Below are 49,853 nucleotides of genomic sequence, written 5' to 3'. Positions count from 1 at the left end.
ATACCGTACTTATTAGCGACCTGTGATCTGACCCCGATAAAGTAGACACGGGGTTTAATATTTCCAGTTAAAAACAAAAAAGCGTTGCACCATGGCAACGCTTTTATACTATGTTCTTGTAACTCGTAACTATCAATTCTGCGCTAAATAGTCCAACACCACCTGATGATGGTCTTTGGTTTTGAACTTATCAAACACATGTTTGATTTTACCGTCTTGGCCTACAAGGAAGCTAATACGATGAATTCCTTCGTATTCTTTACCCATAAACTTCTTGTAACCCCAAATACCAAAGGCATCAGCAATCGCGTGATCTTCGTCGGCTAATAAATCAAAGTTAAGCTCTTTTTTGGTTTCAAAATTCTTTAAACGCTTGATTGGATCTGGGCTGATACCTACAACACGTGTATTTAATTTAGCTAGCTCAGCTTTTTCATTACGTAAGTTTTCTGCTTGCACAGTGCAACCTGGTGTTGATGCTTTAGGGTAGAAATAAACCAGCACTTGCTGCTCTTTTAAAAGATCAGCGAGTACGATAGTTTCGTCATTTTGATTTTGTAAACTAAAAGCTGGGGCTGTGTCGCCTGCTTGTAATGGATTAATTGTTTTCATGCTTTGCTCCTTAGCGAATGCGTCTGAAAATATAATCTACGTTCAAACTACGAGAAAGATCTTCAAAGCTCACTTTAAAGTTATCAATATCGACTTCAACAGGAATATTAAACTCAAGTTCACAGCGCATTTTAAGCTCGTTATCTTCATCATAAGTGTCTGATTTAAGAGAACAAATGCTGATGTTGTTATCAGCAAAAAAGCGCGTAACTTTACTTAATGTTCCTGGTGTATCAATACCTGTGTATTCGAGGGTGTAACCGGCACAAAATTCACATGCAACATGACTTGCAGTGCGTTTCATCATGGTTAAAAGGCCTAGCTCCATTCCTTTAGTTGGCAAAGTATGTTCAATGCGGCTAATTGCCGACATATCACCTGCTAGTAGCATGATAAAGGTGAACTCGTTGCCCAAAATAGCAATGCGACTGTCAATTATATTGCAATGGCAATCACTCACTAACTGAGTTAATTCGCTGACGATACCGGGTCTATCTTCGCCAATCGCAGTGAGTACTATCTGATGATTTGTAAAAGCAGTCATGGAATTTTAAATACCTAGTAATTAACAATACCAATGGATATAAGCTTGATTAAGCTTTAATTTCACGTGAGTTTAATACCGCACGGCGGCGAAGTTTAACATAATTTGCTTAGTTAACGATAGCGACGATTAATTAAGCCGTGAATAAAGTGCGCTCTTTCTTGTTTTTAGGGGCATCAGAAAGTACCATAGTTAAAATTTTGCAAGGCGATAAGCATTCAAACACGTTACGCTAGCCCAATCTATTCGGGTTTTTTGCATAAAAACAAGAAATGTAAAGTTAAAAGTGATTTTACAGTGAACCAAATCGGTATTACCCACTCATATATTTGTTAAAAGAATTAAGGGTTTGCTAAGGAGAAATATCTGTGCAGTATTGGATCTCAAAGGCGCTTGCTGTAAGCGTAGTGGTAAGTTTAACTGGGTGCGGTGTATTTACCGACGAAGCGCACCACAAACGCAATTATCGTGCTAATCAACCAGTCAAAGCACCTGAAGGTTTAGCGCAACCGGCTCAAGATCCGACATATAAAATGGACGTTGCGCAATACGACAATAACCCTGAAGCGAAAAATTACCGTCCGCCAGCACAGGTTATTACCATTGCTCAAGGTAGTTGGGTAGAAGAGGGTGACAAAGATGCGCGTGTTTATTTTGATAAAAACGACGGTATTGTTGATTTAGACGAGTTTATTTGGGACTCGATCCACGCCGTGTTGAACGAAAAAAATACTTCTGCAATAAAAGAAGATAAGCTTTTAGGAAGTGTTGAAACAGATTGGTACACAATTATAAAGCCAGAAGATGGTTGGTTTTGGGAAAGCGAAACCGAAGTATCACAACAACGTTTCTTATTTACTATTGAAGAAAAATCGCACCAACGTACTGCGTCATTAAATGCTAAGTTAGTAGATTATAAAAGCGATAGTCAACCACTTACACCGCTTTTACAGCAACAGCTAGAAGTGCGTGCGTTAAACCAAGTTGTCGCTGAATTTGATTATCGCTATCGTCAACTTGAAGTTGAAATGCGCAAAAAGCAAGGTGTTATCTCGTTAGAGATGGGGTTTGATGACAAAGGGAATGCAGCTTTAGTGACTGAGCAGGACTACTTTGCTGTGTTTGAGCGTTTTTCAGGTTTCTTAGAGCGCTTATCTTTCACTATTGTAGAAATTGACCAAGATCGTGGCTTGATCACGGCTGATTATAAAAAGCCAGAATCAAGCGTATGGGACTCAATTTGGGGTGAAGAGTTAGCTGAGCTACCAATTGAAGATGGCCAATATCAAATTCTTGTTAGTCGCACTAAAGAAGGTGGCACAAGCTTAACGTGGATGGATTCTGCAGGCACAATTCTTGAGCCAGGAACAATGAATGATCTCCAGCAAGCATTAGAGAATGCACTGCGTCAGCGCGGTATTAATATTTAATAATTATAATAGTTAAAACCACCACAAAAAGAGCTTAGCCGCTCTTTTTGTGGTTTTTACAGGTTGAAAATATGTCTAACTTAAACACAGCCCATCGCAGTGACTTGCGAACCTTGTTTACCTTTTTCGTTCCCTCACTTATAGGTGTCTTCTTGTTTATGACGCCGGTACCCATAGGTGAGGCAATGACCATTCCGATTGCTGTTATGGCAAAAGCTGTGCAGGCGTGGATAGCTCCTTTCGCGCTTGGTTTAATTACGAGCATTGTTTGCATTACCGGTATTTTATCTTTAGTGATAAAGTTGTTTAAACCCCAGCCATTACTTAAGTTCTTTTTAATTAAACATTTATTTGATGTTAGTTGGCTTTGGCTGAGTGTTCGATTACTGGGTATGGTTTTTATCGTTTTGACCTACACAAAACAAGGGCCTGAAATGATTATTTCCGGTAATACCGGTGCACTGGTTTTAAACGACTTGTTGCCTGTGTTGTTTTCTGTGTTTGTTTTAGCGGGCTTACTATTACCGTTATTATTAAACTTCGGCTTGTTAGAGCTAGTCGGTACCTTATTAACTAAAGTGATGCGTCCACTTTTTGGTGTGCCAGGTCGCAGTGCGGTTAACTGTGTAGCATCTTGGTTAGGTGATGGTAGTGTGGGTATTTTGATGACCGCTCGTCAGTATGAAGATAAACATTATACACAACGCGAAGCTGCCATTATTGGTACTACTTTCTCTGCAGTATCAATCACCTTTTGTTTAGTTGTTATTGGCCAAGTAAAGCTTGAACACTTGTTTGCACCGTTTTATTTAACAGTGTGTTTGGCGGGTTTTGTTGCGGCATTAATTGTGCCTCGCTTACCACCATTACGCTTCAAAAAAGACCTATATTTTGATGGCTCAGAGCCAGATAAAGACGCAGAATCAGTGCCTGAAGGTAAAACATTAGTCTCTCATTCACTTGATGTGGCGCTTGCCAAAGCACGCACTGCACCGGGTTTTGCTGGTACAGTGAAAGAAGGTCTACATAACGCCTTTGATATGGTATTCGCTGTGTTACCTGTCGTTATGGCTGTGGGCACATTTGCCTTGATTATTGCTGAATATACGCCAATTTTTGAATATATGGGCAAGCCGTTTGTGCCATTTTTAGAGCTATTACAAGTACCTGAAGCTGAGGCCGCAGCACAAACAATTATGGTCGGATTTGCTGATATGTTTATTCCGTCAATTCTTGCAGCGGGTAGTATTGAAAGTGATGTAACACGGTTTATTATCGCAGCAATGAGTGTGACGCAATTGATTTATATGTCGGAAGTGGGAGCACTGCTTTTAGGTAGTAAAATTCCGGTTAATATTATCGAATTGTTCTTCATCTTTATTTTAAGAACTTTAGTGACATTACCGGTGATTGTCTTAATGGCACATTGGTTAGTTTAATCTTAGCTAAAGCATTAAATAGAAAAGCCCTGATTATTCATCAGGGCTTTTCTTATCTTCATTATCATCGCTTTTAGGCACTTTGAAGTCCATTTTTGCTGCATGTTTTAGCAACATAAGGTTACCAATTACTACACCAAACACAGCAACAACAATGGCTATAATTTGCCAAGTTTCCATCTTGAAATCCTGCCGATATACACAGCGATATAGTAGCACTTAAAATCGTCTTGCATAAGACAGTGAAATAAAATCAAGGCCAGGGTTAGGGCTCTTGAAACCCGCATTTGAGTAATGTAAATATCTAAGTGCTAAGGTTGAGTCGTCACCTAAATCTGCAACTAGACCCAATCTATCTTCAAACTGATAGTGAGTACTAACGTTTTTGCCTGCAAAACGGGTGTCGTCCAACAGTGAAACGCCAATCCCAAACTCCACATAAACAGGCATGTTTTTCACATTAAACAAAGGGTATTGGATCACCGGAGACATAGCTAACACGATATTAGTTTGATGTTTGTTGTCTTTGCCATACTGCCAAATATTAAAACTAGATTCGAAGTACAAGCGGGCGTGTTGCAAGGGCAACTTTTCATTGGGTACATGGTACTGATAGGCCAGCTTTAGACCTTTTACATCACCTTCACCTTGAATGTAATCAATGGCATAACCATGATTTGAAGCTGAATAACTTGGTGCTGCTAAAAGAGCAGCTGCACTCAAAATAAGTGCTTTTAATGGCTTTTTAAATTTCATTTCGGTACTTCTCATTATGTCGATGAGCAAGTAAATAAGGCGGTGTTAGGGGCTTTTCAATGTGCAAAAAAACACAGAAGCTGTGCACATTCTCATATTTTTTAGCAATTAGCTGAAAACTATGGAAAAAATCGATTGGTGCTTAATTGGCATTAAAACAATGTCAGATTGTTTCTTTTTTTGTGGATTTAATATCGGTATATTAGCGAAAATTTTCGTTTAGAGGTGAACACGATGACCAAACTAGTTAACTCATTTTTGCTAATTGCAGCATTTTTTGCTGCATCTGCTTTTGCCAGTGAAGACCGCTCGCCTAAGCAATTATTAGAATCAGTCACTGCTGATTTATTTGTTGATATCGCAAATGTAAATGCGAAAGGTGATGCAAGCTCAGAAGCAATGGCGAATATTGTTGAAAAACGCTTATTACCACATATGGATATTAAGTTTGTATCGTATAAGCTTTTAGGTAAGCACATTAAAGGTCTGCGCCGTGAACAAGCCGTTGATTTTATTGCTGCGGTTGAGCATTACTTAACAGTGACTTATGCTGGCGCGCTAATGAAATACACAGGCCAAAAAGTAATTTTTGATCAATCACAACTCATCGACGACGGTTATGCAACTGTTAAGACACAAATTGTTGATGACAATGCGCCAGCTATAGATTTGCACTTTAAATTACGCCAAGGCAAAGACAAGCAGTGGAAAGTATACGATATTGTTGCTGAAGGTATCTCACTGTTAAGTGCAAAGCAAAAAGAAGTGCTGCAGCGCATTAGCCAAGTTGGCATTGATGAAGTGACACATGAATTAGCAAGTAAGTAAGTCAGCTAAAAAGCGCGATTACCTTCACCTCATCGGGCTTTTTAGTTACTTTCAGTCTCCAACCAAGCAGTGAGTACCGTCCATGTGCCGCTGCTTTTCTATTTTCTTTAAAAATCACCTACTTTGCGCTAGCACCTGTAACCCTCTGTGGTAGAATCATACTACTTTTCTTGTTTACCAGAGTATCTATCAGATACTGTGTTATTGGTCGCAATATTAAGCAAACTGTCAGTTAAATTTTGCTATAACTAATTGCTTAATAAGACATCGAATAATGTGCAGCGGAGTTGTGTTTTTTTAATGGAAAATGTACTGATTTGGCCAAAGGAATACCCGTTACTGATCAAAGGATTAGCTGAGCAAAACGGGGCTTATATTTTAGACGCTTTAGAAGCTTGGCCGGCATGTCGTTCTACTAATGAAGATGACGGTGTGTGTACGACGGTTCTTCCGCCTATTTACTATCTTACATGGTTGACTCCTCTTGAACCGTTTGAAGAGTGTTATTTCCAACACATCTCTGAATTTGATGAAGCTGCGCTGCATTACATTAATGCTATGAAAGCGCACTTTTTAGAAAACGACTACACCCCTGAGAGTCTTGTTTTAATGTTATGCCAGCGCTTAGAGAAATACGCTAGCGCATTTGCTCAATCGGCTGTTAAAACACCTATAACTTTGATTCACCAGTTATTTAATCGGCGCTATTTCACTGTGATAGAACATGTGCTTAATCACGGTGCAAAAATGTCTGCGGACGATGTATTAGAACTGTGGACCGAAGTTGACTTTAGAGAGCGCTTTAGTGGTTTTATCCCTGATTCAGTGGCTGATCTTGAATCATTAACGGCGCTTGCAGCTGAAAAAGTTGCTCACGGTGAAGATTACTTCACCTTACTAAAACTTGTATCACCTGATGTTGATTCCGCATCGTTACTTGAACAAGCTTTACTTGCTCATTTAAGCCACGAAAATGCAAAACAAACCATGGCAAAGCGTTTTATTGAGCAAGGCGCAACAGGTGCATTAGCTGACGAAAACGGTAAAACAGCCTTTATGTGGGCAACCGAAAAAGGCTATGTGAATGTGGTTGAGACAATACTTGAACATCAAGATAAGAAGGCCCAAGACAACAAAGGGAATACAGCATTACATTACGCCGTATTAGCCGAGAATGGACCTTTACTGGTGTTGCTTTTAAAAGCGGGCTATGACTTTAGAGTTCGTAACAACGATGGTCTAAGTTGCTACCGGTTAGCTGTAAGCATTAAAGCAGATAACTTAGTTAAATGCCTTGAGCATGACTTTGGTATTAAAGAGCTTTCGCCAGAAGGGCAGTTTGATCGCGTTAAAAAAGTGCACTTACTCCACGCGATTGTAACTGTGTTACTACCTGTGCAGTTGTTCTTCTTTTTTGACGATAGCATTGCTATTAAAAGTGAGTTAACGCTGGGCTTTACATTAGTTTCTATCTTATGCTTTTTCTTTGCTACAAGTTTAAAACGCTGTGCGCTGTACCCGCATATTCGTCATCCATGGGGGCTGTTTATTTTAAGACTGTTTTCACTATTTAGCTTAATTGGCCAAGTGGGTCTGGCAAGTATTGTCGCGCTAGCCACCTTAGCAGAGTTGGTGTGAACGCATAAAAACTAAATAAAGTGACATAAAAAAACGGCAACCTTGGTTGCCGTTTTTTGTTTTACTTAAGCTAAACGAAAGTGCTTATTTATCGTGCTCATGTGCCGCTTTTTCTTCGGCCAGCTCTTCTTTTAATTTACGTATCTTAAGGCCAAGCTCTTGCCCGCGATGGCGAGCATAATAAGTGCAACCAATAAACATCAGACTGGCAAAGATTAACTCAAGTAATACCCAAATCAGCTGTTCTTGTGCGACCCATAGTAATGTAAAACCATGGATAAAATAGAACATCACGATAAAGTTTGCCCACGCGTAGGTATAAGGCTTATCTTGAATAATCCCTTTTAGTGGTAATAGAAGAGGGAGTATATAAACAACAAAGATAAAGCCGTTACTGTGGCCTTCTCTTGGGGCAATTAAAAACAACCAAACTGGCATTAAAATTAATAAGCCGATATAACCAATCAGTGCAAAACGTTGGAATCGTTTAGTAATTGGCTTTTTGGCAACAGGCTGATTTAGCTTTGGTTCCAAGCTCATTGTAATTTACTCGTAATCAGTGCCAAGCGTTTTCCAACACTTTGGCAAATTTTAATTTCGTCTTTACTTAACACATTGCTGTTATTGCTACCGGCCACATGAGTCGCACCGTATGGCGTACCGCCAGTTTCAGTTGCTAATAACTCAGGTACCTCATAAGGCACGCCAAGCAACATCATGCCGTGATGTAACAACGGCAGTGATAGATTCAACAAGGTAGCTTCGTTACCACCGTGCATACTGCTCGATGACGAAAATACACAAGCAGGTTTATCTATTAGCTGACCTTTAAGCCATAGATCACTAGTGGTTTCCCAAAAGCTCTTTGCTTGTGAGGCCATCATGCCAAATCGAGTAGGGGTGCCAAAGGCCAAGCCATCACAATTAATTAGATCATCTTTGCTGATCACAATATCGTGTGGCTGACGCTTTACAAACGTGCGCAATAAAGCAGTTGCTCCTTGTTGCTCAATCGACTCGGCTATCTCATGTGCCATTGCTTCTACAGAGCCATGGCTTGAGTGGTATAGCACAACAATGTTTGTAGTCATTAAAGTACGCTTAATACGTTTTCTGGTGGACGACCTAGAGCAGCTTTGCCGTTATTTTCAACAATTGGGCGCTCGATTAGCTTTGGATTGGCAGCCATTGCAGCAATTAATTTGTCTTCGTTTTGCTCGTTTTTAAGCTCAAGCTCTTTGTAGATGTCTTCTTTAGTACGCATTAATTCACGCGCTGAAGTAAAGCCCAATTGGCTAATTAAGGTCGCAATTTGCTGCTCATTAAGTGGTGTTTTTAGGTATTCAACAACACTTGGTTGTACGTTATTGTTTTCTAATAGGGCAAGTGTTTCACGCGATTTTGAACAACGTGGATTATGATAAATAGTCACAGACATGGTGTGTTCTCACATTTAATAATTTGGCTTATTTTAGGGCAAGCGCTGCGAGACTTAAAGTCTCGCAAGCTCTTTTTGTAATTGACGGTATTGCGTGAGTAGGGCTTTTAAACGTTGTTGTTTAACTAATTCTTCAGGCTCAACAAAGTTTAGTGCTTTTTGAATTTCATCAGCTGCCTTTAAATAAGCACCATACTGGGCCAGTACATTGGCATGCGCTTCATGATAAGAAGCCATATTCTCTTGCTTTTTGTAGACATCAGCAATCAGCTCTTTGGCAAGGTTGTTCTCAGGTTTTGCTAACAAGTAAGATTTTAAAATACGTTCAGCAAGGTCAAATTGTTTTGCTTCCATCGCAGCATTTGCATAGTTTAAGGCAATTACCTGATTGTTAGGTCTATCGATATCTAACTTAGCTAAAAATTCCACCGCTTCATTCGCTTTACCTTGCGCAATGAGTAAGTCAGTGTGTGTGTCTATATAAAATAAGTTCTTTGGATCTTGCTCTAGTAATGGGTTCAAAATGCTGGCTGCTTCATCAAGCTTTTTTTGATCCAACAAGCTAATACCCAAACCATATTTAAGTGCAGTGTCGTTATGAACGGTATTTTCACGCATTAATTTACGAAACAAATCTTCAGCTGCTTTGGCTTTTTGATGATAACGAGCAATAACACGGCTCTTAGCTAAGTTAAACTCTAGGCTATCGGAGTAGTGCCTTTTTGGATACTGCTCGGCACGTAAGCGCACATCAGAGACACGGCTTTCTGGCAATGGGTGAGTCAGCAAAAATGCGGGCGGCTTATATTTGTAGCGAATTTGTGCAGCAAGTTTAGTTAAAAATTCACTCGATTGGCGAGGATCAAACCCAGCATTATTTAAGGTCTGCATGCCAATTCGGTCTGCTTCTTGTTCAGCAGCACGACTATGAGTTAATTGACTAAACGCCGCTTGTGTCTGGTTTGCTGAGATAATTGCAATACCAGCATCAGGTGCAACAACGGTAGCTAAAATACCAGCAATCATACCAGCGATGGTTAACGCGCTGTTATCTTGCTGTTGTTGAATACGACGCGCTAAATGGCGCTGTGTTACGTGGGCAATTTCGTGCCCAAGTACTGAGGCAAATTGACTTTCGTTATCGGCTTGTGCCATGAGCCCTGTATGCACACCTACATGACCACCATAGAACGCAAAAGCGTTGATTTCAGGGTTATTAACCCAGAAAAAAGAAAATGGAAAACGAACATCGTTGGCGTTTGCGACTAAACGGCGGCCCAAAGTGGTCAGATACTCATCAAGAACCGGGTCATTGACAACGGGTGATGAGCCACGAATTTGCATCATCATCACTTCACCGATTGCTTGTTCTTTTTCAATCGGTAAGGCTTGTAATGCCGAGGTCCCTAAATCGGGCAGCTTAAAGTTAGTTTGTGCCTTCAACGGCTCACTGTGCAATATCGAAAATGTCAGTAATGCACTACACAGTGTAATAAAGGCTAATTTTAGTCGCATCTTATTCCTTGTTGATTTGCTCACCTAACATGACTTTTGCTAAATCTATTTCGTCGCTGCATGCTCGGCTGTCTTTTTCGCACAATTGATAGAAATCTTTTATTGTGACTCCATCTAGCTTAACAACGTTCAACTCCCGTTGTAAAAAAGTTATGATTTTATGCGCTACTTTATGAGCATGCAGAATTAAGGCTTTGTCAGCTTTGTCACCTCTTTCAAAGTAAAAAGCGATGAATTTATGAAGCTGGTTAAAACGAATAAGGTTTTTCATGGTGTGCGGATCCCACACCTTAAATTCCATAAAGCGGTTGTCTTTGATGTATTGGTCTACCGTCACATCTTTTGCATAAGGGTAGGCCCATAATTCGAAACCTCGGTCCGTAAAGCTTTGATGCAAAGCAATGCGCGGTTTTTGCTCACAGACAATTTCGCCCATGTCGGTTTCATGGCCACCTAATAAATCAAGGTTCCAGTTGCGTGGGTCAATTAATTGTTTAACGGCATTATCAAAACCGTGGTCTAAAATCCCTTCAGATTCGCTAACCGATGATGCGACCATATGATAAAAAGGCGGCAGCTCGCCCCAGTTTATTTGTTTTTTATACCAGTTTATCTCTTTAAGAGTTGGATTCGCAGGTAATTGCGCTTTATTATGCGAGCCAGGCATCAGGTTTCCTTTACTACCAGTTATTGAATAAGGATAAACTATTGTTTTGCGTGTTTTAAGAAAAAAATGAGTTGTTTCTCATTATAAAGACTTATTTTAGCAAGGTGCCTACATCTTATACTTATTATTCATATTAATAACGCAGTTGATTCGCTATGTTAACGGTTGATTTAAGGGACTATAAGTGCCCTCAACAATTTATTCAGTTTAAATTAGGGTTGAATAAGGCAGTATCGGCTCAACAAGCCGTGACTTTTACATTTAATGCTGCTGAGGCAACGGACGATATGCAGCGATTTTTAGAAAAACATCATTACCATTTTAAAATTGACCTAGAATTAGGTGTGCTAACAGTGGAGCCCATTCGTGTTTGAGTATGTAAAAGCCTGGTACGAAAATAAATTTTCTGATCCCCATTCAGTAACCTTGTTGTTATTGCTTATTGCAACCTTTGCATTTTTCTACTTTTTTGGTTCGTTAATCGTGCCTGTCTTAGTTGCCTTGGTAATTGCCTATTTACTAGATTGGCCTGTTGCTCACTTAGAAAAGCTGGGTTTGAAACGGTTTACCGCAACGATTCTAGTTATGCTGGTATTCAGTGGCTTGATGATTATGATTATTGTCGGCATGGGGCCTGTGCTTTGGCAGCAAACCAGCAATCTAGTTCAAGAAACGCCTTATATGATCGAAAAAGGTAAAGCACTGCTGTTACATCTTCCTGAAGATTACCCAAGTTTGATTACTGAAGATCAGGTTAAATCAATTGTTACCAGTGTTGAGACCAAAGCTATTGAGTTTGGTCAGTTGGTGCTATCGGTGTCATTAACTTCGATAAAAGACGTTGCAGCTTGGCTGATTTATCTTATTTTAGTGCCGCTCTTAGTGTTCTTTATGCTTAAAGATAAATTAGAGCTCACGCAAAGTGCTGAGCGTTTATTGCCTAAGCAACGTCGCTTGATCATTCAAGTTTGGCAAGAAATGAATCAGCAAATCATGAATTATATTCGCGGTAAGGTATTTGAAATTTTAATTGTTGGTACTGCATCTTTTATCGCTTTTGCAGTGCTTGACCTTCGCTATGCGGCTTTACTCGGCGTATTAGTTGGCTTGTCTGTGCTTATTCCATTTGTAGGGGCGGCATTGGTGACCATTCCTGTCGCTGCAGTGGCGTTATTCCAGTTTGGTTTAGAAACACAATTTTGGACTATTTTAATCATCTATGGCGTGATCCAAGCACTTGATGGCAATGTGTTAGTGCCGTTATTGTTCTCTGAAGCGGTAGATTTAAACCCTGTGTTTATCATCGTTGCGGTATTGTTTTTTGGTGGTTTATGGGGCTTTTGGGGCGTGTTTTTCGCAATACCGCTGGCTTCTTTAGTAAAAGCGCTTATCAATGCCTGGTCTTCTAAGCAGGTTGAGCTAATAGAAAATTAGCTTAGTCTTAAAAAGTATAGAAAACGCACTTTACTGACTAATTGATTATTATAATTTAGCCGTGAAAAATGTAAAATAGGTTATAAGATATATCTTTTAGTAATATGGTGCGTTTTTCATGGCAAATTTTTACCTTCCTGACGATGCTAATCAGCAAATTTATTTAGATGCGAATGCAACGACTCCTGTACTTCCTGAAATTGCCGATGTGGTTTCGCACACGATGCAAGTCTGTTTTGGTAATCCATCAAGCTCTCATATTACGGGTATTCAAGCAAAACACTTATTAGAACAAACACGTAACAAAGCACGTGAAGTCATTGGCGCTACCGACGGCGATATTTTATTTACCTCGGGTGCAACAGAAGGTATTCAAACGGCGGTTGTTTCAACGCTTATTGCTGCAAAAAATCATCAAATCGAGAATCCGGTATTACTTTATGGGGCAACAGAGCATAAAGCGGTGCCAAATACGCTAAAACATTGGAACAGTGTACTTGATATCAACGCGCAGGTATTAGCTATTCCAGTAGATAAAAACGGTATTTTAGATCATGAGTTTATTCGTAAACATGCTGCGAATGCACTGATGATTTGTACTATGGCAGTAAACAACGAAACCGGTGTTTTCCAAGACTTAACCACTATTGAGCAAGTTATTCGTAGTGAAAACAATAATGTGGCTTGGATGGTTGACTGTGTACAAGCATTAGGCAAAACCAACTTGGCGCTAAGCCAAACAACCATTGATTACGCCCCATTCTCTGGTCATAAATTGTATGCGCCTAAAGGCATTGGTGTACTTTATATTCGTAAAGGCAGTGCATACACGCCATTTATTGCTGGCGGCGGCCAAGAAAGTGGTATGCGATCTGGTACCGAAAATTTACCGGGCATTGCCGGTTTGAATAAGTTGTTCTCGTTATTGCTTGATAAACAAAACCAGACTTTTAAGCCAATTGAGCAGCTACATGCTTTTCGCGAGCAATTATTAGCTGCATTAACAGACACCTTTGGTAGCATTACGTTCAATCACAGTTTTGAGCATTCGGTGCCAACAACGTTGAACTTTGCGGTGAACGAATTAACCAGTAAAGAAGTGATGGACTTATTTGATGCTGCGGGTATCCGTGTAAGTGGCGGCTCGGCATGCAGCTCAGGTGCAAATCGTAGTTTTGTTTTAGACGCGATGGGAGCCAGTGATTGGCAAAGTGAAAACGCGATACGTATGTCGTTTGGCCCAGCTGTTAATCAACAAGAGATTGATTTTGCTTGCGACAAAATACGTTCTTTAAAGCCGATTCTAGAAGCAAACTGCTTAGTGGTATCTGATAGTACATCGCCGCAACACGAAGTTTGTGCGATTGGCTTAACACAACTTCGCCATCAAGCAGCGTGCTGCTGGCTTTATGTAGACGGCGATAAAAACGCAGTGGTGATTGATCCTATTATCGAGCTTATTCCACGTATGGCGAAACTTGTCGCGACACAAGGTTTAACAGTAAAAGCGATTATCGATACCCATAACCATCAAGAACGTTTATCGGCTCGTTGTTTATTATCAAAAGAGCTCGCAGAACGTTATGTTGCTAATGAGATAGACGAACTTGGCTGGCCAAAAGATTCAGCAACCATCGAATTAAGCGATGCACGCTTAACTAAAGTAGCAACACCAGGTCACAGTGACGATAGTGTTAGCTATTTATTATCAGATACGCAAAGCGGTGACATCAGCTATTGCTTCTGTGGTGATTTAATCTTACCAGGCGGCTTAGGTAACACTGCAATTAGCGGTGGTGATGCTGTGAAAATGGCTCAGTCTTTAAAGCAGCTTGCTATGGTAATACAAGATTCAACGGTGATTTGTTCTGGTCATGATTATCAGCAGTGTTTTGCTATGGATTGGCATGCGCAAAAAGCAACGACTCCGTTACTTGCGCAACTATTAAGTGAGCTAGTATCAGATGATGAGTTTGTTGAATTAAAGCAACAAGCTGATGAGCAAAAGCATACTGTAAGTCATTCTCTATGTGGCTATGTTGAAACACTTGAAAGTGCGCCGATGAAACAGCTAGTCGCAACCGATGCGAAATCAATGTTAGATGATAAGGCAACTTACCTAATTGATACACGTGAACCGTATGAGCATGGAGCGAATAATTTAGCAGAGTTATTCACTGTTGCTGAGAGCAAAGTGATTAACATTCCACTCAGTCGCATGGCAAACGCCATCGTGCAAGGGCAGCTTAAGAAAGACCATAGCTACATTTTGGTTTGCCGAAGTGGTAATCGTTCAAAACAAGCGGCTAACAATTTGTCGCAGTTAGGGTTTGAAAATGTTTATAACTTAAATGGTGGTTTAGCATTGCTTTAACAAGCAATACCAATTCGCTTAATTAAAAAAAGCCGCTATAGAGCGGCTTTTTCGTAACTTGTATAAATTAGGCCGTTGTAGGACCTGAGCTTTCCCGTACTACTAATGAAGGGGTAAAGGTCGTGATGATGTCTTTATCTTGATTACGTGCACCACGGGTTTTTCTAAACAGTAAACGGGCTGCATGCTGCGAAATTACATCATTCGCCTGATGTGCTGTGGTTAGTTTAGGCCAAGTCTGACGCGAGAACGGTGAGTCTTCGAAGCCCGTAATTGATAGCTGCTGTGGAATTTCGATACCCATTAAGCGTGAGGCGAATAACGCGCCCGCTGCCATTTCATCGTTACCGCCAAGTAGGGCTGTGATGTTTTTCGGGTTATTCTCACCTAACAATGCTTTTGCGCCTTCTACACCTGACTCAAAAGAATACTGGCCTTCGTAGATGAGCGCGTCATGCAATGGAATGCTGTGATCTTTTAACGCGGCCTGATAACCCTCTAAACGTTCAGTTGTTGATTTATGCTCTTTGTCACCGCATAAAAAACCAATATTTTTATGGCCAAGCGAGAGTAGGTGAGAGGTGATTTCGTACGCAGCTGCGTAATCGTTCACATAGATACAAGTGTCTTGGTCTTCTTCAGTAGGGCGGCCAGAGAGTACGCGAACATAATGAATGCCCATCTCATCTAGCATATCAATAATGCTATTTTGCTCTGACAGCGGTGGCGTTAATACAAGGCCAGCTAAGCGAGAGCGCTTGATCATGGTTTTAAAGTCTTCTTCCATGTTGCCATCCAGATAGTTACATGGATGAATAACCAGCTCATAGCCTTCTTCTTTACAACGCGACAACACACCGTTTTGCATGTCGATGACATAATAAGCATTCGGGTTGTCATAAACTAAACCAACAGTAAAAGACGATGTGCCTGCTAGGTTACGAGCAGCAAGGTTTGGTTGATAGTTTAACGTGTTAACAGCGTCCATCACTATATCGTACGTTTTTTTTCTGACCGATGGCTCTTTATTAATCACTCGTGAAACGGTTTTCATTGAAACACCTGCGAGCTTGGCTACATCATTAATGGTTACTTTCATACTGTTGCTTTATAGTTGGTTATATTTGTATTATAATATTATCGGTCGGGTATTCACCAGACGCTTTTTCTTATATGTACATCTATATTTAATATAAGTTAGTTAGTGTATCTAATGTTCTACCAAATTAGCAGTAAAATAATTGAGATAATTTTTATGATACCGGTGTCAAAAGAGAAAAATTGCGCTATTATCTCGACTATAAAATGTAAAAGTAGAACATTGACAGCGTTGTCATTTTAACTTAGTGTTGATTTCACACCGTGTTTTTAATTGCTGTCTTTATTCAATATAATAAAAAGATAGTTAAGAATCAGTTTGTTGCAAGTTTTGAAGGGGATTAAATATATGAGCAGCCGTTCGCAATTAGCTAGTTGGCAAGCACTATCTGAAAGTGCCAAGAAGATGAAACAAATTCATCTTAAAGATTTATTTGCCAAAAATAGCACGCGTTTCGAGCAATTCTCTGCTCAGATCCCGGGTGTATTATTCGATTACTCGAAACAACAAATTGATAAAACTGTTTTTGAACAATTAATTGCTTTAGCGAAAGAGTGTGATATTAGCGCATGGCGCGAAAAAATGTTCAGTGGTGAGAAAATTAACATTACTGAAGACCGTGCTGTACTTCACACTGCTTTACGGAACCGCGCTAACACAGCTGTAATGGTTGATGGCGAAAACGTAACAGATGCTGTTAACGCTGAGCTTGCTAAAATGAAAGCCTTTGTTGGTAAGGTACGCAGTGGTGAGTGGTTAGGCTACACAGGAAAAGCAGTAAAAGATGTGGTTGCAATTGGTGTCGGTGGTTCAAATCTAGGCCCACAAATGGCAACAGAAGCGCTTGCTGCTTATGCTGATGGCACATTAAATGTACATTATGTATCAAATGTTGATGGTGTTCAGATTGCATCTGTTTTACAAGGTTTAGACGTTGAGACAACGTTATTTGTTATCTCGTCAAAAACGTTTACCACCTCAGAAACCATGACTAACGCTAAATCGGCTGTTGAGTGGTTTTTACAAACGGCACAAGCGCAAGAGCACATTGCTAAGCACTTTGTAGCTGTAAGCACCAATTTAGAAAAAACAGCGGCCTTTGGTATCGCTGATGAAAACGTATTCACAATGTGGGATTGGGTAGGCGGTCGCTTTTCTTTATGGAGTGCGATAGGATTACCAATCGCCCTGTACCTAGGCTTCGACGCGTTCGAAGAGATCCTAGAAGGTGCGTTTGAAATTGATGAGCATTTTAAAAATGCTGAATTTGAAAATAACGTACCATTATTAATGGCGCTTTTAAGTGTTTGGAACACAAGCTTTTTAGGTTATACAGCGCAAGCTATTTTACCGTATGACCAAGCACTACACATGTTACCCGCGTATTTACAGCAAGGTGAGATGGAAAGTAACGGTAAGCATGTTACTTTTGCAGGTGAAACGGTTCCTTACACGACGGTTCCAATTATTTGGGGTATGACAGGTATTAATGGTCAACATGCTTTTTACCAATGTCTACACCAAGGTAATGTAATTGTACCTGCAGACTTTATTGCTTCAATTGAGCCGCAAGTCAATGTAGGCAAGCACCATGATATTTTATTATCAAACTTCTTTGCACAAACCGAAGCGATGATGGCCGGTGTTGATGCAGAGCAAGTAACTGCAGATTTAACCGCAAAAGGTAAATCTGAAGCAGAAATCTCAGAATTATTGAATCACAAGATTCACCAAGGCAATCGCCCAACAACGTCAATGTTATTAGATAAAGTTGATGCGAAAACGGTAGGACGATTAATTGCGCTTTATGAGCACAAGATCTTCTGCCAAGGCATTATTTTAGAAATCTGTTCATTTGACCAATGGGGTGTAGAGCTAGGTAAGGGACTTGCCTCTAAAATTGAAGCTGAATTATTTGATGATGAAGTCAGTCATCCACATGATAGTTCAACCAATGGGCTGATCGCTTACTATAAGACACATCGTAAGCAGTAAAAGATTCGCAGTATTAGCTGCAAACCGAATACCTTTGAACGGGTAGCGCTGGAGTTCTTAGGGCCTGTATTTTTGTGAGAGGATTTACAGAGCCCCTAAGACTCATTTACTTCAGCCAACATAAAAAGAATGAGTAAGCTACTTACAAACAAATTCAACAGGCTTTGTTAAAGGATATTGTCTAACAGGCCACATCAACCAGATAACAACACGCACTGCCATATTGCATGAATTGGATGAACATGGCATTGCCAATGTAGAGAGTGATATATGTTAAATCCATTTGATATCGTAATTTTTGGGGGCGGCGGTGATCTTGCGTTACGTAAGTTACTTCCTGCAATGTATCGCGCTTATCAAGAGGGCAACCTTCCTCAAGGTTCTCGTATCCTTCCTACGGTACGTGAAGAAAGCAAACGTAAAGAATACATCGAAACAGCACATAAAGCGTTACAAGACTTTTTAGGTAAAGGTGAGTACAACGCAAAAGATTGGAAAGCGTTTTCAGCTTACCTTGTGCCAGTTGTATCAAATGTGACTGAAGCAGATGATGACTGGGACAAATTAAGAGATATTCTTGATGAACACGACGCTGACAAGTCTCGTGTTTTTTACCTTTCTTTACCACCTGCAGTGTATGGTAGCTGCTGTGAAATCTTATCAAAGAAAGGTCTAATCACAGAAACATCTCGTGTTGTTGTTGAAAAACCGATTGGTTACTGTGGTGAATCTGCTGAAGCAATCAATGCAAAAATTGCTGAATACTTCAAAGAAGAGCAAGTATTCCGTATTGACCATTACTTAGGTAAAGAAACAGTACAAAACTTAATGGCACTACGTTTTTCAAACTCATTGTTTGAAAACCTGTGGGATGCAAAATCAATCGATAACATCCAAATTAGCTTATCAGAAACAGTAGGCTTAGAAAGCCGCGCTGGTTTCTACGATAAAGCGGGTGCATTACGCGATATGGTACAAAACCACTTGCTACAATTACTTTGTTTAGTGGCAATGGAATCACCAAATAAACTAAACGCAAACAGCATCCGTACTGAAAAACTAAAAGTACTTGAGTCGTTACGTCCGTTAGTGGCTGAAGATGTTGATGCAAACATTGTACGTGGTCAGTACGTACCTGGTAACTTAGACGGTAAAATCGTCCCTGGTTACTTAGAAGAATTAAACGAAGGTGCGAGTAAAACAGAAACTTTTGTTGCTATTCGTGCGCACATCGATAACTGGCGCTGGGCTGGCGTGCCTTTCTATCTTCGTACTGGTAAACGTATGAAAAAGCGTTGTGCTGAAATCGTTGTTGAATACAAAAAAGTATCTCACAACGTTTATACCGACAACGTAGGTAACATTGAGCCAAATCGTCTTGTTATTCGTCTGCAACCAGAAGAAACAATTCAATTAACACTGATGTCTAAGCGCCTTGATAACCTTGAGATGCAATTAGAACCAGTAACCATGAACATTGAGTTATCGCAAGCGTACAGTAATGGTTTTCATTCAGATGCCTATAAGCGCTTAATGTTAGATGCCGCAGCAAACAACCCGTCGCTGTTTATTCACCGTGATGAAGTGCGTCAAGCATGGAAATGGATTGACCCAATCATCGAGCGTTGGCAAGAAAAAGGTGCACCATCGTTATACCGTGCAGGTACGTGGGGCCCTGAAGATGCAGATGAGCTTTTAGAAGAAAACAACCACGTTTGGTTTAACACAGGCGATAAGGCGTAATTAAGATGGCAACAATTGTTGAAAAATTCTTTGCAAACAAAGACGAATTAACAGCTGAACTTTCTTCAAGCCTTGAACAAAGCCTTGTTGCTGGTATTAAAGAAGATGGCCGTGCGGTATTGATGGTGTCGGGTGGCTCATCGCCAGCACCTGCTTATAAGCACTTATCAAACCTTGAACTTGATTGGGCAAGCATTGATGTTGCTATGGTTGATGAGCGTTGGGTTGATGCTGATCATGAAAAAAGTAATGAAGCATTTATCAAAAGCACGCTATTACAAAACCATGGCGCAGCTGCTAATTTCGTGACAATGAAAAATGACGCATTAACGGCGCAAAACGGTGTAACTGAATGTGAAGCTGCATACAAAGCATTAAAGCGTCCTTTTGATGTGACGATTTTAGGCATGGGCCCTGATGGTCATACGGCTTCTCTTTTCCCTCATGCCGAAGGTCTTGAACACGGTCTAGCAACAGATGATTTAGTATGTGCAATTAATGCCATTGAAAGCGATGTAACAGGTAAAATCACTGAGCGTATGACGTTAACTTTAGCTGCGATTGCAGATTCTAAAGTTGTGAAGCTTTTAATTAGTGGTGAAGAAAAACTCGCTGTTTACAAGCAAGCGAAAGAGGGCGGTGCAGTTGCTGACATGCCTTTACGTGCAGTATTGAATCACCCGCATATCAATATTGAAGTTTATTGGGCGCCTTAATCGCCCAATAAAACTCTATGCCAAAAGCGAGCTATTATGCTCGCTTTTTTGTTTTTAAATACTCACCTTGAATACCAATCCGCAATAATACTTAATCATTTTGAGGGATTAAGCCTGTCGCTAACGGCGTTAAAAATTTCTGATTTAGAACAACTAAATAACGAAATTTTTGCCTTGTTATCAACGAGGTTTTATTGCCTCAAAATAGATCACTTAATTAAGCGAATTGGTATAACAAACAGTATTGAATAAATACACTTTCTTTAAATAGCCGATAAAGTGTTAGACAAGTACAAAGGGGCTCTATATAATCAAAAATGACAACGCTGTCATTGTTGTTGATTGCTATTCTCAATATTCCCTTTAACTCATTCTGCCCAGAAAAAGTTAAAAATAATTTGTACATGACAGCGCGCTTTTAGAAACACGTTAGTTTTTTAAGCTAATTTATTGTTAGATAACAGGTTTTATATAACTTTTAGTTATGGTTAATAAATGCCCAGTGGAAACTAAAGCTTACAAAAATACATGTAATTTTTAGCTAATTTCAAAAACTCATCCTTTTGGTCTTTTCATCTGCAATATCACTCATGCTATATTTGCGCCGTTTATTTGTAACAATTCTTAAAAACTCAATATTAAATATTAGTTATATCAATAACTTGATTATTTCGTTGTAAATTTTTTGCACAAATTAACCAAAAAGATGTAGCACAAATGTAATTTAGAGTGTATGGTTTGTTACTAGATGACAGCGTTGTCATCATCACTGGGCAGAAGTGATATAAAAAACCAACAAAATGATTCAAGGGGAATCCTGTGTTAGCTAAAAATTTTAAGAAAAGCTTATTAGCAGTTAATATCGGCCTCGTAATGAGTGCTGGGTTCACTGGCGCTGCATACGCAGCAGATGAAACTAAAGTTCAAGAAGATGTTGAAGTAATTGAAGTTCGCGGTATTCGCCGTTCACTTGAAGCTTCAATGAATACTAAGCGCTTTGCTGACAGCGTTGTCGATGCTGTATCTGCAGAAGACATCGGTAAGTTTCCTGATGGCGATGTAGGTGAAGCACTAGGTCGTATTTCAGGTGTTGCTGTTAACCGTCAATTCGGTCAAGGTCAGCAAGTGTCTATCCGTGGTGCTTCAAGCCAATTAACACGCACACTTTTAAACGGTCAAACTGTTGCATCAACAGGTTGGTATGACCAACAATCAATCGACCGTAGCTTCAACTATACGCTTTTACCACCTGAATTAGTTGGTGAAATCCAAGTTTATAAATCTTCTCAAGCTGACGTTGTAGAAGGTGGTGTTGGTGGTACTGTTATTGTTAACACTCGTAAGCCACTTGATCTTGACGCTGGTACAACTTTCTTAAGTGCAAAAGCCGACTACGGCACAATCTCTGAAGAAACAGACCCTCAAGTTTCTGGCTTATTTAGCTGGAAAAATGACGAAGAAACATTCGGTTTATTAGGTTCAGTATCTTGGGCTGAAACAAACTACCAACGTAACGGTATCGAATCACTGATCGGTTGGGGTGATATTGTTCCTACTACGTTCCAACAAGAGCGTGAACGTACAGCATTAAATGCAACTTTCCAGTATCGTCCTACAGAAAACCTAGAGCTAGGTTTAAACATCATGAGCCTTGAGTTAGATGCAAACAATGCAAATACCTCAAACTTCGTAATGTTCCCTGACGACAAAGAAGCAGCTTGTGAGCAAACAAATGCATCAGGTACATGTACTTTCTATCGTCGTACTGGTGAAGGTGTAAATCCAGGTTGGACTCAAACTTGGGCACGTATTGCGAGCATGTCATCTGACACAGCTGATTTCAGCCTTAAATACGAAGGTGAAAACTTCACATTAAAAGGTCGTTTCGGTACAACTGAATCAGAAGGTGGTACAGACCTTACTGCAAACTACGGTAACTTCATTGGTGTTCCATCTGATTACGCGGGTACTTATGATGCAACTGGTGATGTGATCAAAATTGATATCAATAACAAATACTTTGAAGCATCAGATTTTGCAGGTCCATTATCTCCAGCTGGTTGGGCACTTAAAAAGCAACCTAACACAGATGAAGAAACTTACGCACAGTTAGACCTTTCTTTCCCTGTTGATTTTGGTGCTATCACAGCAATCAAAACAGGTTTCCGTTGGGCTGACCATGAAGTAAAACAAGAGACTTACTCAACTACTTTAGTTGATACATTACCAACTGGTGATGGTGAGACTTACTACTCAGGTACTATGTCATCAGGTGCTGGTTTCACTTTACCAAAGCCAGATTTTGACAAAATGGTAGCAGATGCACGTGCTGCAATTGTAAGCTTCGATAATGATTCAGCTGTATACCGCTCAGGTTACGGTACAATTGAAGAAGAGAACTTTGCAGTTTACGCAATGGCAGAGTTCTCTGCAGAATCTATCCGCGGTAACTTCGGTTTACGTTATATCTCTACAGATGCAGAATCAGATTACTACGGTTTTGCAAACGGTGAGTACGAAAGCTCTCTAAGCACAGATAAAGCGAGCTACAACGACGTATTACCTAGCATCAATATCGCTTTCGATTTAGCTGAAGATGTAATTTTACGTACCTCTGCAGCACAAGTAATTGCTCGTCCTAACTACACAGATATGTTCTCTGCATCATCTTTTGCAGGTTACGCTGATGGTACAGCAAATAACGAAGTACTAACTAAAGGTAACGTAGGCCTTAACCCATTCAAAGCAACTCAAGCTGATTTAGGTATTGAGTGGTACTTTGATGGTGACGGTATGGTAAGTGCAACTTACTTCTTCAAAGACATCACATCATTTGTTACTTCAAGCCAAATCTTGAATCAACAAATCGGTGTTGTAGACCCAGATACTCAAGGTGATAACTGGACGCTATCTACTAAGCTTAATGCAAGTGGTGGCCAAATCGAAGGTATCGAGCTACAAATTCAAGATGGCTTTGACAGTGGCTTTGGTTACTCAGCAAACTACACATTCGTAGATGCACCATCAGAAGCTGAAAACTACCCAGATATGATCCCATTATTCTCAGATTCGTCTAAGCATACTGTGAACTTAGTGGGTTACTATGAAACAGATACTTACTCAGCACGTTTAGCTTATAACTGGCGTTCAGAGTACATGATCCGTGAGCTTCCTGGTTTCTACGGTAACCGTGAGCACCAATCATACGGTACTCTTGATTTCAGTGCTAACTACAGCGTAACTGATAACATTGACGTAACGTTTGAAGCTGTTAACTTAACTGAAGAAGACAGCGTACAAATCGGTGTTGCTCCTTCTGATGCAGAAGTAGTTCCTGAGCTTCGTAACGGCTACCCAGCATGGAGCTTTGAAGGTGAAGCACGCTACAAGCTAGGTGTATCACTACGTTTCTAATTTGATTTAGATAACGAAATTAAGAAAGCCCAGCTCGCACTGGGCTTTTTTGTGAGTAATACCAACCCGCAATAATACTTAGTCATTTTGAGGGATTAAACCTGTCGCTAACTGCGTTAAAAATTTCTGATTTAGAACAACTAAATAACGAAATTTTTGCCTTGTTATCAACAAGGTTTTCTTGCCTCAAACTAGACCATTTAATTAAGCGAATTGGTATAAAAGTGGGCGAGTGAAAATGATAAAAAAAATCGCAATTGTTGGTGGCGGAACAGCAGGTTGGTTAGCCGCTAACCATTTAGGCCATGCGCTTTTGCAAAGTGGCATTGAGATCACGTTAATCGAGTCACCTAATATTGCCAGCATAGGTGTCGGTGAAGGTACTGTTCCTTCGATGCGCAACTCTTTGCAAAAGTTTGGTATCAGCGAAAGTGACTTTATCAATGAATGTGATGTTACTTTTAAGCAGTCAATCAAGTTTGTAAATTGGCTAGATAAACACAAACATGGTGCTAACTTTTACCATCACTTATTTGATCACCCACATATATTTGGTGAAGATTTAACGCTGCAGTGGCTTGCTGAGGGTAACGGTAATGATTACGCAGATTTTGTTTCTAAGCAGCATGCATGTTGTGAAAATAACCTAGCACCGAAAACAATTGCGACACCGCAATATGCAGGTATCAATGGCTATGCCTATCATTTTGATGCTAAAAAGTTTGCTGCATTCTTAGGAAGCCATGCCACGCAACATTTTGCTGTTAAACACCTGCTTGCAGAAATAAGGGATGTTAGCTTTGATGAGCAAGGTTTTATTACACATCTAATCGACTCAGAAGCTAACGCCTTAGAATTTGACTTTATTATTGATTGCTCCGGTTTTTCGGCTGCCTTTATTGGGCAAAAACTAGGGGTGGGCTTTGTTGATAAGTCAGCTAGTTTATTAACTGATACTGCAATCACATTGCAAGTACCGACACAAAGCGATGATGAAATACCACCTTATACTATTGCTACGGCACACCAAGCTGGTTGGATCTGGGATATTGCGCTCACAGAGCGAAGAGGAGTGGGGTTTGTTTATTCATCTAAGTATATGAGCGATGAGCAAGCAAACGCTAAATTGCATCATTATTTAGGTAATAAATTTGAGCACTTAACGCCACGAAAGATCCCGATGAAAGTAGGGCACAGAGAAAAAATGTGGCACAAAAACTGTGTGGCTATCGGGTTGTCGCAAGGCTTTGTTGAGCCTCTTGAAGCAACTGCCATCTTAATTGCAGACTTTTCTGCGGGGTTATTAGCTAAACGTTTTCCGCGTACCCGAGAGGACATTAACTTAGTTGCTGATGAATACAATCAGCAGGTGAATTATGTATGGCAACAAACGTTTGATTTTATAAAAATGCATTACTGTATTTCGGATAGAACTGATTCGGCTTTTTGGCGTGATAACAAAAAAACCGACCAGTTATCAGAAAAACTAAAAAATAACCTAGCACGCTGGCAGCGCTTTACACCGGTACGCGAAGACTTTGCTAGTAAGTTCGATTTGTTCGACTTAGAAAACTACTTATACGTACTGTTTGGTATGCATTATGTACCTGCCAAACAGCAATCTAAGCAGAGCGACAATCAACAAGTTGCTGAATTTAAACAGCAGCGCGTCAATCAGCTATTAAGCGAGCTACCTAAGCACAGAGAACTGTTAGATAAAATAAAGAAATTTGGCTTACAGAAGTACTAATTTTATTAACTGAGCTGGCTAATACGTATTAGCCAACTCAGTCGATTCTAAAAAATGAGGAGATAGATAAACGACTGTTATTTAGATCATTACAGTACTTTTTGTGATTTAAAAGAGCTGCGCTATGTAATAGATTACTTTTATAAATTACGAGCCTATTGACCTTGGCTTCAACATCCACAACTTTTTCAAAAAGCGCTGTTGTTTCATTTAAATAGCCAGGATGAGTTGCGCTGTGTTTTTCTGTATCAGCAATCATGTTATGCACGCTATTTTGGTTATCAGCCGTCACTTTAATAATGTTCTCAGGTAGGTATTTATATATGCCTGTGCCACCCCATTCTTTGTCTGACAAATAATGCACTGCTGCAAATGTTTTATCATCCGTTGAATCAATATGTGGCATACGCTGCAAGGTATTTAATTCATCCGCATTTTGAGTAACTAATGAAAGCTTACAGCGGTGAAGATATAAATTATTTTCACCGCTTGTAATGATTTCTTGCTCTAAAAGCTCGTTAAGTAGCTGCTCAAAAGCTCGGTAGTAAGGCGCAGGCATTTCATCTCGTTTGCCAGGGTATAGAGTGCCATCGCTGCCAAAAGGCTGGAAATAGGCTGTCTCTGTGGCAAATTGATAAATAGGCTCAACGCTGTGTAAAAAGTCATCAACAATAATAACGGCTTCATTAATTTCACCAATAAACACTTGGCTTACTTTATAGTCTTTATTTAATTGATAGCCTTCCATTGTTTGCCCCAGTCTTTCCATAATTGTGGAATATACTAACAAAAATAGTGGCTTATGCGTGATAATATTTACTTGCTTATAGCTTGTTTTTTCATCACTTAAGGTTAATTAGCAACATGGGTAAATTTGTTAATTTATAATGTACAAACTGCCACAAAATTTTCACTTCCTTTTTGTTGCCAAAACCTATAGGCTTTGGGCACTAACAGCAAAAACATATTATAAAATTAATGGAGCAGTATCATGGCGGAGCAACAAGTACAGCCTTTACATAACGAAAAACATGCCAACACTAAAATTCAAAATGGCATCAACATTGAGTTCATGAAAACTCAGCACTTAGTACCTGTGGTTGCACACGAATTTGCACGCATCGCAAATGAATTCCCAATGGCATTTGTTAAAAACAACGAATCAGGTAAATTTCAAGCAGTTGCTTTATTTGGTCTAGAGCCGGGCGAAAACCTTTTCATTCAAGACGGCAAATGGACAGCTGCATTTGCACCTATGTCTATGACTCGTTACCCACTTGGTCTTGTTAAGCATCCAGAAGCTGACCAATTTGGTATCGTAATCGACGAAGCAAGCCCACTTGTAAGCGAAGAAACAGGTAATGCACTTTTCGAAAACGGTGAAGAAACTGAATACCTTAAGCGTCGTAAAGAAGCACTTGTTTCTTTCATCGAGTTCTCTCAGGTAACTGAAGCATTCACTAAGTACCTTGCAGACAAAGAACTACTAGTAGCTCAAACGCTAACTGTAGAAATCAAAGGTGAGAAAAAAGACATCAACGGTATCTACCTTGTTGACGAGAAAAAACTTAACTCACTAGGTGATGAAGAGTTCTTAGACCTTCGTAAGCGTGGCTATTTAGCACCAATCTACTCTTTCTTAACGTCTACTCACCAAGTAGCACGTTTAGCACGTTTAAAAGCAGCTCAAGCTTAATTTTAAACGGCTGAAAAAAAGCGCCATTAGGCGCTTTTTTTGTTTCTTTCGTCTGTTAAAGCTTGAAAACCAGCGACGAATTATTCACATTGGGCTTACAAACTAAAATAAATATAAGTGCCCCTATGTTAAAAACATTACTCACCTCAGCCATTGCCCTTAGCGCATTATCATTTAGTACTTTCAGCCATAGTAGTGATCAACCTTTCGCTATTGCTATTCATGGTGGTGCTGGAACAATTGAAAAAAGCCGCTTCACGGCAGAGCAAGAAAAAGCTTACCGTGCAAAACTAAAAGAAGCCGTTGAAACAGGCTATGCTGTGCTCGAAAAAGGCGGTGAGAGCCTAGATGCCATTACTGCGGCAATTAATGTGCTGGAAAACTCGCCGTATTTCAACGCTGGTCGCGGTGCTGTATATACTTATGACGGTGCACATGAGCTTGACGCATCGATTATGGATGGTCGTACACGCCAAGCAGGAGCTGTTGCTGGGGTTAAACACATTGAAAACCCAATTAACTTGGCGCGCTTAGTGATGGAAAAATCAGTGCATGTTATGCTCAGCGGTCAAGGTGCCGAAGAGTTTGCAAAAACTCAAGGTATGCCGCTGGTTGAAAACAACCTATTTGATACTGAGCACCGCTATAAAGCCTTATTAAAAGCAAAAGAAAAGCTCGATAAACAAAAAGTCACCAGCAAAGACTACCAAGCTGCACACAAAGCCCTGCCAGTTAATTACAAAATGGGCACTGTTGGAGCGGTTGCACTTGATAAAAACGGTAATATCGCCGCAGGTACCTCTACAGGTGGTATGACAGCAAAACGTTTTGGTCGTGTGGGTGATTCACCTGTGATTGGTGCAGGAACCTTTGCTGAAAATGAATCATGTGCAGTATCTGCGACAGGTCATGGTGAGTATTTTATTCGCTACAATGTCGCAGCTGATATTTGTGCTCGCGTAAAATACCAAGGTAAAACCATTGTCGAAGCAGGTAACGAAGTGATCCACGATGTATTAATGCCTGTAGGGGGAACTGGTGGTGTGATCATCATTGATGCTAAAGGTAACATCAGTTTGCCGTTTAACACCGCTGGTATGTATCGTGCGAGTAAATCGAATACATCACCAACGTATGTGGGTATTTTTAAAGACGAGTAATTACCTGTAACGAATCTTCAGGCAATAAAAAACCTAGTTTCACAACTCGGTTTTTTATTGCCACCAAAGTTATTGGCGATTAATTTTTACCTTGAAAGGTGTTTCATCTTGATTCGTTGAGCGATAAGGGTTGATATCTAAACCGCCACGGCGTGTATAACGGGCATACACTTCAAGCTCTTCGAGGTTTAACTGCTGCATTAAATCGCAGTAAATACGCTCCACACATTGTTCATGAAATTCGTTGTGAGTTCTAAACGAAATTAAATATTTTAATAAGGCTTCATGGCAAATCGCTTGGCCTTTATAACGAATAATCACACTCGCCCAATCAGGCTGTGAGGTGATCAAACAGTTCGATTTTAGTAAGTGACTATGTAGGGTTTCTGAGACAATCTCATCACCATTATGGCGAAGTGAGCTGGCATCAATATCATAGCTAGTGATTTCGATATCCAGATCATCAATACATTCGCCCGGTAACGCTGAAAATGGCAAACAATTGAAATCATCAGCTTGGTATAAAGTAACGATCACCGGTGCATTTACCGCATCTGACAAGTCTTTGCTAAGCGCTTGATGTACGTCATCCGGCGTCTCAAAACGTGTTTGATTAAAGCTGTTTAGGTACAATTTGAATGACTTTGACTCAATGATGTGACTGCTTTGACAAGGAAATACAAACGTTGCCACAGCGACCATTGGCTTACCCTTGCTATTTAGCCACGATAATTCATAGCCAGTCCAAATATCTTGGCCTTTAAAAGGTAAGTTATCTTCGCTAACACCTAATGCATCACGGTTTAATTTACGGGCAATAGGAAACAGTAAACTGGGTGTGTAGGTATCTACATACTCTGTGCTTTTACCAAGAACACTGTTTTTCAGTTCGGGTGAGTTGCTGTAATCTGTCATCTTTACACTTTTGTAGTTACAATGGCGGCATTATACCTAAAGCCAATGAGTTTCGCAGTATGTCTGTTTCTACAAAATTAGATAAGTTACATCAAGCATTTAGTGAAAAATGCCTCGAACGCACAGGAAAGCTTCCTGTTATTGAACATGATACAGCATGGCCAAGTCCATGTGAGCAGGGCGAAGTAGATGAGCAGGGGCTTATTCAGTGGTGTGCAGTTCCACAGCAACCTGCTGGCAGTTTAGAAGACTTAGCCAAGGCACTAGAGTTATCGTTTCCTGAAGATTTAAGCCCATTGTTTGGTCATGTCTATGCGGGTAATTTGTTATTGAGTATTGATGATCATCACATTGAACTGCTACAAGCATGGAATGAAGATGATTTTAGCCGCTTACAGCAAAATATTACCGGTCACGTGTTAATGAAGCGCAAGCTAAAGCAGCCAGAAACCGTATTTATTGGTCTTACAGAGCAAGATGATCTGCTGATCACTGTATTAGTCGAAAGCGGTGAGGTTTGCTTAGAGTATGTGGGTAAAAAACCACATCATGTGCTAGCGAATAGCATCAGTGAGTTTTTAGACAAAGTAACGGTGTAAATTCAATAAGTAAAAAGGGGCGGTTGCCCCTTTCGTGTATCTGGTTATTACCTTTATTAGGTTATTGAAAGTCCCACGAGATATTCGAAACAATGCCACAGGACTCGCAACGAAAATCAAATAAGCCAAACCATGGCTCTGGTAATTTCCACTCGCCATCGCAGCTTGGGCAGCGACGTTTAAGCTCTGACTCTTTATCAACGCCGCCTACACGGTATAAATAGTAATAAACCGGCTTCTTGGTTAGAAAACTAATACGTTTCGTGATATCACGACCACGGCGGTATAAGTCACTCTTGATGCTAGTTAGCTCTTCAAGCGCAGGAAATTCACAACGGGTTGCACCATTGATCTGAATTTGATCGCACGCTTGCCAGTCTTCTTGCCATTTAATGAGTGTTTTGTAATCGCCGTTGGCAATGGCTGGAATGCGAAATAACGGCACAGGCAAAAAGTCATCACCACAATAAAGTGGGCTACAGGTGTGCACGTACGTGGTATACAAAATATAGCACGACGGATCATGACACATGTCTGCGCCATTTGAGTGAATGTCTTGGCCGACCACTTTTACTTTTGGTGCCAGTAAGCCTGCAGTGTTTAATTGCTCAATGCTATGTTTTACAAACGGGCTATGGTTGAGCGGATGCATCGCATCTTCGGTTGGGCACATTACACGAGTAATGAAAAATCCATCTTTTAAAACCGTTGGAAATTCATCACCAATTATTTGGCCGTTAAAACGAAGCGCATTCACTAGGCGGTTTATCGCCTGCTCAGCAAGCTCTAGGGTAGTATCTTGGTAGCAATCAAAAGTCAGATCGACAACAAACATTATTTTTTCTCAAGCAGTGCTAATAACCTATCTAATTTAGCTTCAATACGATCCAATTGACTTTCTTTTGGTGTACTCAGTTGTTCATTTGACGGGTTATTGATGAAATTATTAATTGAATCCGGATTGTTTTTATATTGGCTAACCGCAGCGATGATCACAGGCATCGGCATAGGTTGGGTTAACTTACTTTTAGTTAAGGCAACTGTTGGGGTTTTACCTTCATCAAGAAGGGTTTTAATTGCATCAAATACAACGGCATTCATTTTTGTATAAACTCTTTTATAAAGACTAAAAAGCACCGCAGTATATGGGCTGCAGTGCGCGCGTATGGTAGCAATAATAGATGTGGAGTGAAATTACTTTCCTAATTAACGAGCTAAAAGAATGTTATTTAAGCTTGTTAATTAGCTCGCAGGCGTTACTGGCGTAACCTTGCGTCTAATTCATCAATCACCTCGCTCCAAGCACCATCTTCTGCAAGTGATTCTGCTAAAAAGTGTTGCTGAGCTTCATCCCAAAAAGGCGCTTCCTGCAATAGGGTTGTATCAGACAGTTGATGAGATGCTATAAAAGCATCTATTTCACTTTCTTTGCTCGGTAAACCAAGTTGTGCAAATAGGGTCGAAATATCATGTTTTGTCGTATCCATAGTTCTGCTCCTTGTGTATGGCGATAATTATTACTGCTTGAACTTAATGATGATGAACCGCAGTTTAACTTACGCTGAATTTGTCTTTAATCACCGTTGGGTATATACCTTATAGTCTAGTACGAAAATAATAAAACAAATAAAAGGATGAGTATTTTGACAGTTGCTGAACCCGAAACCTTAAGTGTGCAATACCTGAGTGCTGAAGATATCAGCACTGCCGCAAGCCTTATTTATCAAGCCTATCATGATGATCCCGTTCTTCAGAATGTATTAGGTTTTCAACAAGATAACCCAAGTAAATATGAAACTAAATTACGTGCTTTAGTACGTGAAGAGCTAGCAAGTTTCTGGCAAGAAAAACAGCCTCTAATAGGTCTTTACTCACAAAGTAGATTAAAAGCCATTGCCTGTGTATTTGATTCGGCAAGTGAACTACAAGCTGAGCGATACTGGCATTGGCGCTTAAAACTGATGCTCAGTGCAGGTTACTTGCAAACCAATCAGCTTATAGAAAAAGAGCGTACTATTCGCGAAGCGCTTTCAAGCAAAGGCCATTATCTGTTTTTAGCCTTTATAGCCGTTGACCCACATTTTCAGGGGCAAGGTTTAGGCAGATATCTGCTACGAGGGCTTGATGATTTAGTTGAGTCAAGCAATCAAGCAAGTGGTTTAGCTGTATTTGTTACCCGCTCTGAACAGCGTGAATTCTTTAGCTCTGAAGGGTTTGAGGTGTTCAAAGCCTTGAGCTTTAACCAAGTTGAAGGTGACTTGATGTTCAAAGCTGCAAATTAAGCAAAGGACGTTTTGGAAATAGCAATGTGCGATAAGTCTCACATTGCTGTGCGTTTTATCAGTTTAATGCCTTTAAATTTGTACCTATAATTGCTTATTGCAATGATTTTAAAGGATTTATTGTTTTTGTCATTTTTGTGACTTAGAAAAAATTACTTTTTATGCCTACCAAGATATCCGCATTTCTCTAAACTTAATCATGTCAAGAAGACGCAGGTTCAATGAATGAACTGATGCCAAGGATTAGGATTATGGCAACAAAGCAAGATGCTTAGCAGGAAGCAAAGGGACAAGAGCTAGGGAAGCAAGGAAGAACGAGGACGCTGCCAGGATGCAGTACAATCGCGGAGCGATTGAAAAGGACTGACCAAAGGATGATTTTAGCAGGAAGCTAAAGGAGCGTTTGGAAAACGAAGTGGATAGCCATTGACGGCAAGAGGACGGCACTAGGATGTGTTAAATGTTACATGAAGTAGCATGGTGGGTGTATCGGATGTATACCCGTTCAGGGGAAAGATAAAAAGGCAGCTTCGGCATAAGTAAGGATACTTAATCATGGAAGTAGCAAGATTGGGGCGTGGCTATTAGCTACGCCTTAGTTCTTTCTGGAGGTTGCACTTCTCGCACTTGCAATTATTCTTGTATAACTCGCAACTCGCAACTCGCAACTCGCAACTTAAATCTTATGTGGCGGTATTACGACACTTTTAAGTAATTCATTTTCCATGATCAAAACGCCTTGATACACGCTTTGCCCATCACTCGAAAACTCAAAAATAAATTCGCTTTTGATACCTGGTTTGCCGCTTTTTAAAATACCAAGTCGGCGTTTATTGCAAGCAACACTCATCAATTGCACATTTAATTGCTCAATTTGTCTTTGTGCATGAAGATTAGCTGCTTCGGCTACTTTTCTGTTTAACCAAAAAAAATAGATGATGCTGCCAATAATGATGAGTGTCCACAAGCCTGCCATTTACGAGAATAACCTTCCAATTGCGCGAGCGAGAGTTTCGCTACGATTTTCTTTTCTTAATAAACCTAGTAGGTGAGGGCGAATACTAGGAATTGCAACTAAATCGGTGAAAATACTCACAAACAGTTGTTCAATTTCAGTGTGGTGTGCACAGCAATCCATAAACACATGTAAGCGTTCTGGGTCTTCAAGCGTGCTAAAACAACGCCCTGCAATTGTTAATAGGACATCTGACTGGGTGTTCATATCAGAGCGTAATACAGCATCTACAAGTTGCGCAGTTAAACCTTGTGCTGGTGTTTTTGATAAGCTTCTGAGGGCTGCTACAAGGGCGATGTCGTCTTTTTGCTCTATCGCCTTTAAACCATAGGCTAACAATTGCTCTGCAAACACGGGTTCGATTGCAACATGTTCAAGCATTGCACTTAGCGGCTGTAATACTTCGACTGGTAATTGCCCCCAAGCGGCTTGTAGATTTGCTAAATTGTTGTCGTTATCTAAACGCATCGCAAAGTCTGCAATACCTTGTACTGCAACACTTTGCCAATTATCAAATCCTAGTTTGCCTGAAAAATACAGCTGCGCATATTCGTAATACTGTGAAGCACTTTGTTTAAGCAAACATTTAACCTGTGCATTAAATGCCGCTAACTTGTTGGCGTTTGGCGTAAATACATACGGGTTGTTGTCTAATTTGCCTTCGGCATTTTCACCGGTAATTTCTGTACCAAGCGCTTCAATTACCATGTTTGCGAAATGATCGCGGCTTGCGCTTACAAGACGGCTTTGCTCATCTAGTGGGAATTTTAAAAACCATACATAAGGTTCTTTAGACGCTTTTACATCCCAAAATTGAATAGCAAGCCAAGCATGACCTGCAAGCGGGTATGGGTAAGGGATTTTTGTTTCTTCAATGGCAAGAAATTGTTTTTTGTCTAATTTCGTGATGTGTCTGCCAATATCGAAGGCACGCCAAGTGGTACCTGCTGCATCCAGAAGTTGCCCTAAGGTGGCGATCTGCTCAGTCATAAAATCTCAATTACCGTATTTAATCTATATCAGCCGCGAATTATACGCCATACCATGGCGCCTTGGAACAGGGTATACTAAGCACAAAGGTATTAAGAGTTTTACAATGCATCAACAGACTTTGGCGCTGCTGCGCGAATTAGAATCCACATTACAACGCCATTCACTTTGGCAAACAACACCGATTGACCCAAGTGCACTCAATTCTAGTGTACCGTTTTGTCATGACACCATGGCTTTTGAGCAATGGCTGCAATTTGTTTTTCTTGAAAAAATGCATACCCTCATTGCACATGCCCAGCCTTTACCCCGTAATTTTGCAATTGCGCCTATGGCTGAAATGATGCTGGCACAACACAGCGGCGGTAATGATGTGATTAACGTTTTACAAAAACTCGATCAACTTTTGAGTGATGACTAAGATGCAAGAGATTGTTAAGCCACAATTTGATGAGTTAACGATTCTGTACCGCGATGAAAATTACATTGCGATTGATAAACCATCTGGTTTATTGGTTCACCGTTCGTTTTTAGACAAACACGAAACCCAATTTGCGATGCAAATGCTGCGTGACCAAATTGGTCAACACGTGTTTCCTGTACATCGGTTAGATAGACCAACCTCAGGCGTATTACTGTTTGCGTTAAGTTCAGAAGCAGCCCGTGATATGAATCAGTTATTTATTGATGGGCAAATTGAAAAGCGTTATTTAGCTTTAGTAAGAGGCTTTTTAAACGAATCAATCTTCTTAGATAAACCTTTAAAAGAAGAGCTTGATAAAATCGCCGACAAGTTTGCTGATCAAAATAAAGCACCGCAAGAAGCACAAACGCAATTTCATTGTTTGCACCAAGCAAGCTTGCCTATTCCAATTGGTAAATACCCAACAGTTCGTTACTCGCTGGTGGAGTGTTTTCCAAAAACTGGCCGCAAACATCAAATACGCCGTCATTTAAAACATTTATCATTGCCAATTATTGGTGATGTAAATCATGGTGATAATCAGCATAATCAATTTTTTAGAGAGCATTTTAAACTTCGTCGGTTAATGTTATTTGCCTCTGAATTAAAGTTTGTGCACCCTTATAGCAAGCAACCAATAACAATTAGAGCGCCTTTAGGCGATGCAATGTTAACGATTTGCCAGCAACTTGGCTGGCCAACAGAAGAAAAGGATTATTATGGCAACCATTAGTATTTTTGTCGGCAGTGTTTACGGCGGTGCTGAGCGTTTAAGCGAACAAGTTATTGAAGTCATTGAAAAGTCTGAGCATCAAGCGCAATTAGTTGAAAATGCCACGGTTGATGACATGCTGGCTGCGTCACATATTTTAGTGATCACTTCAACGACGGGTCAGGGCGATATTCCTGATAACTTAATCGCTTTATATAGCCAATTAAATGATCAATTCCCACTGTTAACAGGCAAGCAATACGGCATTATTGCTATGGGTGACCGCAGCTATGGCGATACGTTCTGTGGTGCAGGTCGCAGTTTTGATGAGCTGTTTCGTGATTTACAGGCAAAACCTGTCGGTCATCGTTTAGAAATTGATGCCTGTGAAGATTTTGAGCCTTGGCCTGTAACTGAGCCATGGTTAAATGAGTGGCTGACGAAAATTAGTTAATGCCTCTTAATTAGCTAGTGTCTCTTAAAAGTGCTGATTGAATAAGCAATTGGCACTTTCCCCTTGGTTTTTCGAGTACAGAATCTGTGACCTTGGTGATATACTTAACCATCATTTTATGAGGCTGTTATGATTTCAAAAAACCAACTGAAACTAATTCGTGCATTAGGTCAAAAGAAATACCGTAAGCAATACAATCAGTACCTTGTACAAGGCGAAAAAAATGTACTTGAATTACTAAACAGTGGTTTAAGTATTGCTCATATTTTTGCGACTCCTGCATTTATTTCAGCGCATCAAACAGCGCTTGCAGCCCATCAAGTCATTGAAGCAGACGAAGACAGCCTAACTAAAGCCAGTACGCTTGTTAGTAACAACGCAGCCATTGCTGTTGTTGATATGCCAAGTCAGCAAGCATTACCCACATCAGGGCTTATTTTAGCCCTTGATGGCGTGTCGGATCCGGGGAATTTGGGCACGATTATTCGTGTTGCTGACTGGTATGGTATTAAGCATATTGTTACCAGCACAGACAGTGCCGATGCTTATAACCCGAAAACCATCAGCGCAACTATGGGTTCATTTGCTCGTGTGAGTGTCACACAAACCGACTTAACCAGTTACTTACCAAGCCTAAAGCTCCCTGTGTATGGTGCATTTTTAGAAGGTGAGAACATCCATAAAACTGCTCTTAAACAAGATGCCGTATTACTCATGGGCAGTGAATCTCATGGTATTCGTGCTGATTGCGAAAGCTTAGTTACTGATAAAATAACCATTCCGGCTTATGGCCAAGCAGAATCGCTTAATGTTGCAATGGCAACGGGTATTATTTTAGATAATTTTAAGCGCCACGCTTAACCTTTTACCCTAAAATGGGTTAAATTGAAGAATAACAATAAAAATCGGTAAAACAATTAGATGCGCTTAAGCACCATAAAATTAGCGGGTTTCAAATCGTTTGTTGAACCCACTAAGATCCCATTCCCTGATCAGATGACGTGTGTTGTCGGCCCGAACGGCTGTGGCAAATCAAATGTCATTGATGCAGTGCGTTGGGTGCTAGGTGAAAGCTCAGCTAAAAACTTACGTGGCGATGCCATGACCGATGTTATTTTTAACGGCTCAACTAATCGAAAGCCAATTTCACAAGCCTCTGTTGAGTTGGTGTTTGATAACACCAGTGGTCATTTACCGAATACCTTTGCTGATCGAAACCAAGTGGCGATCAAACGCTTAGTGACTCGAGATGGCCAGTCAATTTATTTTCTAAATGGCAGCAAATGCCGTAAGCGTGATATTACCGACATCTTTTTAGGCACAGGTCTTGGCCCGCGCAGTTATGCGATTATTGAGCAGGGCATGATATCGCGTTTAATAGAGAGCAAACCGGCTGACTTACGTGTTTTTTTAGAAGAAGCTGCGGGGGTTTCAAAATACAAAGAGCGTCGTCGTGAAACGCAAACCCGCATTAAAAGTACCCGCGAAAACCTTGAACGTTTGCTTGATGTAAGGCAAGAGTTGCAAACACAGCTCGATAAGCTTGCAGTGCAATCAGTCGATGCAAAAAAATACCGAGAGCTAAAAGCCACTGAGCGCACTTTAAAAGGGCAAATTGCGGTTTTAAAGTGGCAGAAGTTACACCAACAACAAATCGATAAAGCTGAGCAAATCAATAAACTTAAAGAGCAAATTCAGTTCTTTAGAGAAGCGCACTCTGGCCACGATGATGTTTTAGCAAGTCTTGAAAATCAGGTGCAACTTGAGCAGCAAAAACTGCAAGACGCCCAGCAGGCTCAGCATCAAACTCATACAGAGTTAACCCGCAAAGAACAGCAACAGATCAGCTTAAAGCAGCAACAGCAAACACTTAGCCAAAACCTTATCAAACAGCAACAACTGCAGTTACAAAATAAAGAGCTGCAAGAAGAGCAACACGCTTCAGCCGCCATTTTACAAGAGCAGCTACAAGAAGCGATTGAGCAAAGTTTACTGTGCGCTGAGCAAGTTGAAGAGGTTGAAGAGCAAGTTGCTCTACAGCAGCAACAAACGCAAAGCGCCAATGAGCAATATCAAAGTACCTTACAGAAAAGCCAAGCTCATAGCAGTGATATTAATGTTGCAAAGAATCAACAGGCTCACTTTGCCCAGACTGTTGCGCAACTTGAAACTCAGCAGACACAACTTGCCGCTGAAATTAGTGAACTCGAAGCGACCCCAGTTGCAGCGCAAATTGCAGAGCAACAACAGCATATTCAAACACTGACGAAGGAGCTTGCGCAGCAACAAAGTGCGCTAAATAAGCTCACTCAAAATCTAGAGCAAGCGGATAAAGAACAACAGCACTTAGAGCAGGATTTAAGGCGGGTTCAGCAGCACAGCAATGAAAATAGAGCCAGCATAGCTGCGCTTAATTCTGTGTTATCAGAGCAAACCGATAGCGAAAGTGTCTCTCTATTGGCGCAGTTAAAGGTGGCTTCTGGCTTTGAGCCACTAATTGAACAAGCCCTACTTGGCCTTGAGCATCTAAAGGTCAGTCAACATAAAGAGCCTAACAGTGTTTGGCCTGCAGCTGATGATGAGTTACCAAAAGAGTCATTAGCTAATTATATCGAATCGGGTGCTTACCCTGATTTATTAGCCCGGTTTGCATTTCAACCTTGTTTTGATGACGCTATTTTGGCGGATCCATATTGGCTGGCTGTGATTGATGAAGAGGGCTGTATGCATGGTCGTAACTTTCATACCGATGCCAATAAAGACGCCGACAATTCTTTGCTTTTAAAGCATGCTCAGCTTAGTGATGCACAGCAGTTAGATGAAGAGCTCAACGAGCAATTAGAATCTAAGCAGCAATTGCTAAATGAGCATCTAGCTCACAAAAAAACACTTACCGCCGATAAAGAGCAATACAGAGAGCGAATTCACCAAGCAGCTCAGCAGATTGCATCGGCCTGCACTCGACGCGATATGCTATTAGAGCAGCAAACCCAGTGGCAAAACCAGCTTATTAAGTTGCAACAGCGTCAAACCTTACTGGCTGAGCAAAAGCAAAATGCTGACGAACAGCAACAAACGCAGCAGTATTTACTTGAGCAATTGTTAGAGCAGCAATTAGAACTTGAAACTGAGTTAGAGCAAGCAAAACACCAACAAGGTGAGGCAAATAACCGCTATCGCCAAGTGGCTTCTATGCTTGAGCAATATAAAACGCAAGCCCATCAAGCTAATTTGACTGAACAAAAAGCTCGCAGTGAGTGTCAACTTAGCGAAACCAAACTACAGCATGCAAATGCCGCCCAAAGTGCTGCCAGTGAAGCTGTATTAGAGCTCAACGAGCAACTAGAAGAGCTAGTGATCCCGCTTGAAGAAGTAGCAGAGCAGATTATGCTATTGCTTGAAAAGCATCAACAAAGTGACGTTGAGCTGAAAAACTTGCAAGCGGCCTTGAGTCAAGCTAAAAAGGAGCTTGCTGATAAGCAAATAGCGTTGAAATCATCGCAAACTGAGTTGGTGACGTTACAAGAGCTGTTGCAAGCATTAGCGCTGGATGAGCAAAGTTTAATCGTGAAGGCGCAAGCTGCGTTAGAGCCACTTGAAGAACTGGAACAAAATTTAAAAACAGTACTTGAAGAACTGCCAGACAATGCCAATTTAAATAGCATGCAAACGAGGCTTACAAAAACCACGCAAGCATTAAATGAACTTGGCGCGGTGAACTTAGCGGCAATAGATGAGTTTGAGCAGGCTAAACAGCGCAGCGATTATTTAAATCAGCAGCTTGATGACTTAACACAAGCATTAAATACCCTTGAAGGGGCGATTCAAAAAATCGACCGAGAAACAAAAAATCGTTTCAAGGCGACCTTTGAACAAGTAAATACAGACTTTGGGGAGTTATTCCCAAAAGTGTTTGGTGGCGGTAGTGCTTACCTTGAATTGACCAGTGATGATCTACTTGAAAGTGGGGTGAGCATCATGGCAAGGCCACCAGGCAAGAAAAATTCGACAATTCACCTGCTTAGTGGTGGAGAAAAAGCGCTGACCGCATTATCATTGGTGTTTTCAATATTCAGGCTCAATCCAGCTCCATTCTGTATGCTAGATGAAGTGGATGCGCCATTGGATGATGCGAACGTGGGTCGTTTTTGCCGTTTGGTAGAAGAGATGTCACAATCAGTACAATTTATTTATATCAGTCATAACAAGATTGCTATGGAAATGGCAGGCAGATTGACCGGTGTAACTATGGCCGAACCAGGTGTATCACGTATGGTCGCTGTAGATATAGAACAAGCTGTGCAAATGGCACATGCATAAAATTTAGGCATATCAAATAATAAAGGTGAGGGGATGGCCGAAGAATTAAGATGGGCTTTAATCGTAATCAGTGTATTTGTCATTGGTGGTTTATTAATTCACGGCTTATGGTCGGTGCGTAAAAAGGACAGCCCAGATACGCCTTCAGTTGAGCGGGTTGAACCGAAGGAAACATCCAGTGAGGTTCAAGAGCCTGCGACTGCAAAATCGCAAGAGCGTGATGAGCCAGAGTTTGGAGATTTAAGCTTCTCAGCAGAAAGTCACGACGAACCAGCTGTGTCAGAACAGGTTGTCGAAAAGCCAGAAGCAGAAGCTTCGCAACAAGAACCTGAAGAAGAGCCTGCTGATGCACAAGCACCAACCGATTTCATTATTGTGCATTTACAAATGCCAGAAGGTTTAACAATGGATGGCAGCCAATTATTGCCAGCTGTTAATATGTTAGGCTTTAAGTATTCTGAAGAAGGTTTCTTTAACCGTCACTTAGACCCAGCAGGCACAGGCCCTGTGTTATTCCGCTTAGTGAATATGTACAACCCAGGCACGTTCGATATTGATAATATGGAACAGTTCAGCACCGCAGGTGTTAGTTTATTTATGACCTTACCATGTGATGGCGATGGTCTAAGTGCATTCAACATGTTGCACAGCGCAGCTAAAAAGCTAGCCGATGAATTTGGTGCAACGATTTTAGATAGCAACCGTGAAGAAATGACGGTTGAAAGCGTTCGTGAGTATGTTGAGAAAGTTCGTAGCTTTTCAGCATAATCGCACACACAGACTATAAGTATTAGGCCACTTGGCGTTAAGTCGTCGAAGTGGCTTTTTTATGTAGATTTTTGAGGTTTTCATGTCCAGCCCTATCTTTGAGCAAATTAGCCAACTTCGTGCCCAGTTAGAAGAGCATAACCATAATTATTATGTGCTGGATGCACCGAGCATTCCTGATGCTGAATATGACCGTTTAATGCGCGAATTAAGCGCCCTTGAGCAAGCTAATCCTGAGTTTCAAAGCCCAGACTCACCAAGCCAAAAAGTCGGTGGTGCAGCACTTGATAAGTTTGAGCAAGTTACTCACCAAGTGCCCATGCTGTCACTTGATAATGCCTTTTCAGAAGAAGAGTTTGCCGCCTTTAACCGCCGTATCAAAGAGCGTTTAATGGACAACAAGGAGCTGACTTTTTGTTGTGAGCCAAAGCTTGATGGTTTAGCGGTATCAATTATTTACCGTGATGGGGTTTTAGTTCAAGCAGCTACCCGTGGCGATGGCATGGTAGGTGAAAACATCACCCAAAACGTGAAAACAATTCGTAATGTGCCGCTTAAGTTACGTGGCGATGACTTTCCAGCAGAGCTTGAAGTGCGCGGTGAAGTATTTATGGACAGCGCCGGTTTTGCCAAACTAAACAGTGAAGCCGAAAAACGTGGCGACAAAGTCTTTGTTAACCCGCGTAATGCTGCGGCTGGTAGCTTACGACAGCTTGACTCTAAAGTAACAGCAAAACGTCCACTGATGTTTTATGCCTACAGCACTGGGCTTGTTGCCGATGGGCAGTTACCAGAAGATCACTATCAACAACTGGCTAAACTGACCGATTGGGGTTTACCACTTTGCCCAGAAACAAAACTGGTTGAAGGCCAGCAAGCTGCACTTGATTATTACCAAGATATATTGACGCGTCGAAGTAGCCTTGCCTACGAAATTGACGGTGTGGTAATAAAAGTTAACGACAAAAAACACCAAGAGCGTTTAGGCTTTGTGGCACGTGCGCCGCGCTGGGCAATTGCTTTTAAATTCCCTGCGCAAGAAGAAATCACCCAATTACTTGATGTTGAGTTTCAGGTAGGGCGCACTGGCGCAATTACCCCTGTAGCACGATTAGAGCCGGTATTTGTGGGGGGCGTAACGGTATCTAACGCAACGCTGCATAATGGTGATGAAATTGCCCGTTTAGGCGTTAAAATTGGCGATACTGTGATTATTCGCCGTGCGGGTGATGTTATTCCACAAATTACCCAAGTTGTCCATGAGCGTCGCCCTGACGATGCGAAAGACATTGAATTTCCTGCTACCTGCCCAATTTGTGACTCACATGTGGAGCGCATTGAAGGTGAAGCGGTTGCCCGTTGTACTGGTGGTTTAGTGTGCCAAGCGCAGCGCAAGCAAGCAATTAAACATTTTGCGTCACGTAAAGCCCTTGATGTTGATGGTTTAGGCGACAAAATTGTTGATCAACTCGTTGATCGTGAGCTTATCAAAACGCCTGCTGATTTATTTATCCTTAAACAAGGGCATTTTGAATCACTAGAGCGAATGGGTCCTAAGTCTGCTAAGAACTTAGTTAATGCGCTGCAAGATGCTAAGCAAACAACCTTAGCTAAATTCCTATACTCGTTAGGTATTCGCGAAGTGGGTGAAGCAACCGCGCAAAACTTAGCAAACCACTTTTTAACACTAGAAAAAATCACTCAAGCAAGCGTTGATGCGTTAACTGAAGTAAGTGACGTAGGTGAGATCGTTGCTAAGCATGTACGTGGCTTCTTTAGCGAAGAGCACAATATGGCAGTTGTAAATACGTTAGTTGAGCAAGGTATTCACTGGCCAGAATTAACCGCGCCGAGCGCCGATGCGCAGCCATTAGCGGGCTTAACTTACGTACTAACCGGCACATTGAGCGAGCTTAACCGTAATGATGCAAAAGCGCGTTTACAAGCGTTAGGTGCAAAAGTATCGGGTAGTGTATCTGCTAAAACAGATGCGCTGATTGCAGGTGAAAAAGCGGGCTCAAAATTAACCAAAGCACAAGACTTAGGCATTGATGTGTTAACTGAGGCTGACCTTATTGCGCTTTTAAGTGAGCACAATGGATAGTCTCTTGCAGGCAATGTCGTCAGTTGCTTTAACAATCGGCAGCTGGCTGCAACCACACCTTTACAATATTTCATTACTGCTGGTGGTGTGCTTTTTATCCTTGTATGCAAACGACATTATTAAAGTGACCAAGCGCTTTGTCGCGCGTCGTCACTTTATTATACGCGTGCTTTGCTTTGTGCTAGTCACTGGGTTTGGGATGGGCTTACTTGTGGTGTTTGTAACTCCATTTTTAAGTAAGTTGCTAATGCTACTCGGTGTTAAATGGCTGGCTCTTACACTTACAGCCGCGTTTTTTGTACTTGGCATCATTGCCGATAAGAAGAACCAAATATGAATCGCTACGGGCCAGAATACTGGGATAAACATGGCGCTTATCGAACCCCAGTAGCGTTTCATTTAACGTTGTTAGTGTTGTTACGCAGTTACTTTATATGGATTATGGCGGCGCTCAGCCGTCGCCCTGATTTAGATATCATGTCGCTGTTTTTTAAGTCGAAAAGCGATTTCTTTACAGCCATTGCTATAGCAGCAATCGCCTTATTACCGGCGGTGATCTTTTGTTTACGCCGACCTCAAGAAAATGCTGAAAGTGCAAAACGTCTCGCGTCTATATGGCGCTTTATGCGCTGGCCATTAATTTTGTGTGCCATCACAGATTTAAGTTGGTTAACCTATCAGGCTGCGCACAGTCATTATCAGTTTTCGTTTTTTTTAGCCTGTCAAATGGTACTGGTGTTATGGGTACTGTTATATTTATTAAAAAGCAGATATCTGTCGGTCTTTTTTAATGATTGGCCAGATCCAATTGAAAAAAAGTAGGGCTGCAATATGTTGGCAATTAATAAGCTTTTAGCAAAAATTTCACTCACTATCGCGCTGGTATTAATTGCTTTATGGGTATTTACGCCACTTTGGCACAGTGCTGCATTTTCGTTGTTTGTGATGTTATGGGGCTTTATTACGTTATCAAGCTTATATCGAGTGACTCCGTTATTTGTAGCGCGTAACCCCATTACTGATTTACTAAAGCGTGATGTAAATCAGCTAGCGCTGATAAGTCTGGCTGGTTTATTCGATTTTAAACGCAAAGCTGAGTTTGTTTTAATTGGCCAAATTAAGCAGATTGAAATCGGCGAAGGTATAATCCATGTAACGGATGTCAACGACCAGCAAATAACTGCAGTATTGAGTGTTGCTAGCAGCCAAATTAATAGCCATTTAGCACAGCTACTTTCTGAGCGTGAACGTGCACAAATAGATATCCGGCTGCAAACACATTAATCACTAGACGCATGCTGCTTGCCCTTAGTAGGGCTTGTGATGTACTGTGCAACTGTTGTATTCAACCCTGAGGGAGCACTATGTTAACTTGGCAAGATATTTTAGAGTTTGCCCATAACGGCAACCCAACACCTCCACGTCGAGTCGAAAAATCGCCATCCGAATGGCAAGCCGAGCTTGAACAAGATGCATTCTATGTAACCCGTTTAAAAGGCACCGAACGTCCTCACAGCTCTGATTCATGTACGATATTTGAACCTGGTCAATATGCGTGTGTATGTTGTGACAACTTACTATTTGACGGTGATGAAAAGTTCGATAGTGGCACCGGCTGGCCGTCATTTACTCAGCCAAGCAGTGTTGAAAGCATTGCCTATATCGCGGACTCTAGCCATGGTATGCAGCGTATTGAAGCTATTTGTAATGTTTGCGATGCACATTTAGGACATGTATTCCCCGATGGCCCGCCGCCAAGTGGTTTACGCTATTGCATGAATGCCATAGCGATGAAAAAACGCGACTAATGCGTGTTTAACCCATACTTAATCTAGGTACTGGGCAATGATGAAAATAAGGTGCTCACGGTGAATTGGCTTACTAATTATGTAGTCTGTCAAAATACTCGATTGCGCCTTATCGTCTTTTAATACCGATGCTGTAACCGCAATGATTGGAATATGCTTAAAGCGATCATCACTACGAATTAGCTGACTTGCTTCTAATCCACCCATCACTGGCATCTTTAGATCCATAATGATCAGATCAGGTTGGTTCTCTTCTACCTTTTTCAAGGCCTCTTCACCGTTTATTGCTGTATCTATTGTAAAGCTCCAGCGTGATAGAAATGACTCCAAGTACTCACGGTTGTATGGAATATCATCAACTATCAATATACGAGCTGGATTAAAATGATAGCTAGAAATAGCAGGGTAATTTCGATGTTTAACCTCTGTTTTTGATTCGGCAAATTCTATATTTGGTAGCAATACAATAAACTCGCTACCTTTATCTTTTTCACTAATTACAGATAGTTCACCACCCATCAATTTTATAAAGCGATGAGATATAGCTAAACCGAGTCCAGTGCCACCAAATTCAGAACTGCGTTGCCCTTGAACTTGCTCAAAATCATTAAAAATCAGCGCTTGTTGATCGGTTGGGATCCCCTTGCCAGTATCTTTGACATGAATTTTTATATTAATGTGGCCATCATTTTCACGTTCTTCAAAGTCAAAGTGAACTTTAACGCTACCATGTGAGGTAAATTTAATCGCATTACTGATCAAGTTTGTCAGTACCTGTCGAACTTTATTGCTATCAAGTAAAACAGGGGTTTTAAATTCAGGGTGTGAAGTGATCTGTAAATCTAGATCCTTTTGAGCGCTGAGCTGCAAAAACATCATACTTAGTTCATGGCACATCGTCGGAATTTCGACCCTTTCCATGTCCAGCTGCATTTTTCCTGCATCAATTTTAGATAAATCAAGAATATCATTGAGGACGTTTAGCAGAGAGCTGCCAGAGATCGAAATGGCTTCTAAATAGCGGCGTTTATTTTTATCAGTTTCACTGTCTTGGAGTAATTGGCTGAAGCCTAATACTGCATTAAGCGGTGTTCTTAGCTCATGTGACATATTCGCTAAGAACCTGCTCTTAGCTTGGTTTGACTGCTCGGCTTGCTCTTTGGCATCCAAGTATTCTTGAGTTCGTTTTGCAACGGTTTCTTCTAATTGACTATGTTGCTCATGCATGCTGTTTATTTGTTGTCTTACGGCAGCACGCATCATTTTAAAACCACTGGCAAGAGTGCCAATTTCATCACGACTTTTAATATTTATTGGGCAATTTAGATCGCCAGTGGTAACTGCATGCGAAAACTCAACTAATTGCTCAATAGGCTGTAAAATAATTCGGCGTATAATGATATAAGCAATGAGTAATGCAGTAAGTAAGTAAATTGCGAACAGTGATACAGCATTGCTGATAATTGATTTAGTTTTTAATGTTAAATCAATATCTGAAAAACTAACAATAACATAGCCAATATTTTCATCTTGGGCGTTATTGATTGGAACTGCTACAGCATATTGTTGATCTAAAGTGATGATAGAATTTTGTTTTGGATTGAGCTGCTTTATTATCGTTTGATTTGTTTCTAAGGTATCGACTTTGCTGTAATCAGGGTGAGCGGCAATAAAGTTATTCTGATCGATAAAGTAGATTGTCTTTAAATCATCAAATGTATTATTTGCCAGAATACCTTTAAGAGTGATGCCTTGAATTTTTAAAACCCAACTACCTACTGTATTGTCTTTTGTAAGGGTCTTTATCTCTGAGAGCATAGGTGAAACGATGGCATTAGCTTTTTCACTCATATTCAGCAAGGTTTGCTCTTTTAACTCAATAACATGTAAAGTTGTACTTACCCCTAAAATCAACGTAATAGTAAACCCAATAATGAGTAGGATTTTATGAGCAATACTGACTCTCATTGTTTATTTTCACTCCTTGTCTGTAATGCCCGCATATTAACATTAATTTTTGCATCAGTAGCTTTTATTGATTGCTTTATGTCTGCTCCATAAAAAATTTGACTAAATGTTTGCGATATAAGCTCACCGACAACTGGAAACTCAACCATCCCAGCTTGTAAACGGTCAGGAGTAGCATGCTCAAATACCCATAACATGGCTTTATTAAAGCCTGGTTTGTTTACGAGAGTAAATAGTTTCTCGTGCCACACCTTTTGTCTTGGCGGTGAGCCGCCTGTACTTAATAATGCCGCTGTTTGCTCACTGGTTGCCCACTGAATAAATAACCACGCTGCCTTTTTTTGATTTGATTGGTTATTAATTGCGAATGCCCAAGACCAAGGAGATGTTTCACGGGCGACTGGACCGGCTGGTAACGGCGCGGCTTCCCATTTATTCCAAATATCTGACTCTTCAGCGGTATCTATTTCATTATAAAAATGAGAGGCTAAAAACGCCGAAGCAAGTTGACCTTCTTTAAATAGTCGACGAATTTCATAAAAGTGCAGCAAGCGACTGTTATCAGGATTGCCGAATCCCGTTACAAGGTCTCGGTATGCTTGCAGACTTTGTGCTGTTTGAGGGCTATCAAAAACAGACTGACCTTGCGCGTCAATTACTTCAGCACCATAAGCACGCATAATGGGTAACACTGTCCAAGTGTTTAATCCTGCACCTGGCAGAGTTCGGGAGGCAAATGCGTGCATGCCATTTAAAGATGGGGTGCGGTCAATTGCCTTTTGAAGCTTAATTTTAGTCTCTTGTAGTTGCTCGTACGTGTCGGGTACCGCTAAGTTAAAGTGCTCGAACAGATCTTTACGATAAAAATAAATCGGTGCAGAAAAATCAAATGGTAACGAGTATAAAGCGCCATTGATTTTACAAAGAGCCAAGCTACGTTCGCTAATATCTTCTAACTGATACCAAGCTTTGTCTGTGAGTTTTGGGTTATCAATATAGGGTTGTAGGGGATCTATCCAGCCTCGACTTTGTGCTTCACCCAAAAAGGTTATACCCATTGGCAGTACATCATAGAGGCCTGTATGCATACTTAAATCTTGGTGGCGACGAACACGCATTTGAGATTGTTCTAAGGCATGAAAACCTACAGATATCCCTGTTAACTCTTCAAATAGAGGGATATATGGTTTTAGGGCCAAAAATGCAGGCTGCTCATCTGCTAATATGTTGATATGTGTACCAGACTCACTTTGCCAGTTTATTTTGGCTTGCTGCCAATATTGCAACATTGCAGAAGCTGAACAAATAGGGCTTGTAATTATGAAAGATGCAATAAGGAGATGCTTTATTAATTTCAAAAAGATGCTCCACGAAGAGGGTTATTCAGAAAGCTTGATATTTAACTTGGCAGCTTGTGCTTTTATTTTATCAAACCTTATAGCTTGTTCATCTTCTAAAGACTGAGACGCTAAGAGGGTGTAGCACTTTCTTGCAAGCATTAAGTTGAAAGACTGCCCTTGACTGTTTGTGTCAAATAAACACTGTAGCAGATTTAACGCAATACTGGCATTTTTAGGCATAATTCTAAATGCTTGTGTGAATGCCTCAAGCGCAGTATTGAGCTGGCCTTTATTAAACTGCGTTACAGCGTGGTTATTGAGCTCTTTCGGGCCAAGCTTAATATCACGTCGCTCAGTTTGCTGTTGTTGAATATAACGTAAATACACCGGATCGCTTACTGACGGGTGGCGTTCACAGTGAGTTATTATTTGGTTAAACAGCATCTGTGCTTTATGGTGAAAACCAAGCTCATGAAACGCTTTCGCTTTATCGAGCGCTCCATCTACAGAACGAATCTGAGTGTCACTTTCATCAAGTTGATTGATAAGTGCTTTAGCCTTTTGATGTTCATCTTTTAAATAATGTAAACGTGCGTTAAGAACATCAATTTGTGTTTGATTATTACTATTCGGAAATTGTTTTTTTAAATCACTCAAATATTGATTTGTTTGTCTTGAAATGCGATTAACTTGATCGGTTTGATCCGTCGTTAAGGCAAAATCAATCCCTGCACGAGCCGCATTTAGGTACACATCAGGGTTGTCGTGAATTGAGTGTTTAGCATAACTAGCTATATCTTTTTGGGTTAAATAATTTTTCTCGTAGTCATGATTAAGTAATGAAACATGGCTAAGCGTTTTTTGCCTCTCGATATTGCGAGGTGCAATTTCAACAGCTTGGCTGAAAAAAAGCTGTGCATCATCAAATTTATTGAGCTTTATTTCTAACTTTCCGAGTAAATCCAGAGCTATTAAGCGTGTTTCACTCCTTTGTAGCATAGTCCTCAACATTCTATGAGCGAGAGTATGCTCATTATTTGCAATTAAAGCTTCCACTAAGCCAACTTTTGCCCATGTAAATTTTTGAATATCGAGCACAGATTTGAAAAATGCTTTGGCTTGTTCATTTCTGTTTAAACGAAGTAGGGCATCGCCTTTTAATCTCAATAAAATCGCACTGTAACTATTCGATTTGTTTTGTAGTAATTGATCAATGCTCTTAATAGCTTTTGAGTCGTTTTCATCATCAATCAACTGGTATATATTTTTTAGATGATGCTTTCGCAATAAAACTTTTTCAATTCTATTTTTTAAGTCGTAAATAGTAAAAGGTTTAACAAGAAAATCATCCGGCTGCAGCTCTAAAACACTATGAACCAAAGAACCACTGGTTTCTGCAGATATAAATATAAAACCTGTGGAGTTTTTAATTAGGCGTTTAACTTTAAGTTCTTCATAAAGCTGATAGCCATCCTGGTGTTTACTTAGATTAAAAGAACAAACAATGAGATCAAACTGTTCTATTTGACACTGTTCTTTGGCAGCAATAGCGTGTTCTGCAAATCGCAACTGACGAAACCCCAATCCCTCTAGAGACTGCTTCATATAGCTCTGAGCAAGTGCTTGCTCTTCGACTATTAATATTTTGGCTTTCGAAAAAATCTTTGCGGGCATTAGACTTGCGACCGAGTATTGTTAACAGTGACTATAATAAACAGTCTAGCTGCTGACAAGGCAAATTACAGCTTTTGCAACGATTTAAAGTTTAGCTTTGGGCTATATCAATAAAGTGAGAAGTGAGTAATAGACTTTAGAAGTTAGATAGTAGAAGCGGTTGTTATATGTGGTGGGTGGTACTGGACTTGAA

At 40.6% G+C, this 49,853-nt stretch carries 47 protein-coding genes; 27 read left to right on the top strand and 20 right to left on the bottom strand.

The genetic code is table 11. From position 1 onward, the window contains the following. Positions 1-132: 132 nt before the first annotated feature. Together bcp and CWC02_RS09070 are read right to left on the bottom strand one after the other, a co-directional pair. Complete coding sequence (bcp, locus tag CWC02_RS09075; RefSeq protein ID WP_138600011.1) at positions 133-612, bottom strand: thioredoxin-dependent thiol peroxidase; 480 nt, start codon at positions 610-612, stop codon at positions 133-135. A 10-nt stretch (positions 613-622) separates the two neighbouring features. Continuing rightward, on the bottom strand, positions 623-1,156 hold the full coding sequence (locus CWC02_RS09070) for a glycine cleavage system transcriptional repressor (protein WP_138617785.1): 534 nt from the start codon (positions 1,154-1,156) through the stop codon (positions 623-625). A gap of 368 nt (positions 1,157-1,524) precedes the next feature. On the opposite strand from CWC02_RS09070, the gene bamC reads away from it, so the two are divergent. Both bamC and CWC02_RS09055 read left to right on the top strand, forming a co-directional pair. Then, on the top strand, positions 1,525-2,586 hold the full coding sequence (gene bamC, locus CWC02_RS09060; RefSeq protein ID WP_054553745.1) for an NlpB/DapX family lipoprotein: 1,062 nt from the start codon (positions 1,525-1,527) through the stop codon (positions 2,584-2,586). Between the two features lie 71 nt (positions 2,587-2,657). Continuing rightward, complete coding sequence (locus CWC02_RS09055; protein ID WP_138617783.1) at positions 2,658-4,025, top strand: YjiH family protein; 1,368 nt, start codon at positions 2,658-2,660, stop codon at positions 4,023-4,025. A 33-nt stretch (positions 4,026-4,058) separates the two neighbouring features. On the opposite strand, the gene CWC02_RS09050 is transcribed toward CWC02_RS09055, so the two are convergent. Both CWC02_RS09050 and CWC02_RS09045 read right to left on the bottom strand, forming a co-directional pair. Then, positions 4,059-4,205: a DUF2897 family protein gene (locus CWC02_RS09050; RefSeq protein WP_082389286.1), complete on the bottom strand. Its 147-nt coding sequence runs from the start codon at positions 4,203-4,205 to the stop codon at positions 4,059-4,061. Between the two features lie 39 nt (positions 4,206-4,244). After that, positions 4,245-4,781: an acyloxyacyl hydrolase gene (locus CWC02_RS09045; protein ID WP_138617782.1), complete on the bottom strand. Its 537-nt coding sequence runs from the start codon at positions 4,779-4,781 to the stop codon at positions 4,245-4,247. 234 nt (positions 4,782-5,015) lie between these two features. Between CWC02_RS09045 and CWC02_RS09040 the strand changes: the two genes are divergently transcribed. Both CWC02_RS09040 and CWC02_RS09035 read left to right on the top strand, forming a co-directional pair. Then, entirely contained in the window at positions 5,016-5,609 is a 594-nt protein-coding gene (locus CWC02_RS09040; protein WP_138600008.1) for an MlaC/ttg2D family ABC transporter substrate-binding protein, read from the top strand. A gap of 300 nt (positions 5,610-5,909) precedes the next feature. After that, a complete protein-coding gene (locus CWC02_RS09035) occupies positions 5,910-7,247 on the top strand; it encodes an ankyrin repeat domain-containing protein (protein WP_138617780.1) in 1,338 nt (445 codons plus the stop codon). An 84-nt stretch (positions 7,248-7,331) separates the two neighbouring features. On the opposite strand, the gene CWC02_RS09030 is transcribed toward CWC02_RS09035, so the two are convergent. From CWC02_RS09030 to CWC02_RS09010, 5 genes are read right to left on the bottom strand one after another with little or no spacing between them, the layout of a single operon-like run. Then, the gene (locus CWC02_RS09030) at positions 7,332-7,787 is read right to left on the bottom strand and encodes a DUF2069 domain-containing protein (RefSeq protein WP_054553740.1); all 456 of its coding nucleotides are present in this window, start codon (positions 7,785-7,787) and stop codon (positions 7,332-7,334) included. Next, on the bottom strand, positions 7,784-8,338 hold the full coding sequence (wrbA, locus tag CWC02_RS09025) for an NAD(P)H:quinone oxidoreductase (protein ID WP_054553739.1): 555 nt from the start codon (positions 8,336-8,338) through the stop codon (positions 7,784-7,786). Before wrbA ends, CWC02_RS09030 begins: the two co-directional genes overlap by 4 nt. Continuing rightward, a complete protein-coding gene (arsC, locus tag CWC02_RS09020) occupies positions 8,338-8,685 on the bottom strand; it encodes an arsenate reductase (glutaredoxin) (RefSeq protein WP_054553738.1) in 348 nt (115 codons plus the stop codon). Before arsC ends, wrbA begins: the two co-directional genes overlap by 1 nt. Before the next feature lie 54 nt (positions 8,686-8,739). After that, positions 8,740-10,200 carry a beta-barrel assembly-enhancing protease gene (gene bepA / locus CWC02_RS09015; RefSeq protein ID WP_054553737.1) on the bottom strand — a complete coding sequence of 487 codons (1,461 nt, stop codon included), beginning with the start codon at positions 10,198-10,200 and terminating at the stop codon, positions 8,740-8,742. A 1-nt stretch (position 10,201) separates the two neighbouring features. Continuing rightward, complete coding sequence (locus CWC02_RS09010) at positions 10,202-10,867, bottom strand: hypothetical protein (protein ID WP_054553736.1); 666 nt, start codon at positions 10,865-10,867, stop codon at positions 10,202-10,204. Between the two features lie 155 nt (positions 10,868-11,022). On the opposite strand from CWC02_RS09010, the gene CWC02_RS09005 reads away from it, so the two are divergent. The 3 genes from CWC02_RS09005 (at position 11,023) to CWC02_RS08995 (ending at position 14,675) form a co-directional block, all read left to right on the top strand. Next, entirely contained in the window at positions 11,023-11,241 is a 219-nt protein-coding gene (locus CWC02_RS09005) for a sulfurtransferase TusA family protein (protein ID WP_054553735.1), read from the top strand. Further along, on the top strand, positions 11,234-12,301 hold the full coding sequence (locus CWC02_RS09000) for an AI-2E family transporter (protein WP_054553734.1): 1,068 nt from the start codon (positions 11,234-11,236) through the stop codon (positions 12,299-12,301). Before CWC02_RS09005 ends, CWC02_RS09000 begins: the two co-directional genes overlap by 8 nt. A gap of 118 nt (positions 12,302-12,419) precedes the next feature. Next, positions 12,420-14,675, top strand: a complete 2,256-nt coding sequence (locus CWC02_RS08995; RefSeq protein WP_138617778.1) for an aminotransferase class V-fold PLP-dependent enzyme — start codon at positions 12,420-12,422, stop codon at positions 14,673-14,675. Between the two features lie 67 nt (positions 14,676-14,742). On the opposite strand, the gene CWC02_RS08990 is transcribed toward CWC02_RS08995, so the two are convergent. Beyond that, positions 14,743-15,774 carry a LacI family DNA-binding transcriptional regulator gene (locus CWC02_RS08990; RefSeq protein ID WP_138617776.1) on the bottom strand — a complete coding sequence of 344 codons (1,032 nt, stop codon included), beginning with the start codon at positions 15,772-15,774 and terminating at the stop codon, positions 14,743-14,745. A 348-nt stretch (positions 15,775-16,122) separates the two neighbouring features. Here CWC02_RS08990 and pgi point away from each other — a divergent pair, with 348 nt between their 5' ends. The 5 genes from pgi (at position 16,123) to CWC02_RS08960 (ending at position 25,392) form a co-directional block, all read left to right on the top strand. After that, entirely contained in the window at positions 16,123-17,769 is a 1,647-nt protein-coding gene (pgi, locus tag CWC02_RS08985) for a glucose-6-phosphate isomerase (protein ID WP_054553731.1), read from the top strand. Between the two features lie 270 nt (positions 17,770-18,039). Then, positions 18,040-19,512 (top strand): glucose-6-phosphate dehydrogenase, encoded by a 1,473-nt coding sequence (zwf, locus tag CWC02_RS08980; RefSeq protein ID WP_054553730.1) that lies wholly within the window; start codon positions 18,040-18,042, stop codon positions 19,510-19,512. Between the two features lie 5 nt (positions 19,513-19,517). After that, entirely contained in the window at positions 19,518-20,228 is a 711-nt protein-coding gene (gene pgl / locus CWC02_RS08975) for a 6-phosphogluconolactonase (RefSeq protein WP_138617774.1), read from the top strand. An 873-nt stretch (positions 20,229-21,101) separates the two neighbouring features. After that, a complete protein-coding gene (locus CWC02_RS08965; RefSeq protein ID WP_171041571.1) occupies positions 21,102-23,642 on the top strand; it encodes a TonB-dependent receptor in 2,541 nt (846 codons plus the stop codon). A 238-nt stretch (positions 23,643-23,880) separates the two neighbouring features. Then, complete coding sequence (locus CWC02_RS08960; RefSeq protein WP_138617770.1) at positions 23,881-25,392, top strand: tryptophan halogenase family protein; 1,512 nt, start codon at positions 23,881-23,883, stop codon at positions 25,390-25,392. A 37-nt stretch (positions 25,393-25,429) separates the two neighbouring features. On the opposite strand, the gene CWC02_RS08955 is transcribed toward CWC02_RS08960, so the two are convergent. Further along, positions 25,430-26,140 (bottom strand): DUF6445 family protein, encoded by a 711-nt coding sequence (locus CWC02_RS08955; RefSeq protein WP_138617769.1) that lies wholly within the window; start codon positions 26,138-26,140, stop codon positions 25,430-25,432. Positions 26,141-26,383: 243 nt separating this feature from the next. Between CWC02_RS08955 and CWC02_RS08950 the strand changes: the two genes are divergently transcribed. Both CWC02_RS08950 and CWC02_RS08945 read left to right on the top strand, forming a co-directional pair. After that, the gene (locus CWC02_RS08950; protein WP_138599996.1) at positions 26,384-27,088 is read left to right on the top strand and encodes a SapC family protein; all 705 of its coding nucleotides are present in this window, start codon (positions 26,384-26,386) and stop codon (positions 27,086-27,088) included. Between the two features lie 125 nt (positions 27,089-27,213). Further along, positions 27,214-28,248, top strand: coding sequence for an isoaspartyl peptidase/L-asparaginase family protein (locus CWC02_RS08945; RefSeq protein WP_138617767.1), 1,035 nt, complete (start codon positions 27,214-27,216; stop codon positions 28,246-28,248). 69 nt (positions 28,249-28,317) lie between these two features. Here the strand turns inward: CWC02_RS08945 and queF are convergent, their stop codons facing one another. Then, positions 28,318-29,163 (bottom strand): NADPH-dependent 7-cyano-7-deazaguanine reductase QueF, encoded by an 846-nt coding sequence (queF, locus tag CWC02_RS08940; RefSeq protein WP_054553726.1) that lies wholly within the window; start codon positions 29,161-29,163, stop codon positions 28,318-28,320. A gap of 59 nt (positions 29,164-29,222) precedes the next feature. Between queF and syd the strand changes: the two genes are divergently transcribed. Beyond that, positions 29,223-29,762 (top strand): SecY-interacting protein, encoded by a 540-nt coding sequence (gene syd, locus CWC02_RS08935; RefSeq protein ID WP_054563617.1) that lies wholly within the window; start codon positions 29,223-29,225, stop codon positions 29,760-29,762. A gap of 61 nt (positions 29,763-29,823) precedes the next feature. Here the strand turns inward: syd and CWC02_RS08930 are convergent, their stop codons facing one another. The 3 genes from CWC02_RS08930 to CWC02_RS08920 all read right to left on the bottom strand — a co-directional run bounded on the left by CWC02_RS08930 (position 29,824) and on the right by CWC02_RS08920 (position 31,249). After that, complete coding sequence (locus CWC02_RS08930) at positions 29,824-30,597, bottom strand: Zn-ribbon-containing protein (protein ID WP_138599993.1); 774 nt, start codon at positions 30,595-30,597, stop codon at positions 29,824-29,826. Next, positions 30,597-30,863: a hypothetical protein gene (locus CWC02_RS08925; protein WP_054553723.1), complete on the bottom strand. Its 267-nt coding sequence runs from the start codon at positions 30,861-30,863 to the stop codon at positions 30,597-30,599. Before CWC02_RS08925 ends, CWC02_RS08930 begins: the two co-directional genes overlap by 1 nt. 155 nt (positions 30,864-31,018) lie before the next feature. Continuing rightward, positions 31,019-31,249 carry a DUF2789 domain-containing protein gene (locus CWC02_RS08920; RefSeq protein WP_036969581.1) on the bottom strand — a complete coding sequence of 77 codons (231 nt, stop codon included), beginning with the start codon at positions 31,247-31,249 and terminating at the stop codon, positions 31,019-31,021. Positions 31,250-31,396: 147 nt separating this feature from the next. Here CWC02_RS08920 and CWC02_RS08915 point away from each other — a divergent pair, with 147 nt between their 5' ends. Next, positions 31,397-32,044, top strand: coding sequence for a GNAT family N-acetyltransferase (locus CWC02_RS08915; protein WP_054563618.1), 648 nt, complete (start codon positions 31,397-31,399; stop codon positions 32,042-32,044). Positions 32,045-32,720: 676 nt separating this feature from the next. On the opposite strand, the gene CWC02_RS08910 is transcribed toward CWC02_RS08915, so the two are convergent. Beyond that, positions 32,721-33,020 (bottom strand): DUF3301 domain-containing protein, encoded by a 300-nt coding sequence (locus CWC02_RS08910; RefSeq protein WP_062569953.1) that lies wholly within the window; start codon positions 33,018-33,020, stop codon positions 32,721-32,723. Next, positions 33,021-34,049 (bottom strand): DUF3549 family protein, encoded by a 1,029-nt coding sequence (locus CWC02_RS08905; protein ID WP_138617764.1) that lies wholly within the window; start codon positions 34,047-34,049, stop codon positions 33,021-33,023. Between the two features lie 106 nt (positions 34,050-34,155). On the opposite strand from CWC02_RS08905, the gene CWC02_RS08900 reads away from it, so the two are divergent. The 11 genes from CWC02_RS08900 to msrB all read left to right on the top strand — a co-directional run bounded on the left by CWC02_RS08900 (position 34,156) and on the right by msrB (position 44,678). Next, complete coding sequence (locus CWC02_RS08900; protein WP_054553719.1) at positions 34,156-34,470, top strand: YqcC family protein; 315 nt, start codon at positions 34,156-34,158, stop codon at positions 34,468-34,470. A 1-nt stretch (position 34,471) separates the two neighbouring features. Beyond that, positions 34,472-35,245: a tRNA pseudouridine(65) synthase TruC gene (gene truC, locus CWC02_RS08895; protein ID WP_138617762.1), complete on the top strand. Its 774-nt coding sequence runs from the start codon at positions 34,472-34,474 to the stop codon at positions 35,243-35,245. Beyond that, positions 35,232-35,678 (top strand): flavodoxin, encoded by a 447-nt coding sequence (locus CWC02_RS08890; protein ID WP_054553717.1) that lies wholly within the window; start codon positions 35,232-35,234, stop codon positions 35,676-35,678. The genes truC and CWC02_RS08890 overlap by 14 nt, the downstream gene beginning before the upstream one ends. A gap of 129 nt (positions 35,679-35,807) precedes the next feature. Next, positions 35,808-36,539 (top strand): RNA methyltransferase, encoded by a 732-nt coding sequence (locus CWC02_RS08885; protein WP_138617760.1) that lies wholly within the window; start codon positions 35,808-35,810, stop codon positions 36,537-36,539. A gap of 60 nt (positions 36,540-36,599) precedes the next feature. Continuing rightward, positions 36,600-39,998 (top strand): chromosome segregation SMC family protein, encoded by a 3,399-nt coding sequence (locus tag CWC02_RS08880; RefSeq protein ID WP_138617758.1) that lies wholly within the window; start codon positions 36,600-36,602, stop codon positions 39,996-39,998. 33 nt (positions 39,999-40,031) lie between these two features. Then, on the top strand, positions 40,032-40,766 hold the full coding sequence (gene zipA, locus CWC02_RS08875) for a cell division protein ZipA (RefSeq protein WP_138617756.1): 735 nt from the start codon (positions 40,032-40,034) through the stop codon (positions 40,764-40,766). 82 nt (positions 40,767-40,848) lie between these two features. Continuing rightward, a complete protein-coding gene (gene ligA / locus CWC02_RS08870; protein WP_138617754.1) occupies positions 40,849-42,870 on the top strand; it encodes an NAD-dependent DNA ligase LigA in 2,022 nt (673 codons plus the stop codon). Then, a complete protein-coding gene (locus CWC02_RS08865; RefSeq protein ID WP_138617752.1) occupies positions 42,863-43,207 on the top strand; it encodes a DUF3392 family protein in 345 nt (114 codons plus the stop codon). The genes ligA and CWC02_RS08865 overlap by 8 nt, the downstream gene beginning before the upstream one ends. Beyond that, positions 43,204-43,692 carry a DUF2919 domain-containing protein gene (locus CWC02_RS08860; RefSeq protein WP_054553711.1) on the top strand — a complete coding sequence of 163 codons (489 nt, stop codon included), beginning with the start codon at positions 43,204-43,206 and terminating at the stop codon, positions 43,690-43,692. Before CWC02_RS08865 ends, CWC02_RS08860 begins: the two co-directional genes overlap by 4 nt. A gap of 9 nt (positions 43,693-43,701) precedes the next feature. Continuing rightward, positions 43,702-44,154: a hypothetical protein gene (locus CWC02_RS08855; RefSeq protein ID WP_138617750.1), complete on the top strand. Its 453-nt coding sequence runs from the start codon at positions 43,702-43,704 to the stop codon at positions 44,152-44,154. An 80-nt stretch (positions 44,155-44,234) separates the two neighbouring features. Beyond that, complete coding sequence (gene msrB / locus CWC02_RS08850) at positions 44,235-44,678, top strand: peptide-methionine (R)-S-oxide reductase MsrB (protein WP_138599983.1); 444 nt, start codon at positions 44,235-44,237, stop codon at positions 44,676-44,678. Between the two features lie 18 nt (positions 44,679-44,696). On the opposite strand, the gene CWC02_RS08845 is transcribed toward msrB, so the two are convergent. The 3 genes from CWC02_RS08845 to CWC02_RS08835 are packed head-to-tail and all read right to left on the bottom strand — an operon-like array spanning position 44,697 to position 49,660. Then, complete coding sequence (locus CWC02_RS08845; RefSeq protein ID WP_054553708.1) at positions 44,697-46,646, bottom strand: ATP-binding protein; 1,950 nt, start codon at positions 46,644-46,646, stop codon at positions 44,697-44,699. Next, positions 46,643-48,004, bottom strand: a complete 1,362-nt coding sequence (locus CWC02_RS08840; RefSeq protein ID WP_138599981.1) for an extracellular solute-binding protein — start codon at positions 48,002-48,004, stop codon at positions 46,643-46,645. Before CWC02_RS08840 ends, CWC02_RS08845 begins: the two co-directional genes overlap by 4 nt. 21 nt (positions 48,005-48,025) lie before the next feature. Beyond that, on the bottom strand, positions 48,026-49,660 hold the full coding sequence (locus CWC02_RS08835) for a response regulator (RefSeq protein WP_138617748.1): 1,635 nt from the start codon (positions 49,658-49,660) through the stop codon (positions 48,026-48,028). Positions 49,661-49,853: the final 193 nt, after the last annotated feature.

This window comes from Pseudoalteromonas sp. S2721 (assembly GCF_005887425.1).
GTDB lineage: Bacteria > Pseudomonadota > Gammaproteobacteria > Enterobacterales > Alteromonadaceae > Pseudoalteromonas > Pseudoalteromonas simplex.
The sequence above is the reverse complement of the archived record's forward strand: the minus strand, read 5'-3'. Positions and strand labels throughout refer to the sequence as shown.

What these genes read in the sequence shown, in the direction of transcription:
- bcp (WP_138600011.1), bottom strand. Translation starts at nt 612, where the DNA reads ATGAAAACAATTAATCCATTACAAGCAGGCGACACAGCCCCAGCTTTT.
- CWC02_RS09070 (WP_138617785.1), bottom strand. Translation starts at nt 1,156, where the DNA reads ATGACTGCTTTTACAAATCATCAGATAGTACTCACTGCGATTGGCGAA.
- CWC02_RS09055 (WP_138617783.1), top strand. Translation starts at nt 2,658, where the DNA reads ATGTCTAACTTAAACACAGCCCATCGCAGTGACTTGCGAACCTTGTTT.
- CWC02_RS09050 (WP_082389286.1), bottom strand. Translation starts at nt 4,205, where the DNA reads ATGGAAACTTGGCAAATTATAGCCATTGTTGTTGCTGTGTTTGGTGTA.
- CWC02_RS09045 (WP_138617782.1), bottom strand. Translation starts at nt 4,781, where the DNA reads ATGAAATTTAAAAAGCCATTAAAAGCACTTATTTTGAGTGCAGCTGCT.
- CWC02_RS09040 (WP_138600008.1), top strand. Translation starts at nt 5,016, where the DNA reads ATGACCAAACTAGTTAACTCATTTTTGCTAATTGCAGCATTTTTTGCT.
- CWC02_RS09035 (WP_138617780.1), top strand. Translation starts at nt 5,910, where the DNA reads ATGGAAAATGTACTGATTTGGCCAAAGGAATACCCGTTACTGATCAAA.
- CWC02_RS09030 (WP_054553740.1), bottom strand. Translation starts at nt 7,787, where the DNA reads ATGAGCTTGGAACCAAAGCTAAATCAGCCTGTTGCCAAAAAGCCAATT.
- wrbA (WP_054553739.1), bottom strand. Translation starts at nt 8,338, where the DNA reads ATGACTACAAACATTGTTGTGCTATACCACTCAAGCCATGGCTCTGTA.
- arsC (WP_054553738.1), bottom strand. Translation starts at nt 8,685, where the DNA reads ATGTCTGTGACTATTTATCATAATCCACGTTGTTCAAAATCGCGTGAA.
- bepA (WP_054553737.1), bottom strand. Translation starts at nt 10,200, where the DNA reads ATGCGACTAAAATTAGCCTTTATTACACTGTGTAGTGCATTACTGACA.
- CWC02_RS09010 (WP_054553736.1), bottom strand. Translation starts at nt 10,867, where the DNA reads ATGCCTGGCTCGCATAATAAAGCGCAATTACCTGCGAATCCAACTCTT.
- CWC02_RS09005 (WP_054553735.1), top strand. Translation starts at nt 11,023, where the DNA reads ATGTTAACGGTTGATTTAAGGGACTATAAGTGCCCTCAACAATTTATT.
- CWC02_RS08995 (WP_138617778.1), top strand. Translation starts at nt 12,420, where the DNA reads ATGGCAAATTTTTACCTTCCTGACGATGCTAATCAGCAAATTTATTTA.
- CWC02_RS08990 (WP_138617776.1), bottom strand. Translation starts at nt 15,774, where the DNA reads ATGAAAGTAACCATTAATGATGTAGCCAAGCTCGCAGGTGTTTCAATG.
- pgi (WP_054553731.1), top strand. Translation starts at nt 16,123, where the DNA reads ATGAGCAGCCGTTCGCAATTAGCTAGTTGGCAAGCACTATCTGAAAGT.
- zwf (WP_054553730.1), top strand. Translation starts at nt 18,040, where the DNA reads ATGTTAAATCCATTTGATATCGTAATTTTTGGGGGCGGCGGTGATCTT.
- pgl (WP_138617774.1), top strand. Translation starts at nt 19,518, where the DNA reads ATGGCAACAATTGTTGAAAAATTCTTTGCAAACAAAGACGAATTAACA.
- CWC02_RS08965 (WP_171041571.1), top strand. Translation starts at nt 21,102, where the DNA reads ATGAGTGCTGGGTTCACTGGCGCTGCATACGCAGCAGATGAAACTAAA.
- CWC02_RS08960 (WP_138617770.1), top strand. Translation starts at nt 23,881, where the DNA reads ATGATAAAAAAAATCGCAATTGTTGGTGGCGGAACAGCAGGTTGGTTA.
- CWC02_RS08955 (WP_138617769.1), bottom strand. Translation starts at nt 26,140, where the DNA reads ATGGAAGGCTATCAATTAAATAAAGACTATAAAGTAAGCCAAGTGTTT.
- CWC02_RS08950 (WP_138599996.1), top strand. Translation starts at nt 26,384, where the DNA reads ATGGCGGAGCAACAAGTACAGCCTTTACATAACGAAAAACATGCCAAC.
- CWC02_RS08945 (WP_138617767.1), top strand. Translation starts at nt 27,214, where the DNA reads ATGTTAAAAACATTACTCACCTCAGCCATTGCCCTTAGCGCATTATCA.
- queF (WP_054553726.1), bottom strand. Translation starts at nt 29,163, where the DNA reads ATGACAGATTACAGCAACTCACCCGAACTGAAAAACAGTGTTCTTGGT.
- syd (WP_054563617.1), top strand. Translation starts at nt 29,223, where the DNA reads ATGTCTGTTTCTACAAAATTAGATAAGTTACATCAAGCATTTAGTGAA.
- CWC02_RS08930 (WP_138599993.1), bottom strand. Translation starts at nt 30,597, where the DNA reads ATGTTTGTTGTCGATCTGACTTTTGATTGCTACCAAGATACTACCCTA.
- CWC02_RS08925 (WP_054553723.1), bottom strand. Translation starts at nt 30,863, where the DNA reads ATGAATGCCGTTGTATTTGATGCAATTAAAACCCTTCTTGATGAAGGT.
- CWC02_RS08920 (WP_036969581.1), bottom strand. Translation starts at nt 31,249, where the DNA reads ATGGATACGACAAAACATGATATTTCGACCCTATTTGCACAACTTGGT.
- CWC02_RS08915 (WP_054563618.1), top strand. Translation starts at nt 31,397, where the DNA reads ATGAGTATTTTGACAGTTGCTGAACCCGAAACCTTAAGTGTGCAATAC.
- CWC02_RS08910 (WP_062569953.1), bottom strand. Translation starts at nt 33,020, where the DNA reads ATGGCAGGCTTGTGGACACTCATCATTATTGGCAGCATCATCTATTTT.
- CWC02_RS08905 (WP_138617764.1), bottom strand. Translation starts at nt 34,049, where the DNA reads ATGACTGAGCAGATCGCCACCTTAGGGCAACTTCTGGATGCAGCAGGT.
- CWC02_RS08900 (WP_054553719.1), top strand. Translation starts at nt 34,156, where the DNA reads ATGCATCAACAGACTTTGGCGCTGCTGCGCGAATTAGAATCCACATTA.
- truC (WP_138617762.1), top strand. Translation starts at nt 34,472, where the DNA reads ATGCAAGAGATTGTTAAGCCACAATTTGATGAGTTAACGATTCTGTAC.
- CWC02_RS08890 (WP_054553717.1), top strand. Translation starts at nt 35,232, where the DNA reads ATGGCAACCATTAGTATTTTTGTCGGCAGTGTTTACGGCGGTGCTGAG.
- CWC02_RS08885 (WP_138617760.1), top strand. Translation starts at nt 35,808, where the DNA reads ATGATTTCAAAAAACCAACTGAAACTAATTCGTGCATTAGGTCAAAAG.
- CWC02_RS08880 (WP_138617758.1), top strand. Translation starts at nt 36,600, where the DNA reads ATGCGCTTAAGCACCATAAAATTAGCGGGTTTCAAATCGTTTGTTGAA.
- zipA (WP_138617756.1), top strand. Translation starts at nt 40,032, where the DNA reads ATGGCCGAAGAATTAAGATGGGCTTTAATCGTAATCAGTGTATTTGTC.
- ligA (WP_138617754.1), top strand. Translation starts at nt 40,849, where the DNA reads ATGTCCAGCCCTATCTTTGAGCAAATTAGCCAACTTCGTGCCCAGTTA.
- CWC02_RS08865 (WP_138617752.1), top strand. Translation starts at nt 42,863, where the DNA reads ATGGATAGTCTCTTGCAGGCAATGTCGTCAGTTGCTTTAACAATCGGC.
- CWC02_RS08860 (WP_054553711.1), top strand. Translation starts at nt 43,204, where the DNA reads ATGAATCGCTACGGGCCAGAATACTGGGATAAACATGGCGCTTATCGA.
- CWC02_RS08855 (WP_138617750.1), top strand. Translation starts at nt 43,702, where the DNA reads ATGTTGGCAATTAATAAGCTTTTAGCAAAAATTTCACTCACTATCGCG.
- msrB (WP_138599983.1), top strand. Translation starts at nt 44,235, where the DNA reads ATGTTAACTTGGCAAGATATTTTAGAGTTTGCCCATAACGGCAACCCA.
- CWC02_RS08845 (WP_054553708.1), bottom strand. Translation starts at nt 46,646, where the DNA reads ATGAGAGTCAGTATTGCTCATAAAATCCTACTCATTATTGGGTTTACT.
- CWC02_RS08835 (WP_138617748.1), bottom strand. Translation starts at nt 49,660, where the DNA reads ATGCCCGCAAAGATTTTTTCGAAAGCCAAAATATTAATAGTCGAAGAG.